Raw genomic sequence first — 57671 nt, 5'->3', positions numbered from 1 at the left:
GGGTCGGTGTCCTCGAGGATGGCGCCGTCGGCCATGAAGACCACGCGGTCCCCGGCCTTGCGGGCGAAGCCCATCTCGTGGGTGACCACGACCATGGTCATGCCGCCCTCGGCGAGCTGGACCATGACGTCGAGGACCTCCTGCACCATCTCGGGATCGAGGGCGGAGGTCGGCTCGTCGAAGAGCAGGGCCTTCGGCTCCATCGCCAGGGCGCGGGCGATGGCCACGCGCTGCTGCTGCCCGCCGGAGAGCTGGGCCGGCATCTTCTTGGCCTGCTGGGCCACGCCCACGCGCTCGAGCAGCTCCATGGCGTGCCGCTCGGCGTCCGCCCGGCGCTTGCCCTTCACCTTGATGGGCCCGAGGGTCACGTTCTCCAGGATCGACTTGTGCGCGAAGAGGTTGAACGACTGGAAGACCATGCCGATCTCCGCGCGCAGCTGGGCGAGCTGCCTGCCCTCGGTGGGCAGCGGCCGCCCGTCGATCAGGATGCGGCCGCCGTCGTCGTCGATGGTCTCGAGCCGGTTGATCGTGCGGCACAGCGTCGACTTGCCGGAGCCGGACGGGCCGAGGACGATCGCCACCTGGCCGCGCGGGATCCGCAGGTCGATCTGGCGGAGGGCGTGGAAGTCGCCGAAGTGCTTGTTGACGCCCTCGAGGACGATCAGGTCATCGCCCGCGGCACCGCGACGGCGCCGCGTGCCGGCCTCGTCGGGGAGGTGGGCGCCGTGGGACTGCTCAGGCGTGATCTGCGTCATGCCAGTGGAATATAGCGCACGCCACACCCGGCGCGGTGCGCCGTGCGACGCCGGCCCTTGCGGCCCGCCGGCTCGTTAGGCTGGCGCCATGGCCTCACATGAGCACCCCTCGGGCGGCGACGTCGCCGCCGCGCCCCCGCGCGTCCGCCGCGGCGGGCAGATCCTGCGCGGGGAGGCGGCGCACACCCCCACGTTCGACCAGCTCCTCCTCGACGGCAGGCGGCCCGGCGACGCCGCACGCCCCGCCGTCGACGTCACCTCGACGACGTCCGAGGCCTGGCGTGTCCTGCGCATCCAGGCGGAGTTCGTCGAGGGCTTCGGCACCCTCGCGGGGCTGGGTCCCGCGGTCTCCGTGTTCGGCTCGGCGCGCACGCCCGAGGGCAGCGCCGAGTACGCCCTGGCCCACGAGGTCGGCAGCCGCTTGGCCCAGGCCGGGTACACGGTCATCACCGGCGGGGGGCCCGGCACCATGGCGGCCGCCAACCGGGGCGCCCACGAGGCCGGTGGAGAGTCCGTGGGCCTGGGCATCGAGCTGCCGTTCGAGACCGGCCTGAACCCCTGGGTGCACGTGGGCGTGGACTTCCGCTACTTCTTCGTCCGCAAGGTCATGTTCCTCAAGTACGCGCAGGGGTTCATCGTGCTGCCCGGCGGCCTCGGCACCCTGGACGAGCTCTTCGAGGCCCTCACCCTCGTGCAGACCGGCACCGTCACCCGCTTCCCCGTGGTCCTCGTGGACCGCGGCTTCTGGAGCCCGCTCGTGGACTGGATCCGCGGCACGCTCGTGGAACGCGGCATGATGTCGCCCGAGGACCCGGACCTGTTCCACCTCGTGGACACGGCCGAGGAGGCCGTCGCGTGCGTGCTCCGCTCGGCGGGGAGGGCCGACGCGTGAGCGGGCCGCAGTGGATCGTCCTGGTGGCCGTGCTCGTCGTCGTGCTGGCGGCCCTGGCCGCCGCCCTCGCGGGCCGGCTCACGCTCCGGGCCGACGACCCGGCCGGGCGGACGCCGGGACACCCCGTGCTGCTGCCGGAGCGGCCGCGCGCGGCGGATGTCGACCTGCTGCGGTTGGCCGTCGCGGTGCCCGGCTACCAGCGGGACCAGGTGGACGCCGTCCTGCTGCGGCTGCGGGACGCCCTGGCGCAGCGCGAGGACGAGGTGACCGCACTGCGGACACGGGTGGCCGAGCTCGAGGCCGCCGACCCCTCCCGGAGCGATCCGGCGGGGCGTGCCTGAGCCGCGGGCCGGGCTCGGTGCAGGCCATCGTTTGGCGCGAACACGCGGAATCCGCGATAATGGTGATGTGACCGGCCTCGCGCACGCTCGCGTGTGGGGGCGCCGGAGGCGTCCGGACAGTGCCCGCTCCCGCGGTCACCCGACGCCGTGACGGGAACATCATCCAGAAGGGAAGTCGCAATGGCCGCCATGAAGCCCCGCACCGGGGACGGTCCCATGGAAGTGACCAAGGAGGGGCGCAGCCTGATCATGCGCGTGCCGATCGACGGCGGCGGCCGTCTCGTGCTGGAGATCAACGCGGACGAGGCCCGCGAGCTCAAGGAGTGCCTCGAGGGCGTCATCCAGGCCTGAGGCCGGACCCCTTCGACGCGGACGCCCCGCGCACCGTCACGGTGCGCGGGGCGTCCGCGTCCCCGGCGACGCCGCGGATCAGCGGCGCACCGCGATCAGCACGCCCGTGCCGGAGGGGACGACGGCGGACAGCCAGTGCTCGTCCTCCCGGATGAGGCGGTCCACCGCCCGGGCGGACACGGTGGACTCGTCGCGCACAGCGGGCCGGGGAACGCGGTCGCCGTCGAGGGCGTCCACCACGACGAGCACGCCGCCGGGGGCGAGCATGCGCGCGGCCTGCTCGACGTCGAACTGACGCGCGGCCGGGTCCCCGTCCACCAGGACCATCTCATAGGCGCCGCTCGTGAGCCGGGGCAGGACGAGCCGGGAGCGCCCCGTGATCATGCGGGTGCGGCTCGTGGGCAGGCGGGCCTCCGAGAACGCCTCGCGGGCCGCACGCTGTGCCTCCGCGTCCGGGTCGACGGTGGTGAGGACCGTGCGCTCGGGCAGACCGCGCATCAGGGCGAGACCCGAGACGCCGGCGCCCGTGCCCACCTCCACGACCGCCGCGGGGGCACGCGTGGCCGCCAGCACCGTCAACAGGGCCGCCGTCCCCTCGCTCACCGGCGGCACGTCCAGCTCGGCGGCGCGCTCGCGGGCGCGCAGGACGACGTCGTCCTCGGTGGCTCGGCTCTCCGACCAGGCCCAGGACGCGTGCTTGTCGGTGGGCTGGGGCTGCAGGGCGCTCATGGCTGACTCCGGGACGACGACGGCGGGACCTCGCCCGCGGCACGGGCGACGCGGGCCAGTGTACGGGCCGGCACGCGACCGCGACCCAGAGTTCTCCCAGGAGGCGGGCCGATGATGGGAGCTGGCACGAACCGGCTCCCGCCGTGCGGGAGGCCGTTCGCCGGGCCGAGGACGCGAGGACCGAGGAGGTGGCCGCATGGGACGTCGACACACCCAGCGCCACATGGACGCCTACCTCGAGGGCGCCCTCCCCGCCGCGTCCCGGGCGCGCATCGCCCGCCATCTGGACCGTTGCCCCGAGTGCAGCGCCACGGTTCAGGCCCGGGCCCGCGTGCTCGACGCCGCCCGCACGGTGCACCAGCGTCCGGCCGGCGCCGTCGTCGCCCCGGTGCTGCGCGCCCGCGGCGTCTCCGGCCGCCTCGTGGTGGGACTGCTCACCTTCGCCGTCCTGCTCGGCGGGCTGTTCACCGCGGTCTGGGTGGCCGGCGCGCCCCGCACCACGGCCGTGCGCACGACCCCGACCCCGACGGACGCCGTCGCCCTGCCGGCCGCCGGGACCGCGTCGACGGACCGGCGCGGAACCGTCGCGGAGCTGCGGGGTCAGGGCTGGACGGTGCCCTCCCTCGTGGGGGCCGGCCTGGAGCCGCTCACCGTGGACACCGCCCAGACGGCCGAGGACGTGGAGGTCGTCGTCGGCTGGGGTCGGGACGAGCCGACCGTGACCGTCCGCGAGTGCCGACCCCGGATCGTGGGAGCCGCCCCGGAGGGCTGTGCCTCGACCGCGCCACTGAGCACGGGAGCGCAGGAGCGTCGGCTGGCCGGCGGCGGCGTCTACCGGATCGTCCCGGCGGGGGAGCAGGACGGCTGGACGGCCGAGCTGACCACGCCGCAGGCCGCCTACCGCGTGGAGGCCACCCTGCCGGACGAACGCGCCGACGCGGTCCTCACCCACCTGCTGGTCTCCGAGCGGGCACGCGTGCTCGAGCTGGGCGGCGGAGACGCCGTCGAGGAGCGCCTGGAGCGAGGCCTCGAACGCATAGCGGACGCCGTGCCGCGCCTCCGCGGCTGAGCCGCCCCGCCCCCGCGGCTCCGGGCTGGGCGGCGGTGCCCCTCTAGTAGAGTTCGGAGGGTGTTTGGTATCAACGGCAGCGAGTTCATCATCTTGGCGGTGCTCGCGATCGTCATCCTCGGGCCGGAGAAGCTCCCCGAGTACACGCGCGCCTTCACCGACTGGCTGCGCGTCATGCGCGACAAGGCCGAGGGTGCCAAGGCGCAGTTCAAGGAGGAGACCGGCACGGACTTCGACGAGGTGGACTGGCGCAAGTACGACCCCCGCCAGTACGACCCGCGTCGCATCATCCGCGACGCGCTCCGCGAGCCCGCCGGCGGCTCGTCCACGCCCGCGTCCCGGGCGGCGCAGGCGACGGGCATCAGCGCCGAGGACGTGCACGGCGGCCTCACCCGCCAGGACCTGGCGGACATGGATCCGCGCACGCTCTTCCGCCGCCCCGCCGGGGCCGGCAGCACCGCCTCCGCGGAGTCCGGCACCGCCGCCGCACAGACCCGGTCGACCACGCCCGGCGCGGGGGCGGCCGCCGTGGGCGGCGCCGCCGCAGCCCTGATGGCCTCCGGCCGGGCCGATGCCCTCGTCGAGGAGCGTCCTGCCGCCGTCGAGACCGAACCGGACCCGCTCGAGCTGCTCGGGCTGGCGCCCGCCCCCTTCGACGTCGACGCGACCTGACGCCGCCGCGCGCGTCCGGTGCCCCGGCCGGGGCGCCGGCACCCGAGGTCAGCGAGGGGTGAACGGCAGAGGCCGCCCGGCCAGCCCGCGCGGCCGCACGGCCACCCGCTGCGCGATCTGCGTCAGCGCCCGGCCCGCGGGGCTCTCCGGCGCGGACACCACCACGGGTTCGCCGGCGTCGCCGCCCGCGCGCAGCGCCGGGTCCAGGGGGACGGTGCCCAGCAGCGGCACCTGAGTGCCCAGCACCCCGGACAGCCGCTCCGCCACCTCGGCGCCGCCGCCGGTCCCGAACACATCCAGGACGGTGCCGTCCGGCAGGGTCATCGGCCCCATGTTCTCCACGACGCCGGCCACGGTCTGGCCCGTCTGCTCCGCCAGCTGACCGGCGCGCGCGGCCACCTGCGCGGCGGCGTGCTGCGGCGTGGTCACCACGAGCAGCTCCGAGGCGGGCAGCAGCTGCGCCGTCGAGATCGCGATGTCACCGGTGCCCGGGGGCAGGTCCACGAGCAGGACGTCCAGGTCGCCCCAGTGCACGTCCGTGACGAACTGTTCGAGCGCGCGATGCAGCATCGGCCCGCGCCAGGCCACCGGCCGGTCCGCGTCGAGGAACATGCCGATCGAGATGACCTTCACGTCCCGCACCACGGGGGGCAGGATCATCCGGTCCAGCTTCGTCGGGGTGGCGCTCACGCCCAGGAGCCCGGGGATGGAGTAGCCGTGCACGTCCGCGTCGATCAGGCCGACGGCGAGCCCGCGCGCGGCGAGCGCGACCGCGAGGTTGGCCGTGACCGAGGACTTGCCCACGCCGCCCTTGCCCGAGGCCACCGCGAGGACGCGCGTGAGCGTGTCCTTCCCGAACGGGTTCGTCGGCCGAGTCGCGCGCAGGGCGTCCTGCAGCGCCAGGCGGCGCTCGGGCTCCATGACCCCGACGCGGACGTCCACGGACCCGCAGCCGGGCACGTCGGCGACGGCGGCGGCCACGTCCGTCTGGATCGTCCCGCGCAGGGGGCACGCGGCGATCGTGAGCAGCACCGCGACCTCGACGACGCCCGGGGTGGTCTCCACGACCGACTCCACCATGCCGAGGTCGGTGATCGGGCGGCGGATCTCGGGGTCCTGGACCGTGGCGAGCCGTTCCAGCACCCGGCGCTCGAGGTCGGTGCGGACCTCGGGCACGGGCAGGCCCAGGGCGCTCATCGGCCGCCCCCGTCCACCGGGCCCGCACCGTCGGCGGGACCGGCCGCCGGGCCGGACCCCCCGGCCTCGCGGGCCTCGCGGGCCTCCTGGGCCTCCCGGGCCTCCTGCGCCGCGAGGGTGGCGAGCGTGGTGGTCGTGGGCTCGGCGCCGGCGTCACCGCGACGCGCGTCCCGGCCCCGGCCCTTGGTCTTCTTGTTCTTGCGGGGCTGGGCCTCGGCGCCCGGGAGGCCGGCGCGCAGCTCGGCGCGGATCTCCTCCCGGATCTCCTCCCGCAGCTCGGCGCGCAGCGCCTCGCGGAGGTCGTCCTTGAGGTCGTCCTGGACGCCGCGCAGCTCGCCGCGCACGAAGTCGCGCGTGGCGACCTCCTGGACGGCCAGCCGCAGACCGGCGATCTCGCGGGTGAGGAACTCGGTGTCGGCGAGGTTGCGCTCGGCGCGGTCACGGTCCTCGCGCAGCGCGACCTTGTCCCGGTCGTCCTGGCGGTTCTGCGCGAGCAGGAGCAGGGGTGCGGCGTAGGAGGCCTGGAGGGAGAGCATGAGCGTGAGCGCGGTGAAGCCGAGCTCGGCGGAGTCGAACCGCCACTCCATCGGGCCGAACGTGTTCCAGCCCAGCCAGGCGGCGCAGAACAGCGTCATCCAGACGAGGAACTGCGGGGTGCCCATGAAGCGGGCGATGCCCTCGGTGGCCTCGCCGAAGGCGTCCGGGTTCGGGGCCAGCCGGGGCACGCGGCGCCCGCTGGCGCTCAGCGGGGTGTCCAGGCCGGTGCCGCGGCCCGGGCGCAGGTCTCGCGCGGTCTGGGTCATGCTCACACCTCCGGTGTCGTGCGGCGGCGGGCCGCGGGGGTCAGGTCGCGGGGCGGGTCTCGGCGTCGTCGAGGTCCATGGCCCGCCAGTCGTCGGGCAGGATGTGGTCGAGCAGGTCGTCCACGCTCACGGCCCCGACGACGCGGTCCTGCTCGTTCACCACGGGGATGCACGTGAGGTTGTAGGTCGCGAGCTCGCGGGTCACATGGGCGATGGGGGCGAGGTCCGAGACGGGCTCGAGATCCTTGTCCATGATGTTGCCGATCGCCTCCGGCGGCGGGTACCGCAGCAGGCGCTGGAAGTGGACGACGCCGAGGAACCGGCCCGTCGGCGTCTCCAGCGGCGGCCGGGCCACGATCACGAGCGAGGCCAACGCGGGGGAGATCTCCTGCTGTCGGATGGTCGCCATGGCCTCGGCCACGGTGGCCTCCGGGGGGAGGATGACGGGCACGGGGGTCATGAGCGAGCCCGCCGTGCCCTCCTCGTACTCGAGCAGGCGCCGGACGTCCTCGGCGTCCTCCGGCTCCATGCGTTCGAGCAGCAGCTCCTGCTGGGAGTCGGGCAGCTCGTGGAGCAGGTCCGCCGCGTCGTCCGGGTCCATCTCCTCCAGGACGTCGGCGGCGCGGTCGATGTCCAGCTGGGACAGGATCTGCACCTGGTCGTCGTCGGGCAGCTCCTGGAGCACGTCCGCGAGGCGTTCGTCCTGCAGCTCGCGGGCGACCTCGACGCGGCGCTTCTCCGACATGTCGTGGAGCATGTCCGCCAGGTCTGCGGGCTTGAGGTCCTCGTGCGCGGCGAGGAAGCTCGTGGCCCCCTGCGGGTCGGCCTGCGCCGTCCACCGGGCCTCGTCCCAGTTCAGCAGGAGGTGCTCTCCCCGCTGGGCGCGGCCGAAGGGGCCGCGGCCGACGATGCGGCGCACGTACAGGTCCGAGACGAGCCAGTCGCCGTTGCGCTGCTGCTCCAGCCCGATGTCCTCCAGGAAGGCCTCGCCCGACCCGTCGGAGAGGCGCACCTTCCGGTCGAAGAGGTCGGCGGCCACCGTCTGCTCGGCGCCACGGCGGGAGAACCGGCGCAGGTTGATCAGCCCGGTCGTGATGATCTGGCCCGAGTCCATGGACGTCACCCGCGTCATCGGGACGAAGACGCGCTTCTTGCCGGGGACCTCGATCACGAGGCCGGTGGCGAACGGGGCCGCGGCGGGGCCGCGGTCCAGCACGACGACGTCGCGCAGGCGTCCCAGGCGGTCGCCGAGGGGGTCGAAGACGTCCAGGCCCAGCAGGCGGGCCACGAAGATCTTGGGGGAGCTCACCGACCCAGCCTACGGCGTACCGGGGAGCGGCTCCGTGTCCGCGCACGGCGGACCCCCGCCCGCCCGGGCGCCGGGCCGGGCACAATGGGTCCATGTCGTTCATGATGTCCAGCCCTCAGCCCGGCGCCGAGCAGGGCCTGCCCCGCGGCGAACTCCTGGCCACCTACGCCACCTACGCGCAGGCGCGCGAGCAGGTGGACCGCCTCGCCGCCACGGACTTCCCCGTGAGCGCCGTGTCGATCGTGGGCAAGGACCTGCGGGTCGTGGAGCGGGTGCGCGGCCGGCTGAACTACGCCCAGGTGGCGTTGTCCGCGGGTGTGCGCGGCGTGTTCTTCGGCGGACTGATCGGCGTGTTCCTCTACCTGCTGGCCCCCGAGGCCGGCCCGGGTCAGATCCTCACCTCCATGCTCCTGGGCCTGGCGGTGTGGCTGATCTTCGGCGTGATCGGCTTCGCGATGCGTCGGGGCCAGCACGGCTTCGCGTCCTCGCAGGCCGTCGTGCCCACGGCCTTCGACCTCGTGGTCGCGTTCGACCACGCCGCCCGCGCCCGCCAGGAACTGGGCCTGGGCGGTGCCGCGGCCCCGATGCCGCCCGCGGCCCCGCAGCCGGCGCCCGCGCCCGCCGCGGAGGAGGCCGGGGACGGGTCCGTGCAGGCCACCCCGGCCGCCGCGCCGTCGTCGGGCGGGTCCCACGCGGCGCCCGCCCCCGGCGGAGCCGAGGCGCCGGCCCGGCCCGCCCCGGAGGCGGACCCCGCGCCCACCGGCCTGGACCGCTCCTACGGCGTGACCCTGCCCCCGGAGGAGGTCGCCAAGCTCATCGAGGCGCGCGGCGGCCACCCGCCCCGGCCCCAGGACGAGCCGCGCGGCTGAGCCCCGTCACAGGGACCAGGACTCGAGTCGCCGGAGCATGTCGCGCTTCTTGCTCGCATGACCGTGCATCCGGCCCAGGATGTCGCCGAGGACGGTGACGGCGCGGTCGATGTACGGGCCCTTGTTCAGCATCGCGGCCTCGGCCCGCTGCGCCATCGCGGCGTCCGTGATCTCCGCCCGTGAGGGCAGGCCGGTCTTGGCGAGGGACTCGAGGACCTGGGTGGCCCAGATCGCGGGCACGTGCGCGGCCTCGCACAGCCACAGGATCTCCTCCTGCAGCTCGGCCATCCGTGCGAAGCCGGCCTCCACCGCCAGGTCGCCACGGGCGATCATCACCCCGACGTCCCGCCAGCGCATCGCCTCGAGCAGCATCCTCGGCAGCTGCCGGAAGGCCTCCACCGTCTCGATCTTCAGCGTGATGTCCACGTCCGGCGCGTCCTCGGCCTCGAGCGCGTCGATCAGCTGGGCCACGTCCTCGGCCGAGCGGACGAAGGACATGTTCACCATGTCCGCGTGGCGGGCCGCGAACGGGATGTGGGCGAGGTCCTCGTCCGTGAGGGCCGGGATGTCCAGGTGCGTGTCCGGGAAGTTCACGCCCTTCTCCGCCTTGAGCTTCGCTCCGCGCGGACCGGCCTGGGTCACCTCGAGGGTGATCTCGTCGTCGGACACCGCCGTGATCCGCGCGCCGATCCGTCCGTCGTCGAGGGAGACCCGGTCGCCGACCTCCGCGTCGGCGAACGCCTGCGCCAGGGTGAGGCCGATCCGGTAGGGCGGTGCGTCGACCGCGGGGACCGGCTCGAGCGAGCGGGTCAGCACGATCTGCTCGCCCTCGTGCACGCGCATGGACTGCTCGAGCGGGGGCAGCGGCCCGACCTCGAGCGGCCCGTGCGGCGTCGTCAGTGCCGTGCCCGTCGCCCAGTAGACCGTCTTGTCCGCCCGCACGAGCACGCCCTCGCCGTCCACCCGCTCGACCTCCAGCCTGCGGTGTGCACCCCGCGCGTCGGTCAGCTCGATCTCGTCGCCGCGCTGCAGGGCCGCCAGGGTCTTCCCCTCCGGGGCCGCCAGCGGCACGACGACGGCGCCGTCCGGCCCGTCCGCCGCGGCCACGGCGTCGTGGGGCCCGGCGGTGAGCCACACACGGGAGGGCTCGGTGACGGTCCCGGATTGGTCCCGGGCGGGCTTCACCTTCACGACGCGCGGGCCCGGCTCGATGGGGCCCGTGCGCACCTTCGGCCCGGCCAGGTCCATCGCGACCAGGGGCGCGGGCCGGCCCGCACCGGCACACCGACGGACCGCCGCGATCATGGCGGCCCACGCCTGCTCGTCGTCGTGGGCGCAGTTCACGCGCGCCAGGTCCATGCCGGCCTCGGCGATCCGGGCCACGAGCTCCGGGTCCGTGGCGGCCTCGGAGGGCATCGTCACCATGATGCGCGCGTCCCGGTCGCCGCGGGCCGGACCGAGCAGGCTCGCCGCGTTGCGGGCGAGGATGGCGCGGCCCTCGGCGGAGGTCAGGGCGTCGTCCTCGGGCGCGGGGGCGGGGTCGCCGTCGAGCGCGCGGGCGGCGGCCAGCACCGCGTCCACGTGCCCCAGCACGCCGGCCTCCATGCGGCCCAGAGAGGACAGGCCGGCGTCGCTCAGCGCCTCCTGCAGGGGCCGCAGATCGGTGCCGCGCAGGGCGACGTAGTGCACGAGGTTCCGGGCCGAGGCCCGGTGGCGGTCTCGGACGCGGGAGATGAGGTCGGCGTGCTCCGCCTCGGCGGAGAGGAGGCGGTCGCGGAGGGCGGTGAGCTCGGTGGTCAGGTCGATACCCATGGTCCGAACCCTAGGAGCGCCCTCCGCGCCGGATCACGCCTGGAGCCGCGCCATCCAGGCCTCGATCTCGTCCGGGGTGCGGGGGAGGGCCGCGGAGAGGTTCTCGGCCCCGTCCTCGGTCACGAGGATGTCGTCCTCGAGGCGCACGCCGATGCCGCGGTACTCCTCCGGCACGGCCAGGTCCTCCTCCTTGAAGTACAGACCCGGCTCGATGGTGAAGACCATGCCCGGCTCGAGCACGCCGTCCAGGTAGAGCTCGCGCTTGGCCTGCGCGCAGTCGTGCACGTCGAGGCCGAGGTGGTGCGAGGTGCCGTGGGGCATCCAGCGCCGGTGGTGCTGGCCCTCGTCCGAGAGCGCGACCTCGGCCGAGACCGGCAGCAGGCCCCAGCCGTCGAGGCGGTCGACGAGCACCCGCATGGCCTCGGCGTGGAGCTCGCGGAACCGGATGCCGGGGCGCACGATCGCGAAGGCGGCGTCCGCGGCGTCGAGGACCGCCTGGTAGATGCGACGCTGCACGTCCGTGAACGTGCCGGACACGGGCAGGGTGCGGGTGATGTCCGCGGTGTAGAGGGAGTCGTCCTCGACGCCGGCGTCGAGCAGGAGCAGCTCACCCGGGCGCACGGCGCCCGTGTTGCGGATCCAGTGCAGGATCGTGGCGTTGTTGCCGGAGGCCGCGATGGTGTCGTAGCCCAGGTCGTTGCCCTCGAGGCGGGCGCGGGCGAAGAAGGCGCCCTCGACCACGCGCTCGCCGCGGTCGTGGCCCACGGCGCGCGGCAGGGCCCGCACGACGTCCTCGAAGCCCGCGATCGTGGCGGCCACCGAGGCGCGCATCCGCTCGACCTCCCACGCGTCCTTGACCAGGCGCAGCTCGGAGAGGAACTCGGCGGTCTGGGCGTCGGCCTCGGCCGCGGCGGCCAGGTCCACGCCGGCCTCGGTCCGGACGGCGGCCAGCAGGGCGTCCACGTCCTGGTCGGTCTCGGCCAGCAGCCGGACCGTGGTGCCGTCGGCGGCCACGTTCTTGGTGACGGCGGACTCGAGCTCCTCGAGCCCCGCCGTGCGCAGGCCGGTGCGGGCGGCCAGGCCGGCCAGGGTCGGACGGGGGCCGATCCAGAACTCACCCGAGCGCGAGTCCGCGTAGAACTGCTCGGTGTCTCGGCCGGCCAGGGGACGGAAGTACAGGGTGGCGGTGTGGTCCGTGCCGTCGTCGCCGGCGCCCGGGTCCGTGGGCTCGAGCACGAGCACGGCGTCCGGCTCGTGGTCCACGCCGAGGCCCGTCAGGTGGGCGAACGCGGAGTGCGCGCGGAAGCGGTAGTCGGTGTCGTTCGAACGGACCTTGAGGCGGCCGGCCGGCACCACGATCCGCTCGCCCGGGAAGCGCGCGGAGACGGCGGCCCGCCGCCGGGCGGCGTACGGGGCCGAGGCGTCGGGGTCGGGCAGGGCCTGCGACGACGGCGCCCAGTCGGAGGCCATGAAGTCGCGGAAGGCGTTCGAGGCGGGGCGCTGCGAGCGGTTGTCGACGCGCTCGGCCAGCGGCTGGGGGTTCACCGCGCCGGTGCCGTCGGACTCGGTCGAGTGCGTGTGCAGGTCGTAGCGGGCCTGGTCGGGGGTGGTCTGGGCGGGGTGCTGTGCGGCATCGGTCATGCCCTCCATCATGGCACCGGTGGGCGCGGGCAGGTCGGGGCCGCCGCGCGCGGGTCTCGGTACCATGGCCGCCATGGCCCGCTACGACCTGCACACGCACTCGACCGAGTCCGACGGCACCGAGCCGCCGGCCGACGTGGTGCGTGCGGCGGCGCGGGCCGGGCTGGACGGCCTCGCGCTCACCGACCACGACACGACCGCCGGCTGGGCCGAGGCCGCCCAGGCCGCGCGGGAGGCCGGACTGACGCTCGTGCCCGGCATGGAGATGTCCTGCACCTCCGCCGACGGCGTGAGCGTGCACGTGCTCAGCTACCTGCACGACCCCGAGGACCCCGCCCTGCTGCGGGAGGTCGGCCTGGCCCGCGACGCGCGGCTGATCCGGGCGCAGGAGATGGTGCGGCGCCTGGGCGCGGACTTCCCGATCACGTGGGAGCTGGTCCAGGAGCACGCGGCGGAGAACGCGACGATCGGCCGGCCCCACCTGGCCGACGCCCTCGTGACGATCGGAGCCGTCCCGGACCGCTCCGCGGCGTTCACGGAGATCCTCGCCGGCCGGTCCAAGTACTACGTGCCGCACTTCGCCCCGGACCCGGCCGAGGCGGTCGCGCTCATCCGGGCCGCCGGCGGGGTGCCGGTGTTCGCGCATCCCCGGGCGCGCATGCGCGGCCGCGTGGTGGGCGACGAGGTGTTCGAGCAGATGGCCGAGGCCGGACTGGCGGGGGTCGAGGTCGAGCACCGGGACAATCCGGCGGAGGAGCGCACCTGGCTGCGCGCGTTCGCGGACCGGCACGGGCTGTTCGTCACCGGCTCGTCCGACTACCACGGCACCGGCAAGCCCAATCCGATCGGCGAGCACACCACGGGCGCGGAGGTGCTCGCCGAGATCGAGCGGCAGGGCACCGGCACGGCGATCATCCGCGGCTGAGCCCGGACGGCCCGGGCGACGGCGGAGGATCCGTTGCGCGAATGACCCTTCCGGCCGCCGTGCAGGCGGTCAGAAGGGTCATTCGCGCAGAAGACTCCCGGGGCCCGGGAGGGACGGTCAGCCGTCCACGACCTCGCCGTTGCGGCGGCGCGTGCGGGTGCGGCCGCCCCGGCGACGACGGGCCTCGGCCCGGGCCTCGGCGCGCTCGGCCCGGCGGGCCTCGGTGAGCTCGACGCCGGCCACCGGCGCCGGCGTGCGGGCCGCGGGGGCCTCGGAGCGCGAGGCGGTGCGCTCGCGGCCCTCGCCGCGACCACGGCCCCGGCCCTCGGCGCGCTGCTCGGCGGGTGCCTCACCACGGCCCCGGCCCGAGCGCTCGGAGCGCTCGCCGCGGCCCCCGCCGCGCGCCGCGTCACGGCCCTCGCCGGAGCGGCCGCCCTGGCCCCGGCCGCCGCGCTCGCCGTCGCGAGACCGGCCGCCCTCACGGCCGCCCCGGCCCCGGCCGCCGTCACGGCCGCCGCGCTCGCCGTCGCGGGACCGGCCGCCCGCGCGACCCCGTCCGCGACCGCCGTCGCGCTGCTTCGCCTCGGGGCCGCCGAGGTCCTCGAGCACCTCGCCCTCGAGGCCCTCGAGCACGCGCTTGGCCTGGGGCAGGCGGCCCTTCGTGCCCTTCGGGATGCCGAGGTCGGAGAACAGGTGCGGGGAGGAGGAGTAGGTCTCCACCGGCTCGGGCTGGCCGAGGCCGAGCGCCTTGTCGATCAGGGACCAGCGCGGCATGTCCTCCCAGTCCACGAGGGTCACCGCCACGCCCTTGTTGCCGGCGCGGCCCGTGCGGCCCACACGGTGCACGTAGGTCTTCTCGTCCTCCGGCGCCTGGAAGTTGAACACGTGGGTGACGTCGTCGACGTCGATGCCGCGCGCCGCGACGTCGGTGGCCACGAGGATGTCCACCTTGCCGTTGCGGAACGCGCGCAGCGCCTGCTCGCGGGCGCCTTGGCCGAGGTCGCCGTGCAGCGCGCCGGCCGCGAAGCCGCGCGCCGTCAGCTCGTCCGCCACGCGGGCGGCCGTGCGCTTGGTGCGCGTGAAGATGATGGTCCGGCCGCGGCCCTCGGCCTGCAGGGCGCGGGCCACGAGCTCGTCCTTGTCCATGTGGTGGGCGCGGTAGACGAGCTGACGGATGTCCTTCTTCGTCAGGCCCTCGTCCTCCGGGTCCGCCGCGCGGATGTGGGTGGGCTGCGTCATGTAGCGGCGCGCCATCGCGACCACGGGACCCGGCATGGTGGCCGAGAACAGCATGGTCTGGCGCACGGCCGGGACGGCGGCGAGCAGGGTCTCGACGTCGGGGAGGAAGCCGAGGTCCAGCATCTCGTCGGCCTCGTCCAGCACCACGGTGTTCACGAGGTCCAGGCGCAGGTGGCGCTGGCGCATCAGGTCGATGAGGCGGCCGGGGGTGCCGACGACGATCTCGACGCCGCGCTGCAGCTCCTCGATCTGCGGCTCGTAGGCGCGGCCGCCGTAGATGGTGGCGATGCGCAGGGGGCGCCGGGCCGCGGCGGCCGTGAGGTCGCCGGCCACCTGGACGGCGAGCTCGCGCGTCGGGGCGACGATCAGGGCCTGCGGGGCGCCCGCGGTGCCCTTGGCCTCGAGGGCGTCCCAACCGGGCTCACCCGGGCCGATGGCGCGCTGCAGCGCGGGGATGCCGAAGCCGAGGGTCTTGCCGGTTCCGGTCTTGGCCTGGCCGATGATGTCGTGGCCGCCGAGGGCGACCGGCAGGGTCATGGCCTGGATGGGGAAGGGGTGGACGATGCCCTTGGCCTCCAGGGCCTCGACGATCTTGGGGTGCACCCCGAAGTCGGCGAAGGTCTGCTCGGGGGCCACGGGCGCGGCGTCCTCGGTGACGATGTCCTCCGCGATCTCCGCGACCGTCGGGTCGACGTCGGCGGGGGCGGGGGTGTGCTCGGAGTTCTGGGTCATGGCGACTCGCGTTCCTGGTCGGGCGTCGTCACGGCGGGCGGAAGGCCCGGCTCCGCCGTGCGCGCGGTTCAAGCGGAAGCCGATCGCGAGGCAAGCACGCGGAGCGGCCGACGGGCGGCGCCCCGTGGAACCGGGCCGGGCGCGCCGTGCGAGGCGGGCCGTGCCGGATCCGGCAGGTCATGGTGCCGTCCCGGGCGTCAGGGGCGCGGGCGGCGGGTCAGGGTGATCAGAGAGCGACCGGTCATCCTGGGTCAGCGTGAGCTGTGCGGCCAGTCTACCCCCGCGGCCGTGATCGCACCCGAGGCGCGGTCCACGCCCTCGATCCGCACGCGCACCCGGGTGCCCGCCGGGACGCTGCCCGGCACCCGCAGGCTCACAGCCGGGTCGAGCAGCCACACCTCCGTGCCGTCCTTCGCCTCGCGCACCGCGATCCCCTCGAGCTTCGCGCCGACGCGGGACTCGAGCGCCGCCGCCTCCACGAGGTCCGCCGCCGTCCGGCTCGCGGCCGAGGCCCGGCGCGACGAGTCCGCCATGAGGGCGGGCAGCTCGGGCAGGGCGCTGCGGACCCACGCGGGGGCGGGGACGCCGGTGACGTGGGCGTGGCACAGCGCCAGGACGAAGCGGTCCACGAGCCGGCGCAGGGGAGCGGTGGCGTGGGCGTAGGGGGCGGCGAGCGCGGCCTGGGCCGGTTCGGCCGGCGGCGTGCGCAGGGCCGGGTCCTCGGCCTGCGCGTCGAAGGCCGTGTACCCGGCGCCGCGGAACAGCCCGGTCGCCGCATGCAGCACCGCCAGGTGCCGCGCGTCGGCCGGGTCGAGGGAACGCAGGTAGGCGCCGTAGTCCTGGCCCTCGTCCCACGGGACGCCCAGGGCGCGCGTGCGCTCTCGGAAGGCGGCGACGGCGTCGGCGTCCGGCGCCGGCATCGTGCGCAGGATCCCGACCCCGGCGGCCAGCATCAGCTCGGCCGCGGCCATGCCGGTCAGCAGGGAGAGCTGGGCGTTGTGCTCCTCCGCCGGCAGCGGCGCCCGGTGCACGAGCTCGTGCGCCCCGTCCTCGGTGACACGGACCTCCTGGTCCGGCAGGTTCAGGGAGGCGCCGCCGCGGGCGGCCTCCTGCGCGGCCCGCCGTCGGCCCACCTCCGGCAGCAGCGTCAGCGAGTCGCGCACCTCGGCCGGCCACCCCTCGGCGGCGGCCCGGTCCGCGTCGGTGACCCCGGGACGCGGCGTCGTCGGCGCCTGCGCCCCCTCCCGCGCGTCGAGGAAGGCCTGCACCTGCCCGTACGTCAGCTGCGCCCGGGAGCGGATGCGGGCGCGTTCGAGGCCGGTCTCGACGACGGCGCCCGCGGCGTCCAGCAGGAACGTCCAGACGAACGCCGGGCGCTCGCGGTCGGGGAGCAGGGAGGCGGCGTCCTCGCTCAGCACCTCCGGGTGCAGGGGGACCCGGCCGTCGGGCAGGTAGACGGTCTGGCCGCGACGGCGGGCCTCGGCGTCCACGGCGCCGCCCGGGGCCACGAAGGCGGGCACGTCCGCGATCGCGTAGCGGACGAGGATGCCGTCGTCGTCGGCGGGGGTCAGGAGCAGGGCCTGGTCCAGGTCCGTGGAGCCGGCGGGGTCCACGGTGACGAACGGCAGGGCCGTGCGGTCCGCGTGGTCCGGGCTCCCGGTCAGGCCCGCGTGCACGTCACGCGCGGCCGCCTCCGCCTCGGCCAGGACGGGGGCGGGGAAGGCCGGCGGCAGCTCGAGCTCCGTCCGCAGGGCGGCGAGGCGATCGAGCAGGGCCGGGTCGGCGGGGCCGCGGAGGCCGAGGGCGTGAGGGGTCATGGCGGTGCTCCTGGGCAGGGGGCCGAGACGACGCACGCCCCGGCGGATCACCGGGGCGTGCGGGCGGGTCAGGAGGCGGCGAACCCGAGCGGGCCCGCCTTCTTCGCGCCGATCTCCACGAAGCCGATGCGGTCGCCGGGGACGACCACCTGGCGGCCCTTGGCGTCCGCCAGGACCAGCGGGGTGCCGTCGGCGACGGCGGCGTCCACGAGGGAGCGGACCTCGTCCGCCGACTGCTCGCTGTCGATGACGACCTCGCGGCCGACGTGCTGCACACCGATGCGGATCTCCATGGGGAACCTCTTCTCTTCGTCGCGTCCTGTGCGGTCCGCCGTCAGCCTACGGGACCGCTCGGCGGGGTGGACGGGCGCCCACGAGGTTCACCCGCGGGCGAAACGGGCCGGACGGCCGGGTCAGCGCGGCGCGTCGTCCGCGGAGGGCAGCGAGGCGAGGCCGCGCCAGACGAGCGCGTCCACCGTGCGGGCCATCTCGGCCGCGGCGGGGCGGGCGTCGGCGTCGAGCCGGTCCGCCCAGTGGCGGGCGGCGCCCAGGAGATAGCCGACGAGTCCGCGGGAGAGCACCTCGGCCTCGGCCTCGGCCACGGTGGTGTCCGCGCGGATGGTGCGCGCGACCTCGGAGGAGAGCAGCCGATGGACGGCCTCGCTGCGCGTGCGCACCTCCGGGTCCCCGTCGATGCCGGAGTCGAAGATCAGGCGGTGGGTCCGCTCGGGGGAGGCCATGTACTCGAACACGGCGGCGACGGTGGCCCGCACCCGTTCGCGGTTGTCCCGGCGGGTGTCCATCGCCGCCTCGAGGAGCGCGCGCAGGCTCGCGACCTCGGAGTCCAGCAGCTCGAGGAAGAGCTCGTGCTTGCTGGGGAAGTGCTGGTAGAGGACCGGCTTGGAGACCTCGGCCCGCTCGGCGATCTGCTCCATGGAGGCCCCCGCGTACCGCTCCGCGGCGAAGACCGCGCGGGCGCAGTCCAACAGCTGGCGGCGACGCTCGTGCCGGGGCAGACGACGGCCTCGCCCGGGCTCGTCGGGCGCGGTGGCGGCGGGGTGGGCGGTCACGGAGTCCTCCTGGCGCGGGGCCGGCTCACGCGATGCGCGCGGCGCCGCCCTCGTCCTCGTGCGCGGGGCAGGCCGCCTCGACCGCGCCCACGGCGGGGGCGGGGCGGCCGGGGGCCTCGATCCCGAAGACCGCCTCGAGGGCGTCCTCATAGCGGTCGAGCCGGCCCTCGGCGGCGAGTCGCTTGGCGCGCACGCTGGGTTCGTGCAGGAGCTGGTTCACCATGCGGCGCAGGGCGAACTCCACCTCCTCGGCGGCCGCCGTGCAGCCGTGGCGGGCACGCACGCGCTCGAGCTCCCGGTCGAGCACGCCGAGGGTGTGGCGGCGCAGGGCCTTGATCGCCGCGTCGGCACTGCGGCCGCGCTGCGCGGCGCGGTACTCCTTGACGGCGTCGTCCACGAGCGCGCGGGCCTCGGCGACGGCGACCTGGGCCTGCTCGGGGGCGGCCAGCCGCACCGACTCGAGGGTGATGAGGTCGACGTCCGGCAGGTCCGCGACGGCGGGGTCGAAGTCGCGCGAGAGGGCCAGGTCGACCACTGTGAGCGGGCGCCGTCCGCCCTCGCGCAGCTCCTGCAGGCGCTCGGGGCTGATCTGGCGCTCGCCACCGGAGGAGCCGATGATCACGTCCGCCTCGGCGACGGCACCGGCCACGGCCTCGCCGCCGAGCGCGAGGGCCCAGCCGCCGCGGTCCGCGACGAACTGCTCCGCGCGGCCTGAGGCCGAGTGCACGCCGACGGTGGTCGCACCCCGGTCCGCCAGCTGCGCCAGCGTGGTGCCGGCGTAGGCGCCCGTGCCGATCAGCAGGATGGTGGCCCCGGCCCAGAAGTCGCGCTGGGCCGCGGCGTCGGTGAGACCGCGCAGCTCCTCCGCGAGGTCCAGGGCGACGGAGACGACCGAGCGGCCGGCCGCGCCGAGCGCCGTGCGGGAGCCGACGTCCTTGGCCGTGCGCGTGGCGGACTCGAAGAGGCGGACGAGCGGGCCCGAGGCGGTGCCGGCCTCCTGGGCCGCCGTCAGGGCGCGTCGGACCTGACCGGCGATCTCGCGCTCGCCCACCACGGCGGAGTCCAGTCCGGCGCCGACCTCGAAGAGGTGACGGGCCGTGGCGTCGGCGTCGAGCGTGCGGAACGCGGTGTGCACGTCCTCGTCCGGCAGGAAGGTGGAGGCGGCGACGGCGGACAGCAGCCCCGCGCGGGCGGCCTCGACGCCGGCCCCGTCGGCCTCGGCGTAGATCTCCACGCGGTTGCACGTGGCCAGCACGACGGCGCCCGCCGCACCGCTGCCGGGCAGGGCGGGCCCGACCCCGGTCGCGCCGGCGCTGAGGCGGGCGACCGTGTCCAGGTCCAGGTCATGGTGGGAGGCGACGAGAGAGAAGACAGTCACAGCGGGCCAAGTCTAGCCCCGACGGCCCCGCCCGTCCGGGAAGGCGGACCTGACCCGGGCGCCGTCGACGACTGTGACGGCGCTCACGGAGGACGCGGATGTGCCACCGCGACGCAACCGGTGGGACACTGGGGGCATGTCCGCCCTGTCCCAGACCCCCGAGACCCCCGCGGCCGTCCCGGCACTGCCCGCCGAGCACCCGCTGCGCACCGAGGATCCGTCACGCTCGACCGCGGCCAGCCCGCTCCTTCGCGCGTTGCGCGGCCAGCGCCCCGACCGCCACCCCGTGTGGTTCATGCGGCAGGCCGGCCGTTCGCTGCCCGAGTACCGCCGGGTGCGCGAGGGGATCGGGATGCTCGACTCCTGCCTCATGCCGGACCTGGTCCGGGAGATCACGATGCAGCCGGTGCGCCGCCACGACGTCGACGCGGCGATCTTCTTCTCGGACATCGTGGTCCCCCTGCGCCTGGCGGGCGTGGACGTGGAGATCCAGCCCGGCGTGGGCCCCGTGCTCGGCCGGGCCGTCCGCACCGCCGACGACGTCGCCGCGCTGCCCGTCCTCGAGGACGCCGCCCTGGACGTCATCCGCGAGGCCGTCGCGGCCACCGTCGCCGAGCTGGGCCCGCGCCCCCTGATCGGCTTCGCCGGCGCCCCCTTCACGCTGGCGGCGTACATGGTGGAGGGCCGTCCCTCCCGCGACCACTTCGGCCCGCGACGCATGATGCACGCCGACCCCGAGACCTGGGCCGCCCTGGCCGGCTGGGCCGCCACCGTGTCCGGCCAGTTCCTGCGCGCCCAGCTCGAGTCCGGCGCCTCCGCCGCGCAGCTGTTCGACTCGTGGGCCGGTTCGCTCTCGGCGGACGACTACCTCGAGCACGTGCAGCCGCACTCGACGGCGGCCCTCGCCCATGTCGCCGACCTCGCCGGTCCCGGCGTCCCCGACGGCGCCCCGCTCCTGCACTTCGGCACGGGCACCGGAGAGTTCCTGCATCACATGCGTGACGCGGGCGCGACCGCCGTCGGCGTGGACCACCGCCTCACGCTCGCCGAGGCGCACCGCCGGCTCAGCGCGAACCCCGGCCCCGACGGACGCGGCGCCGTGCCCCTGCAGGGCAACATCGACCCGGCCCTGCTCGCCGCCCCGTGGGAGGTCCTCGAGGCCCACGTGCGCGACGTCGTCGCCTCCGGCGCCGTCGCGCCCGGCCACGTCGTCAACCTCGCCCACGGCGTGCCGCCGGAGACGGACGCGGCCGTGCTGACCCGCGTGGTCGAGCTGATCCACTCCCTGCCCGTGCCGGAGCGGGAGGGCCAGGACCCGGCACCGGGGGTCGAGACCGCCGAGCGGGAGGAGCGCGCATGAGCGGCACGGCGCTCGTGGTCGGCGGCGGCATCGCCGGCCTCGTCGCGGCCCACCGACTGTCCACGGCGGGCTGGGACGTGACCCTCGCCGAGGCCACCTCCGTGCTCGGGGGCGCGGTCTCCCCGCGCTTCCTCGACGTCCCCTCGCACGGCGAGACCGGGGCCCCCGAGACCCAGACCCTCGAACTCGACGGCGGCGCCGAGTCGTTCGCCGTCCGCGGCGCCGCCGTGCGCGCGCTCGTGGAGGAGCTCGGGCTGGGCGAGAAGATCGTCGCGCCCGAGCCCCTCGGCTCGTGGCTGCACGGTCCCGCCGGCCCCGTGCGCGCCCCGCGTCTCGGCATCGTCGGCATCCCCGGCGACCTCGACGCCGAGGACCTCGCCGCCGCCCTCACGCCGGCCGGCCTGGAGCGCGCCCGGCAGGACGCCGAGGTCCCCATGGATCGCTGGGCCGCCGCGCTCGCGGCCGGCGAGCCGGTGACCGTCGCGCAGGTCGTGGCCGACCGCCTCGGCGACGAGGTGCTCGAACGCCTCGTGGCCCCCGTCGTGGCCGGAGTCCACTCGGCCGACCCCGCGGTCGTCGAGCTGGCGCGCGTGGCCCCCGGCCTGCTCGCCGCCGCCGTGGAGCACGGCGGGCTGGCCGCGGGCGTCGCCGCGCTGCGGTCCACCGGGACCCCCGGCTCGCTCGTGGCCGGGCTGGACGGCGGCATGGTCCGCCTCACCGGCCGGCTCGTCGAGGCGCTGCGCGAGGACGGGGCCACCGTCCTGCGCGGCGTCCGAGTGGCCGCCCTGTCCCGCGTGCCCGCCACCGGCGGCTGGTGGGCCCAGATCTCGGACCGGGACGACGAGGTCGTCCGCGGGCTCGACGTGGACCGCGTCGTGCTGGCCGTGGACGGCGTCACCGCCTGGGACCTGCTGGCCCCGCTCTCGGCCGACGCGCTGGACCCCGACGCCGGCCCCGCCCTCGGCGAGGGGATCGCGCTGGCCACGCTCGTCGTCGAGGGCGCGGGCCTGGACGACGCGCCACGCGGCACCGGAGTGCTGGTCGGCGCCGGGACGGACGTGGCCGCCAAGGCCCTGACCCACGCCACCGCCAAGTGGGCGTGGCTGCGCGAGGTCGTCGCGCGGCCGCAGGAGGACGGCGTCGCCCGCCACCCCCACCGCCACGTGCTGCGCCTGTCCTACGGCCGCCAGGGCGGCGGGCCCGAGGCCCTGGGCCACCGCAGCGCGGACGAGGAGCTGCTCGCGCAGGCGCTCGTGGACACGGCGACTCTCACCGGGGTGTCGCTGGCGGAGGAGGACGTCGTCGCCCGCACCGTCACCCGCTGGCGCCGCTCCATCCCGCCGCAGGCCGGCCCCGACCGCGCGAAGGTGGACACGCTGATCGACTGGGCGCGGGACGTGCCCGGCCTCGACCTCGTGGGCAGCTGGGTGCACGGCACCGGGCTGGCCGCCGTCGTCGCCGGCGTGGACCGCACCCTCGGCGCCGACGCACCGCCCGCCGGCTGACCTCGCCCCCGACCACCCCTGACGCAATCGCATCTCAAGGAAGAGGACCATGACCAAGGACAGCACCACCACCCCTGCCGAGGCCGGCAAGGACTGGTTCACCACCTACACCGTGTTCGCCCGCCCGCAGGGCGAGCCCGGCTGGCTGGGACTGGAGGGCCGCGACGCGAAGCGGGCCGCGAAGGAGTTCGACGAGGCCGTCGCCCGGGTGGCCCAGACCGGCGTGACCGTGCGCGGCGTGTACGACGTCTCGGGCATGCGCGAGGCCGGCGACGTCATGGTGTGGATGTACGGCCAGGTGCCCGAGGACCTGCAGGCCGGCATCCGCGAGCTGCGCCGCACCCGTCTGCTCGAGGGCACCACGATGGTGCTCTCGGCCATGGGCGCCGATCGCATGGCCGAGTTCAACAAGGACCACGTCCCCGCCTTCGCCATGGGCCGCAAGGCCCTGAAGTGGCTGTGCTTCTACCCGTTCGTGCGCTCGTACGACTGGTACCTGCTGGACCCGAAGGAGCGGGCCCGCATGCTCCGCGAGCACGGCCAGCTCGGCCAGGACTTCCCGCAGGTGTGGGCGAACACCACGAGCGCGTTCGGCCTGAACGACTGGGAGTGGCTGCTGGGCCTCGAGGCGGACGAGCTGACGGACCTGGTGGACATGATGCGCCACCTGCGCAACAACGAGACCCGCCTGCACGTGCGCAGCGAGGTGCCGTTCTACACCGGACGCCGTCTGGAGACCGCCGAGATCGCGGAGGTGCTGGCCTGATGACCGCCGCCCCCGAGCCCCGCGCCGACGCACCCGTCCACACGGGCCCGGACGCCGGCGTCGCCCCGGCCCTCCGGACGCCCGAGAAGGCCGCCGCCGGCGTCGACTACGACGCGTGCGGCGTGATGGCCCCCAAGGATTACGACGCCCTGCTGCTCGCCTCCTTCGGCGGGCCCGAGGGCCAGGACGACGTGATCCCGTTCCTGCGCAACGTCACGCGCGGGCGCGGCATCCCGGACGAGCGCCTCGAGGAGGTCGCCACCCACTACCGCGCCAACGGCGGAGTCAGCCCCATCAACGCGCAGAACCGCGCGCTGAAGGCGGCCATCGAGACCGAGCTGGCCGCCCGCGGTCTGGACCTGCCCGTGTACTGGGGCAACCGCAACTGGGAGCCCTACTTCCCGGACACCCTCGAGCGGATGCACGCCGACGGGCACCGCCGCATCCTGACGGTCACCACCTCCGCGTACTCCTGCTACTCCTCGTGCCGCCAGTACCGGGAGGACATGGGCATGGCGATGGAGCAGACTGGCCTGACCGGGAAGGTGGACCTGGACAAGACGCGCCAGTACTTCAACCATCCCGGCTTCATCGAGCCGTTCCGGGACGGCCTGCGCGCGGACCTGGCCTCGTTGCGCGCGGAGCTGGGGGACGACGCGCGGATCCACGTGCTCTTCGCGACCCACTCGATCCCCACCTCCGACGCCGCCGCCGCCGGCCCGCGCGGCCTCGCCGCAGACCTGCGCGCGCAGGCGGGGGCGGAGCCGGGCGACGAGGGTGCGGACGTGTACTCGGCGCAGCACCTCGACGTGGCCCGCGAGATCCTCGCCGGCGTGCCCGAGGCCGCGGACGTGCCGTGGTCGCTCGTGTACCAGTCGCGCTCCGGCCCGCCCTCGGTGCCGTGGCTCGAGCCGGACATCAACGACGCGATGGAGCACCTCGCGGGCGAGGGTGCCGAGACGGACGCGCAGGGTCGTGCCGTGGCTGGCTTCGTCGTCGTGCCGCTGGGCTTCGTCTCGGACCACATGGAGGTGGTCTGGGACCTCGACACCGAGGCCAAGGAGACCGCCGAGGGGCTGGGTGTGGGGTTCCGTCGCAGCCCCACCCCGGGCACCGACCCGCGGTTCGTGGCCGGGCTCGTGGACATCGTCGAGGAGCGGCTGGGCCGGCGCGAGGGCCGCGCCGCGGCCGGCTGCTTCCCGGCCTGGTACGACGTGTGCCGGCCGGACTGCTGCGCCAAGGTGATGCGGGACGGCTCGACGCGGCCGACGACGTCCGCGGTCGACGCCGCCGTGCGCGGGCTGGCCGAGCACGAGGCGGGCGCCGCGGCCCCCGCCGAGGAGGCCTGAGACCGTGACCCCCCTGCGCATCGGCACCCGGGGCTCCGCCCTGGCGACCACGCAGACCACCCACGTGGCCGAGGCGCTCACGGAGCGCTCCGGCCTGGCCCACGAGCTGGTGGTGATCCGCACCGAGGGCGACGTCACCACCGGCTCTCTGGCCTCGCTGGGCGGCACCGGCGTGTTCGCCTCGGCGCTGCGGGCCGCCGTGCTCGACGGCGTCGTGGACGCGGCCGTGCACTCGCTCAAGGACCTGCCGGCCGCCCAGCCGGAGACCCTCGAGATCGCCGCGGTGCCGGCCCGGGCCGACCTGCGGGACGCCCTGTGCGCCCGCGACGGCCTCACCCTGGCGACCCTGCCCGAGGGCGCCCGGGTGGGCACGGGCTCGCCGCGCCGCGTGGCCCAGCTCAAGGCGCTGCGCCCGGATCTGGAGCTCGTGGACATCCGCGGCAACGTGCAGACCCGCCTGGCCCGGGTGCCCGGGCTGGAGCAGCACGACGACCACGCCCCGGCCGCCGCGGGCTCGCCCCGCGGTGACCTCGACGCCGTGATCCTGGCCTGCGCCGGGCTCGACCGGCTCGGCCTGGACCACGTGATCACCGAGCGGATCGACCCGGAGGTCATGGTGCCCGCCCCCGGGCAGGGCGCCCTGGCCGTGGAGATCCGGGCCGAGGACGAGTCCTTCCTCGGCCGGGCGCTCCTGGACCCCCAGGCGCCGGTCGGGAGGCTGCACGCCGCCCTCGAGCTGGTCGACGATCGGGACACCCACGTGGCGGTCACCGCCGAGCGGGCCCTGCTGCGTCGCCTCGAGGCTGGCTGCGCCGCGCCGATCGGGGCCGTGGCCCGCGTGAGCGACGGCGAGGCCGGCGCGCCGCGCATCGAGATGACCGCGATGGTGGCCGCCCTCGACGGCTCGCGCGTGCTGCGCCGGACCTCGTCCGTGCAGCTCGACCCGGTGCCGGCCGACGCGGCCGGTGACCCGGCGGCCGCCGACGAGTGGCTCGAGGACACCTTGTTCGTGGCCGCGGAGGCACTCGGCGTGCACGTGGCCGAGCAGTTCGTGGCCGAGGGCGCCGACCTGCTGCCCGGCACGGTGCGCGGGGTGGACCGGGGCGACGGCGCCCCGCGGCCCGACGACCCGGCCTGAGATGCGCATCCTGCTCACCCGCCAGCCGGCCCAGGCCGGCGACCTGGAGGCCGGTCTCGCCGGCGCCGAGGTGGCGGGGCGGCGGCTGCGGGTCGGCTTCCTGCCCCTGACCGACTTCGCGCTGCCCGACGACGACGGCCCCCTGCGCGCGCTGCTCGCGGACTGGGCGGGGGCCGACGGTGATGCGGTCGGGCCGGTGCGCTCGGACGGGCCCCGCTGGCTCGTGCTGACGAGCCCCAACACCGTGCGCGCGCTCAGGGCCGTCGGCTGGGACGGCCATGTCCCGCCGGGCGCGCGGATCGCGGCCACCGGACCGGGAACGGCACGGGTGCTGACCGAGGCGGGCTGCGACGCGGCGCCGTGGCTGCCGCCGGAGGACCGCTCCGCCGAGGGCCTGATCGCCGGACTCGCCACCCTGCACCCCCGCGGCGCCCGCGCGTGGCTGCCCCAGTCCGACCGGGCCCGGCCCCGCCTCGCCGACGGCCTGCGCGCGGCGGGCTGGGACGTGCAGACCGGGCTCGCCTACCGGACGGTGCCGTATCCGGCGCAGGCCGGCAGGCGGCTGCTCGACGGGACGGCGGACGAGGGCCGGGGGGACGTCGTGACGCCCGCGCGGCTGGCCGCGGTCGCGGCGGGGACCGCCGTGGTGCTCACCAGCTCCTCCGCGGCGGAGGAGTTCGTGGCCGCGGGTCTGACGCCGTTGGCGGGGGAGCGGGTGCGGCTCGTGGCGATCGGCGCGCCGACCCGTGACACGTGCACGCGGCGGGGTCTGCCCCTGCTCGGGACGGCCCCCACGCCGGACGCGGACGGAGTGCTGGCCGTGCTGCGCGCTGCGGCCTGAGCCGCCCGGCCGCACTCAAGGCTCAGTCGGGGCGGCCGCCGTCCGGGTCGGTCGCGTCGTCCTCCGTCGGCGCCGGGCCGGCGTCGTGCTTCTCGTCCTGCGGCACGCCGGTGGCGGCGGCCATGATGTCCACCCGCGGGCCGCGCAGGATGGCGACCGAGACGTTGGTGAAGCCCGTGTTGGCGAGCAGCTCCGAGGCCTCCTCGTCCGTCAGGTCGTACGCGTGCGCGAGCATGCGCACGTTCTCCGTGTAGAAGGCGTGCAGGCGGTCGACGCCGCGCAGGAAGCCCAGAGTGTTCCCCATGGCGGGGAGCCTACCGGGCGGGCGTGGTGGACGGGTGGCCGGCGGGTGAACGGCCGGTGGACCGGCTCGCCGCCCGCGGGGGACGACCGGCCGTGCCGCTCAGCCTTCCGCGCGGCGGCTGCGGCGGCGGACCAGCGAGACCTCCATGGTCCGGCCCTCGGTGCGCGTGCGCAGGTACGGCTGGTCCTCCACGAGGGTGGAGAGCTTGGAGTGCCCGAAGTCGCGCGGGTCGAAGTCCACGTGGGTGCGGCTCAGGTGCTGGCCGATCAGGGACAGCGTGGCCCAGCCGTCGTCGGTGCTCGTGGCGTTGACGGCCTTGGTGAGCGCGGCCTGCAGGTCGATGCGCGGGGCGGCGTCGGCCTCGTCGTGCTCGGGCTCGGCCTCGTCGTGCTCGGCTTCGACCGGCACCTCGGGCGGGGTCGGGTCCTCGGTGACGTCCGACGACGTCGCACGGCGGCCCCGACGGCCGGCTCCGGACTTCGCCTGCGGACCCTTCCCGTCCTTGCCTGCGGCGGCGTCCCCGGTGGGCGCCTCGTCCCTGGCAGGCGCCTCCTCGGCGGCGGGGGCCTCGGCGTCCGCGTCCGTGGCCTCGGGGGTGTCGGTGGCGTCGGTGGTCTTGGGCCCGCGACCGCGGCCTCGACCGCCGCGGCGGGACCCCGAGCGGCCGGAGCCCTCGGACGCCTTGGCGTTCTCCTCCTTGGCGGGGGCGTCCTCGCCGGTCTCGTCCTCGTCGACGTCCTGGTCCGTGGCGGTGCCGAGCAGCTCGAGGTAGATGAACTGGTCCACGGCGTTGCGCAGCGAGGCGGGGGTCTTGCGGGCGCCCAGGCCGATCACCCGCTTGCCGCCCTCGCGCAGGCGGGTGGCCAGGCGCGTGAAGTCGGAGTCGGAGGAGACGAGGGCGAACGCGTCCACGTTGCCCATCCAGAGCAGGTCCATCGCGTCGATGATGAGCGCGGAGTCCGAGGAGTTCTTGCCCACGGTGTAGGCGAACTGCTGGACCGGCTGGATCGCGTGGTGGTTCAGCGCCTTCTTCCAGCCGTTCAGGTTGGTCGTGGTCCAGTCGCCGTACGCGCGCTTGATCGTGGGGGTGCCGTAGGTGGCGAGCTCCTCGAGGATCAGGGGGGCGAAGGCCCTCCGACGAGGGCGGGTGTCAGGCGGAGGCGCTGGTGACGGGGTCCGCGACGCGGACCAGGCGCTTGTTCACGAACTCGTCCACGCCGTAGGGGCCCAGCTCGCGGCCGAAGCCCGAGCGGCCGACACCGCCGAAGGGCAGCCCGGCCTGGGTGGTGCCGTGCTCGTTCACGAAGGCCATGCCCACGTCGAGGCGGCGGGCCGTGGCCTCGGCGAGCTCAAGGTCGTCGGACCACACCGAGCCGCTGAGGCCGAAGTCGGACTCGTTGGCCAGGGCGACGGCCTCGTCGACGTCCGCGGCCCGGTGCACGACGGCGACCGGGCCGAAGAGCTCCTCGGACCAGGCGCGCATCTCGCGGGTCACCCCGGTGAGCACGGTCGGCTCCATGAAGGCGCCGGCGCCGGCACGGGCGTGACCGCCGGTGCGCACCTGCGCCCCGTGGGAGACGGCGTCGTCCACCAGCTCCATCAGGTCCTCCCGAGCGGAGGTGCTGGACATGGGGCCGACCTGGGTGCCCTCCTCGCGGGGGTCGCCGACGGTCGCGTCCTTGAACGCGGCGGTGAGCTTCTCCACGAACTCGTCGTAGTGCTCGTCGAGGACGATCATCCGCTTGGGCGAGTTGCAGGCCTGCCCGGCGTTGCTCAGCCGCGCCTTTGCCGCCGTCGCGGCCACGGCGTCGAGGTCGCCGCCGAGGACGATGAACGGATCGGAGCCGCCCAGCTCCAGCACGGCCTTCTTCAGGTGCTGACCGGCCGCGGCGGCCACGGAGGCGCCCGCGCCCTCGCTGCCGGTGAGGGAGACGCCCTGGACCCGCGGGTCGGCGATGATGCCGTCGATCCGGTCCGAGCCCACGAGCAGCGTCTGGTAGACGCCCTCCGGGAGGCCGGCCTCGGTGAGCAGCTCCTCGAGCCGCAGGGCGGAGGCCGCGCAGATGGAGGCGGGCTTGAGCAGCAGGGTGTTGCCCAGCAGCAGGTTGGGGGCGATGAACCGGGCCAGCTGGTAGTAGGGGTAGTTCCACGGCATCACGCCGAGGAGGACGCCGAGCGGCTCCTTCTCCACGCGCGTCGAGTTGGCGCCGTGGGCGGGGAGGGCGTCGTCCGCCAGCAGCTGCTGGGCGTTGTCCGCGTAGTAGCGGAAGATCTGGGAGCACAGCTGCGCCTCCCCGACGCCCTGGGCGAGCGGCTTGCCCATCTCCTCGGCGGCGATGTCGGCGAGCTCGTCGGCGTGCTGCGCGAGCAGGTCCGCCGTGCGCCGCAGGACCTCGGCGCGCCGGACGGGGTCGGTGCTCCGCCAGGTGGTGAAGGCGTCCTGGGCGGCGGCGAGGGCGTCCTCCACCTGCTCCTCGCTCATCGCGTCCCAGGTGCGGACGATCTCTCCGGTGGTGGGATCTTCGGTGCGGAAACCGGCCATGGGTGGTTCTCCTTCGATACTGGGTGGCCCGGCCCCGGTCGGGGCCGGGGTGGGGGGTCAGTCGTCGACGACCTGCACGTCCACGCGGATGTTGCCGCGCGTGGCGTTGGAGTAGGGGCAGACCCGGTGAGCCGCGTCGGCGAGCTGCTGGGCCTCGTCATGGGGCAGGTCGGGGATCACGACCTCGAGCACGACGGCCAGGCCGAAGCCCTCGCCGGCCCTGCCGATGGCGACGCGTGCGCCCACGGAGGAGTCGCCGAGCTTCTTCTTGGCCTGACGGGCCACGTTCTGCAGCGCGGAGTGGAAGCACGCGGCGTAGCCGGCCGCGAACAGCTGCTCGGGGTTCGCGCCGTCGCCGCTGCCGCCCATCTCCGCGGGGACCGCGAGGTCCAGTGCGATGCGGCCGTCCGCGGTCTGGACGTGGCCGTCGCGGCCGGCGCCGGTGGCGACGGCCTCGGCGGTGTAGAGGGGGCCGATCTCGATCATGCGGTGCCTTCCTTGCCGGTGACGGGTCCGGGTGGCGGGCCCGAGGCGCGGGTGGCGCGTCTCCGCGCTCACGAGCGAGCGTAGTCCGCGGTCAGGTTGTGCGCAACCGAATTGCCGCGGGGAGTCGGACGGCCGTGCCCCGATCCCCCCGCCGCCCCGCGCCGACCGGCGCGTCCCGCCGCACCGCGCCTAGACTCGAGGCCATGTCCTTCCCCCATCAGCGTCCCCGTCGGCTCCGCCAGTCCGCCGCCCTGCGCCGGCTGGTCGCCGAGACCCGCATCCACCCGAACCAGCTGATCCTGCCGGCCTTCATCAAGGAGGGCGCCGCCGAGCCCGTGCCGATCGCCTCGATGCCGGGCGTCGTGCAGCACACCACGGACTCGCTCAAGGCCGCCGCGGCCGAGGCCGCCGAGCTGGGTCTAGGCGGCATCATGCTGTTCGGCGTGCCGGCCACGCGCGACGCCGTCGGCAGCGCCGCCCTGGACCCGGACGGCGTCCTGAACCGGGCCATCCGGGACGTGAAGGCGGAGGTGGGGGACGGGCTCGTCGTGATGTCCGACCTGTGCCTGGACGAGTTCACCGACCACGGCCACTGCGGCGTGCTCACCGCCGAGGGCGCCGTGGACAACGACGCGACGCTGGAGATCTACGCCCGGATGGGCGTCGCGCAGGCCGAGGCCGGTGCGGACGTGCTCGGCCCCTCCGGGATGATGGACGGCCAGGTCCGCGTGATCCGGGAGGCCCTCGAGGGCGCCGGCCACCACGAGACCGCGATCCTCGCCTACGCCGCGAAGTACTCCTCGGCGTTCTACGGGCCGTTCCGCGACGCCGTCGACTCCCAGCTCACGGGCGACCGCAAGACCTACCAGATGGACGCCGCCAACCGGAGCGAGGCCCTGCGCGAGGTCGCCCTCGACCTCGAGGAGGGCGCGGACATGGTGATGGTCAAGCCCGCGATGAGCTACCTGGACATCGTGCGCGACGTGGCGGACATGGCGGACGTGCCCGTCTCCGCGTACCAGATCTCGGGGGAGTACGCGATGATCGAGGCCGCCGCCGCGCACGGCTGGATCGACCGCCGGGCCTCGATCGTCGAGTCCGTGCTCTCCATCCGGCGCGCCGGCGCCGACTCCGTGCTCACCTACTGGGCGGCCGAGCTCGGCCGCTGGATGAAGGAGGGGTCCCTGTGACCGCGTCCCACCCGACCACCAACGCCGCCGCCTTCGCCGCGGCCCAGGCCGTCATCCCCGGCGGCGTCGACTCGCCCGTGCGCGCCTTCGGCTCGGTGGGCGGCACGCCCCGGTTCATGGCCGGCGCACGCGGCCCGTACCTGACCGACGTCGAGGGCAACGAGTACGTGGACCTCGTCTGCTCGTGGGGCCCCATGCTGCTGGGCCACCAGCACCCCGAGGTCGTCGAGGCCGTCCACGCCGCCGTGGACCGCGGCCTCGGCTTCGGCACCTCCACGCTGGAGGAGACCGCGCTGGCCGAGCTGATCGCCTCCAAGGTCCCGGTCGAGCGCGTGCGCTTCGTGTCCACCGGCACCGAGGCCACCATGACGGCCCTGCGCCTGGCCCGCGGCGTGACCGGCCGCAACCTGATCGTGAAGTTCGCCGGCTGCTACCACGGCCACTCGGACGGCCTGCTGGCCGCGGCCGGCTCGGGCGTGGCGACCGCCGCCCTGCCCGGCTCCGCGGGCGTCACCGAGGCCGCCGCCTCCGAGACCCTCGTGGTGGACTACAACGACCGCGCCGCCGTCGAGGCCGTGTTCGCCGAGCACGGCGAGCGCATCGCCGCGCTCATCACGGAGGCCGTGCCCTGCAACATGGGCGTCGTGGAGCCCGCCGAGGGCTTCAACGCGTTCCTGCGCGAGATCACCCGCCGCCACGGCGCGCTGCTGATCTGGGACGAGGTGCTCACCGGCTTCCGCGCCACCGCCACGGGCGGCTGGGGCCTGTCCGGACAGTCCGAGGGCTGGACCCCGGACATCTGGTGCTTCGGCAAGGTGATCGGCGGCGGCATGCCCGCGGCCGCCCTGGGCGGCTCCGCCGAGATCATGGACCACCTGGCCCCGCTCGGTCCGGTGTACCAGGCCGGCACCCTCTCCGGGAATCCGGTGGCCATGGCCGCCGGCCACGCCACGCTCTCCCGCGCCGACGATGCCGTCTACGCCGCCGTGACGCGCGCCTCGGACGCCGTGCGCGAGGGCCTCGTGGCCGCCCTGGACGCCGAGGGCGTGGACCACTCGATCCAGCGGGCCGGCACCCTGTTCTCCCTGGCGTTCGGCACCTCCGACACCGGCGTGCGGGACTACCGGGACGCCCAGGGCCAGGAGGTCTTCCGCTACGCCCCGTTCTTCCAGTCGATGCTGGCCTCCGGCGTGTACCTGCCGCCGTCCGTGTTCGAGGCCTGGTTCGTCTCCGCCGCCCACGACGACGCGGCGGTCACCCGGGTGCTCGACGCGCTGCCGGCCGCGGCGAAGGCGGCCGCGGCGGCGACGCCCCAGGGCTGAGACCCGGGTGCGGGCCGGGGCCGGGCGCTCAGCGCTCGGCCTCGACCGGCCAGTGGCGCGAGACGGTGGCCTGCGGGTCCTTGCGCCGCAGGTACTGCTCGAAGCTCTCCGCCTGCTCGGCCTTCCAGCGGACCTGCCGCTCGTGCAGGTCCGCCGGCGCCATGCGCAGCTGCTCGTACTGGGCGGCCAGGGCGTCGGCCACCTGGACGGCGGCGAGGGCGTCCGCCGCGGAGGTGTGCGCGTTCTCCAGGGTCACCCCGTAGTGCTCGGACACCGCGGAGAGCGTGCGCTTGCCCTTGCGGAACCGGTCCACCTGCTTGTCCAGCACGAACGGGTCGATCACGGGGCGGGCCTCGAGCGGCGTCAGCCCGTGGCGGCGCGCCTCCCGGTCCATCACCGTGAAGTCGTACACGCCGTTGAACGCCACCACGGGGATGCCCGCGGCGAACAGGTCCCGCAGGGTCTCGGTGATCTCCGCGACGCCCTGCGCGGCGGGCATGCCCTCCGCCTGCGCCCGCTCCGTGGTGACGCCGTGGACCTCGGCCGCCTCGGCGGGGATGGGCACGCCCGGGTCCACGAGCCACTCGGCCGACGACGCGGCGCGGCCGTGCTCGTCCACCATCACCAGGGTGGCGGTCACGATCAGCGCGGTGCGCGGATCACGTCCGGTGGTCTCGAGGTCGAAGCCGGCGCGGATGCTCTCATGCCAAGTCACGCGCCTCACGCTACCCGGAGCGGCGGACACGACAGGATGGGGTCGTGACCGATCACCCTGTGCTCCCCGCCGCTCGCCACCGCGACGACGGACCGCTCACCCTCGGCGAGGGGCTCGAGGCGCTCGCCCGTCTGGTCCCGCCCGGACGCGCCGTCAGCTACGGGGGGCTGGCCGGCCTGCTGGGGGTCGGCGGTCCGCGGCAGGCCGGCCGGGCGATGGCCGAGTCGAGCCCCGGCACGCCGTGGTGGCGCGTGGTCCGGGCCGACGGCTCGCTGCCCCTGGAGCTGGCCGCGCGGGCCGCCGTCGAGCACGAGCGGGAGGCCACGCCCCGCACCCCGGCCGGGCGCGTGGACCTGCACCGGGCCCGCTGGGAGCCCGACGACGGCGCCGCGCGGGCGATCCGTGCGATCGCCGACCGTATCGTGTCCGGGCCCGGTGCGAGGATGAGGCCATGACCAGGGAACACGGGGTGGACCCCGTCGACGACGACGCGGCGGCGCCGGAACGGGCCGCCCGGCTGGTGCGCACGGCCGCCGCACCCGAGGACCGGATCACGCTGACGGACGAGCAGGAGGCGATCGCCTCGCTCGCCCCCGGGCACGGCGCCGTGCTCGTGCTGGGCGCCCCCGGCACGGGGCGCACCACCGTGGCGATCGAGTACGCGGCCCGCCGGATCGAGGCGGGGCTGGACCCCGAGTCCCTCCTGCTGCTGGCCCCGAGCCGGGACGCGGCGGCGCGGCTGCGCGACGCCCTGACCCGCCGGCTCGCCGCCGCCGGTCGGGGCACCCGCGCCGTCACCCCCGTGCGGACCTGGTCCTCCTACGCGTTCGACCTGCTGCGCCGCGCCCGCGTCACGGGACCGCTGAGGCATCTGGAGGTCGCCCCCCGGCTGCTCACCGGCGCCGAGCAGGACACGGTCATCGCCGAGCTGCTCGAGGGCTACGCCGCCGGCCTCGCCGCCGCGCCGGACTGGCCGGCCGACGTCGCCCCCGCCGTGGAGGCGAGGGGGTTCCGCCGTGAGGTCCGCGAGCTCGTGGACCGCATGAGCGAGCTCGGCCTCGAGCCGGGCAGCCTGCAGGAGCTCGGCACCGCCCACGGGCGCCCCGAGTGGGAGGCCGCGGCCGTGCTGCTGCAGGACTACCGGGACCGGATCGACCTGGGCATGGCCGAGGCGTTCGACGCCGCCGGGCTGCTGTCCGCCGCCGTCCGCGTGCTCACCGAGCGGCATCCGGAGGACCCGGAGCGCGACGCCGCGGCGCAGGCGTTCGTGGCGGAGGAGCGGGACCGCCTGGCCGTGCTCGTGGTCGAGGACCTCCACGAGGCCACCCCCGCCGTGCACGACCTGCTCAGCGTGCTCGGCCGCGGGCGGGACGTGCTGCTCACCGCGTCGCCGGACACCACCGTGGAGGGCTTCCGCGGCGCCCGGCCCGACCTCCTCGCCCGGTACCCCGGGGTCCTCGACCCCGATCCCGTGCCGGGGGCCGCCCCGCCCGCGTCCCCGGACGGACGCGTCCGGGTGCTGACGCGCGGGCACCGCATGCGCGCCGAGGTCCAGGACGCCTACCTGCGCGTGGCCCGCCGGGTCCGCCAGCGCACCGCCGGCGTCGAACGGACCCGCACCGAGACCGTCCCGGCGGACGGCGACGGCGCCGTCCGGGCGCACGTCGTGCCCACCCGCGCCCACGAGGACCAGCTCGTCCTCGAACGGGTGCTGCGGGTCCACCACGAGGACGGGGTGCCCCTGGACCGGATCCTCGTGGTCGCCCGCTCGGGCTCCCGTGTGGCCGCGCTCGCCCGTCACCTGGAGGCCGAGGGCGTCCCCGTGCTGCGGGACGCCGCCGGGCTCGTGCTGAAGGAGGAGCCCGCCGTCGCGCCCCTGCTCACCCTGCTGGACGCGGCGGGGGCGCTCGCGGAGGATCCGGAGGCCCGGGTCGAGGACGTGCTCGATCCGGACGAGGTCGTGGGACTGCTCACCGGCCGGTACGGGATGGCCAGCGCGCTGCACGTGCGGCGGCTGCGCCAGGACCTGCTGGCCGCCGAGCGGGGCCGGGGCGGCCGGCGCACCTCGGACGCGCTGCTCGCCGCGGCCCTCCTGGACCCGAGCCTGGCCGGCCCCGAGCACGAGCGGCACCGCGCCCTGCGCCGCGTCCACTGGATGCTCCGGGACGGCCTGGAGGCCGCCCGCGCCCCCTCGGCCTCGCCCGAGACCGTGCTGTGGGCGCTGTGGTCCGCCTCCGGTCGGGCCGAGCGGTGGCGTTCGCTCGCGCTGCGGCCCGCCGAGCACGCGAACGACCGCCGCGAGTCCCGCCGTGCGGACGCGGACCTCGACGCCGTCGTCGCCCTGTTCAAGGTGGCCGAGCGCTTCGTGGACCAGTTCCCGGGCGCGTCGCCCGAGTCGTTCGCCGTCTACATGGAGTCCCAGGACCTGCCCGTGGACACCCTGGCCCGCCGGGCCGAGTCCGGTGACGCCGTGCACGTGCGCACCCCCGCCGCGGCGGCCGGCCAGGAGTGGGACACGGTGATCGTCGTGGGCCTGCAGGAGGGCGTGTGGCCGAACACCCGGCTGCGCGGCCAGCTGCTCGGCGCCACCGACCTCGTGGACCTCGTGACGCTGCCCGCGGACGCCCCGTGGCCCACGGACCACCGCACCCGGCTGCGCGAGGTCCGCCAGGACGAGCTGCGCATGCTCGCGGCCGCCGTCTCCCGGGCACGGCGTCAGGTGGTCGCCACGGCCGTGCGCGCGCCGGATGAGGGCCCCTCCGACTTCCTCGACCTGGTGGACCCGCCCGAACGGCTGCCCGCCGAGGCGCGCGACGCCGCCGGCGTCCGAAGGCTCACCGCCGTCCCCGACCCGATCACGGCGCCCGCGCTCGTCGGCCGACTGCGCCGCGTCCTGGAGGCCGGGGACGAGGCAGACACGGACGACGGGGTGACACCCCGGGGCGCGGCGGCCGCCGGCCTGGCGGTCCTCGCCGAGGACGGCGTGACCGTCGCGGACCCCCGACGCTGGTGGGGCCTGCTGCCGCTGTCCACCGAGGCCGCGCTCGTCGACCCGGAGCACGAGGTCGTCGCGCTCTCGCCCTCCCGCGTGGAGACGGCCCTGCGCAATCCGCTGGACTGGGTGCTGTACCACGTCGGCGCGAACGCGGGCGGGACCCTCGCCCAGTCCGTGGGCACGCTCGTGCACTCGGTGGCCGAACACCATCCCGAGGGCGTGCCCGAGGACGTGCGTGCCGAACTGGAACGCCGCCTGCCCGAACTCGGCCTGCCGGAGGGCTGGATCACGGAGATCGAGCACGACCGGGCCCGCGGCCTGGTGGACGCCTACATCGGCTACTGGAGCATCGCCCGGGCGGCCGGGCGTCGGCCCGTGGCTCAGGAGGTGCGGCTCCTCGCGGACCTGACCTGGGGCGGGACCACCGTCCGGATCACCGGCGTCGTGGACCGGCTCGAGGCGGACGCGCAGGGCCGACCCTTCATCGCCGACCTCAAGACCGGCCGCAGCGCGCCCACCGGTGCGGAGATGGCGCGCCAGCCACAGCTGGCCGCCTATCAGGTGGCCGTCCGCGCCGGCGGTCTGGAGCAGGTCCGGGACGACCCCGCCACGGACCCCGCCCTGCGCGCCGCGCTCGCCGGCCTGGAACGGCCCGCGACGCCGGCCGGCGCGGCCCTCGTCCAGCTCGGCGCGGGCACCCTGAAGACCAAGGTGCAGGACCAGCCGGCCCTCGAGGACGGGGACACCTGGGCGCTCGAGCAGGTGTTCACGGCGGCCCGTCGCACCACGGGGCCGCGCTTCCTCGCCCTCCACGAGGCCGGCGCCCGTCGGTGCGCGCTGCCCTCCGTCTGTCCGCTCTGCTCCGAAGGAAGGCAGGTCACCGAATGGCCCCGCTGACCGGCGATCCCGCCGCCCCGACCGATCGTCCGCGCGTCGAGGACGCGGTCCACTCCCCGGAGGACATCGCGGCGCGGCTGCGGCTGCCCCCGCCCACGCAGGAGCAGGCCGAGGTGGTCACCGCCCCGCTCACTCCGCGCCTGGTGCTGGCCGGCGCCGGCTCCGGCAAGACCGCCACCATGGCCGACCGCGTGGTCTGGCTCGTGGCCAACGGTCTCGTGCGCCCGGACGAGGTCCTCGGCGTCACGTTCACCCGGAAGGCGGCCGGTGAGCTCGCCGAGCGGATCAACGGGCGCGTGGACGCCCTGCTGCGCTCCGGCCTCGAGATCCCCGGCTTCGACGGGGAGCCCGAGGACCTGGGCCGCGCCTCGGTGTCCACGTACCACTCCTACGCGGGCGCGCTCGTGCGGGACCACGGCCTGCGGATCGGCGTGGAACCGGAGGCGCGGCTGCTGGGGGACGCGGACGCCCACCGGCTCATGGGCGCCGTCGTGCGTTCGCATCCGGTGGTCGCGGACGCCCTCGGCGTGGCCCCGTCCCGGCTCATCACGCAGGCGCTACGGCTGGCCGGGGACATGGCCGAGCACCTGGTGACCGCGGACGAGGTGCGCGGGTTCCTCGCCCGGCTGGCCGAGCAGGGGAGCGCCCTGCCGCTGCCCCCGCGCGCCAAGACCCCCTCGAAGGAGATCCAGGAGTTCCTGACCGGCCTGGCGGACCGCGCCCTCATGGCGGACCTCGTGGCCCGCTACGACGAGGTCAAGCGCGAGCAGGACGTCATGGACTTCGGCGACCTGCTGCGCCACGCGGCGCGCATCGCCGTCGAGGTGCCGGCGGCCGGCGAGCAGGAGCGCGCACGGTTCCCCGTGGTGCTGCTGGACGAGTTCCAGGACACCTCCCACGCCCAGATGCGGATCTTCGCCGGGCTGTTCGGCCCGCGCGGCCCCGAGGACGACGCGCCCGGGCTGGGGCACTGCGTCACCGCGGTGGGCGACCCCCACCAGTCGATCTACGGCTTCCGCGGCGCCTCCGCCGGACAGCTCTTCGCCTTCCCGCACGCCTTCCCCCGGCTGGAGACCGGCCCCGGCGGCGCCCCGCGGCGCGTGAACGCGGACGTCTCGCACCTGACGATCGCGTGGCGCAACGAGGAGTCGATCCTGGCGGTCGCCAACGCCGTCGCCGCACCGCTGAACGCCCACGCCGCCGCGACGGGCGGCGCGCCGGTGGAGGTGCGCACCCTGCGGCCCCGGCCGGGCGCGGGGGAGGGCGTCGTCCGGGTGGACCGGTTCGTCACCGCGGAGGAGGAGGCCGCCGACGTCGTCGCCCGCCTCGGTGCCCTCACCGGGGCCGGGCCCGGGGGGACCACCCCGAGCCGCGCCGTCCTGTGCCGCACCCGCGCCCAGTTCGGCCCCGTGCTGGACGCGCTCGACGCCGCCGGCCTGCCCTACGAGGTGCTCGGGCTCTCCGGGCTGCTGGCGCTGCCGGAGGTCGCTGAGGTGCTCGCCGTCCTCCACGTGCTGGCCGACCCCACGCGCAGCGACCAGCTCGTCCGCCTGCTCACCGGCCCGCGCTGGCGCATCGGCGTGGCCGACCTCGAGGTGCTCCAGGAGCGCGCCCGGTTCGTCTCGCGGCTGCGGGCCCGGCGGGCCGCCGGTGGGCGGGAGGACCCCGCCGGGGCCACCCCGGACGCGGCCCCGGACCGGGACGTGAGCCCCGAGGAGGACGCCGACGCCGCCGCCCTGCTGGAGGCCCTCGACTCCCTGCCCGGGGAGGGGACGGACTGGGTCGGCTCCCGCGGCCGCGGCTTCTCACCCGAGGGCCTGGCCCGGCTGAGGGCCGTCAACGCCGAGCTGCGCCGGCTCTCCACGCGCACCGGGGAGGACCCGGCCGACCTCATCGCGGAGGTGATCCGTGAGACGGGGCTGGACGTCGAGGTGGCCCTGCGGCCCGGCGTCTCCGCGGCCGCGGCCCGGCGGCATCTGAACGCGTTCCAGGACGCGGCCCGCGACTTCGGCGCCGGCACCACGGCGACGGACCTGACGGCGTTCCTGGCCTGGACGGAGTCCGTCCTCGAGCATGAGGACGGCCTCGGCGTCGAGAACGCCGAACCCACCCCCGGCCTGGTCCAGGTGCTCACCGCGCACGCCTCGAAGGGGCTCGAGTGGGACGTCGTCGCGGTCCCCGGCCTGCAGGAGGGCACGTTCCCGTCCACGCGGGCGGACCGCTGGACCAGCCCCCGGGCCGGCGCGCTGCCGTGGCCCCTGCGCGGGGACCGCGCGTCGCTGCCGCAGTGGGACGGCTCGTGGGCCCAGGACCAGCGGGACTGGGTCCAGTCGGCCGGCACCAAGTATAGCTCCAAGGCGGCCCAGGAGGGCAACCCGGACCCCTATGCCGTGGCCGTGACCGCCCACGCCGAGCGCGAGGAGCGGCGCCTGGCCTACGTCGCGTACACGCGCGCGCGATCCGCCCTGTGGCTGAGCACCTCCCTGTTCAAGGGCGTCAACAAGGAGCCCCTGCCGGCCTCGGCCTTCCTCGAGGAGGTGGCCGGCCTGGCGGGGGAGGTGCCCGGCGTCGCGCTCGGCCCCGCCCCGGCCGAGGACGACCTGCCCGAGGCCAACCCCGCAGCAGGCCGGACGCTGGTCGCCCGCTGGCCCTTCGACCCCCTCGACGGTCCGGAGGCCTTCGTCGCCGACCCGGAGGACCCCGAGGACGAGGAACGCTGGCAGCCGCTGCCGCGCCGCTCCCGGGCCCGCCGGCACGGGGTGGAGGCGGCCGCCGCGGCCGTGCACGCCGCGGACCCGGCGGCGCTCGGGGACGACCCGGAGCTGGCCCGCCAGGTGGACTGGGTGCTGCTGCGCCGTCGGGACGTCGCCGGGACGGGCGGGGAGACCGCCCTGCCCGAGCACGTCTCCGTGTCCCTCTACGGCGAGCTCGCCGCCGACCCGCAGGCCGTGGCCGAGCAGCTGCGCCGGCCCCTGCCCCGGCCGCCCGCGCACGCGGCGCGGCGCGGCACGGCGTTCCACGCGTGGCTCGAGGAGCGCTTCGGGGCCACCGGCATGCTGGACATCGACTCGGCCGAGGACGCCGCGGACCTGTGGGTCGACGAGGCCCTCGACCTCGGCCCCATGCAGGAGTGGTTCCGCTCCTCGCGCTGGGCGGAGCGCACCCCGGCCTTCGTCGAGGCCCCGGTCGAGACGACGGTCGGCGGGATCACGCTGCGCGGCCGGGTCGACGCGATCTACCGCTCCGGCGGCGACCCCCGCCTGCCCTTCGACCCCGGGGCCGACTGGGAGCTCGTCGACTGGAAGACCGGCGCCGTGCCGCGGGGCCGCGACCTCGAGCTCAAGTCGCTGCAGCTGGCCGTCTACCGGCTCGCCTGGTCACGGCTGCACGGGATCCCGCTGGAACGGATCGGGGCCAGCTTCGTCTACGTGGCCCACGGGCAGGAGCGCTCCTTCCCGGACCTGCCGGGGGAGGAGGAGCTCGAGCGTCACATCACGGACGCCCTGGCCCGTCGTTGATCGGCCGCACCACCTCGACGGCGGGCACCGGCCCCGTCTCCGGGTCCGCGGTTCTCGCGGCCGCGGCCTCACGGGCGTCCTCCGCCGCATCCCGGGCGTCCTCCGCCGCATCCCGGGCGTCCTCGGCGGCGTCGGCGGCCGCGTCGGCCTCCGACTGGCGCGCGGCCGCCTCCTGCGCGGCGCGCACGTCGCTCGCGAGTTCGGCCAGCATGGCCTCCGCCTCGGCGACCATGGCCCCGTCGTGCCGGTCCAGGCCCCGCGTGAGCCACTGGGCGAGGGCGAACTCGGCGAGCAGCGCCGCACGGCGCATCAGGTGCGCGTCGCCGTCGTCGGCGGCCCCCGCGTCGGCCCGCCGGGCCGCGTAGGCGTCGAGGACGCGGTCGGCCAGGTCCGGGTCCGTGGCGGCGGCCAGCCAGGCGACGTCGTCGGCCGGGTCGCCCACGTGCAGGTCCGTCCAGCCCGTCACGCCCACCACGCGGCCGCGCTCGAGGAGCAGGTTGTCCTCGTGCAGGTCACCGTGCACCGGCACCGGGGTGAACTGCCACAGGGCCTCCTCCTCCATGGCCTCCTCCCAGCGGCGCAGCAGCAGGGGCGGCACGCGGCCGGAGGTGGCCGCCTGGTCGAGGGCGTGGAGGTGACGCTGCCGGATCTGCTCCGCCGTGTAGGAGGGCAGGTCCGCGTGGTCCACGACGTCCGAGGGCAGCGTGTGGATCGCGGCCAGCACGCGGCCCACGTCCTGCACCGCGGGCTCGCCGAGCCGGGCCAGCCCGTCCAGGGTGACGGGACGCCCGGGCATGTCCTGGTAGACGAAGGTGCGCAGCCCCTCGAGCCGCACCGCGCCCGCCACGGAGGGCGTGCGGAACGGCAGGCCGGCGCGCACCGCCGGGGTCAGGCCCGCCAGCACCTGCAGCTCCGTCTCCAGACGGATGCCCGCCTCCGGGGTGCGGGGCGAGCGGACACGCCACCGCTGGCCCTCACCGTCCACGACGACGGCGGTCGAGAAGTCCGCGGGGTCGTCCGGGCTCGCCTCCACGGAGACGGGGGCGAGGCCGGGGACGGCCGCGGCGGCCAGGGCTGCGAGACGAAGGGGCTGACGATCCACCCCTCCAGCCTAGGCGCGGAACGCCCGCCCCCGTCGCCGGGCGCACCGGAGACGGGTCGCTAGCCTGGACGCATGGCTTCCTGCCCCCCGTCGTCGTCCGACCCCACCGCCGCACCACCCCTGGCCCTGCCGCTGGCCCGCGAGGAGCTGGACCGCGGTGCCGTGGCCCGCCTCGACCCGGGCCACCTGGCGGCCGTCTGGGCGCGCGAGGGGACGGAGGTCCTGTGGCTGCAGGGCGGCCGCGCGCCGGTCGCGGACGGCCGGCTCGTCTTCACCGCGCCCTCCGGCCCCGTGCCGGCCGAGGCCGCGTATCTGGGCCGCGGCACCGCGGCGGACCGGGGCCCGCACGGGCGGGAGCGCGAGGTGGTCTCCGTCGCCGTCGAGCCGCCGGCGGCCCTGCCCGAGGACGCGGCCACCGCGCTCGCGGACGCCGTGTGGGTCGGCCTCCGCGACGCGGCCGCCGCCCTCAGCGACGCGGACACCGGGCTGTTCGTGGCCGCCGTCGCGAACGCCAACTGGCACGCCACCCACCGCTTCTGCGCGTTCTGCGGCGGCGTCACGGACGTCGAGGCGGCCGGCTGGGTGCGTCGTTGCCGCGACTGCTCCCGGGATCAGTTCCCGCGCACGGACCCGGCGGTGATCGTGGCCGTCATCGACCCGGCCGGGCGGATCCTGCTGGGCCGCAACGCGGCGTGGCCCGAGGGGCTGTACTCCTGCCTGGCCGGGTTCGTGGAGCCGGGGGAGTCCCTGGAGCACGCGGTGGTCCGGGAGATCGCGGAGGAGTCCGGGATCACGGTGACGCAGCCGCGCTACCGCGGCTCCCAGCCGTGGCCGTTCCCGCGCTCGCTCATGCTCGGGTTCACCGCCCTGGCCCCGGCCGGCGCCGAGCCGGTTCCGGACGGCGAGGAGATCCTCTCCGTGCGCTGGTTCGAGCGGGAGGAGCTCGCGCATCTGGCCCGCGAGGGCGACGTCACCCTGCCCGGGGCCGTGTCCATCGCGCGGGCGCTCATCGAGGATTGGTACGGTGGGACGCTGCCCGATGCGCAGACCCTGATCACCTAAGGAGGACTCGTCCCGCATGAGCACTCCCGACGAGATCCTCCGCGGCCTCGACCCGGAGCAGCGCCGGGCCGCCACGGCCCTGCACGGGCCTGTCTGCATCCTGGCCGGCGCCGGCACCGGCAAGACCCGCGCCATCACGCACCGCATCGCCTACGGCGTCGCCTCCGGCGTCTTCGACCCGCACCGCACCCTCGCCCTGACCTTCACGGCGCGCGCCGCCGCGGAGATGCGCACCCGCCTGCGCGACCTCGGCGTGGCCGGCGTCCAGGCCCGCACCTTCCACTCCGCTGCCCTGCGCCAGCTGCAGTACTTCTGGCCCCAGGCCGTGGGCGGCCCCATGCCCTCGCTGATCGAGAACAAGGTGCGCCTGCTCACCGAGGTCGCCCAGCGCATGCGGATGACCGTGGACCGGGCCGGACTGCGCGACCTCGCCGGCGAGATCGAGTGGGCCAAGGTCTCCCTGCACGCCCCCGAGGGCTACGCGGAGGCCGCCAAGGAGCGGGAGATGCCCGCCGGCTGGACCGCCACCACCGTCGCCCGTCTCTACACGGGCTACGAGGAGGCCAAGACGGCCCGGAACATGATCGACTTCGAGGACGTGCTGCTGATCCTCGTGGGGATCCTGTCCACCGAGCCGCAGATCGCGGCCACGATCCGGGACCAGTACCGGGTGTTCGTGGTGGACGAGTACCAGGACGTCTCGCCGCTGCAGCACCGCCTGCTCGACCTCTGGCTCGGCGACCGCGGCGACCTGTGCGTCGTCGGCGACGCCTCCCAGACGATCTACTCGTTCACGGGCGCGACCTCCCGCTTCCTCACCGACTTCCGTGAGCGGTACCCCGCGGCCACGGTGGTCCGGCTCGTGCGCGACTACCGGTCCAGCCCGCAGATCGTGGAGGCGGCCAACCGCCTGCTGGCGGACCGCACCAAGGCGGGGGAGCGGGACCGCACGATGCCGCGCTGGCCCGACCCCCTCGAGCTCGTCTCCCAGCGGCCGGCCGGCCCCGACCTCGTGTTCGCGGAGTGCACCGACGACGAGGCCGAGGCCGGCTGGGTCGCCGACCGGATCGCGGCGCTGATCGACGATGGCGTGCCTGCCTCCGAGATCGCCGTCCTGTTCCGCACCAACGGCCAGTCCCAGGCCTTCGAGACGGCGCTGTCCTCAGCGGGCATCGGCTACCAGCTGCGCGGCGGCGAGCGGTTCTTCTCCCGGCGCGAGGTGCGCGACGGCATCCTGCAGCTGCGGGCCGCCGCCCGCGCGGCCCAGGACCTGACGGGCGACGACGTCACGGACCGGGTGCGGGACGTGCTCTCCTCGCTCGGCTACTCCGCCGAACCGCCTTCGGCCTCCGGCGCGGCCCGTGAACGGTGGGAGTCCCTGCACGCCCTCGTCAACCTCGCCGGCCAGCTCGCCACGACGCGCGGGGCCGAGTTCACGCTGACCGAGCTCGTGGCCGAGCTCGACGAGCGGGCTCAGCACCAGCACGCGCCGACGGTGCAGGGCATCACCCTGGCCTCGCTGCACTCCGCCAAGGGCCTCGAGTGGGACGCGGTGTTCCTCGTGGGCCTGTCCGAGGGGCTCATGCCGATCTCCTTCGCGGAGACCCAGGCCGAGGTGGACGAGGAACGGCGCCTGCTCTACGTGGGGATCACGCGTGCCCGCCAGCACCTGTCGCTGACGTGGACGCTCTCGCGGGGCACGGGCGGGCGCTCCACCCGGCGGCCCTCCCGGTTCCTGTGGGCCATCGACCCGACCCTCGGCGGCACCCGCGAACACGCCCCGGCCCGCGGATCCGCGGCCGGCCCGACGGCGCCGCGGCGTCGGGGTGCGAAGGTCGCCGTGTGCCGCACGTGCGGCAAGCCCCTCGAGACGGGAGCCGAGCGCAAGGTCGGCAGCTGCCTGGACTGCCCCGCCACCTACGACGAGGCCGTGCTCGAGGAGCTGCGCGACTGGCGCACCCGCACGGCCGCCGAGATGCGGATGCCCGCGTTCGTGGTGTTCACGGACGCCACCCTCGTGGCCATCGCCGAGGCCATGCCGAGGACCCCGGCAGAGCTCCTGAAGGTGCCCGGCCTCGGCAAGACCAAGCTGGAGAAGCACGGACCGGAGCTGCTCGAGCTGCTGCACGGCACCCCGACGGCCTGAGCCGCGGGCCCGCACCCCGTTCCGCCGGCGGCGCCGCCCCCGTCAGAACGCCCAGCCGAGCGCATCCGGGTCGCAGGCGCAGCCGGGCCGGGGGCGGACCTTCACCCGGCGCGTGCGTCCCGTCACCCGATCGGCCCGCAGCACGCCGGGGGCCGGTCCGGTCCGCAGCGCGTCCACGGTCAGCACGGCGGCCCGCAGCGCCGCGAGCCCGTCCACCTGTCCCCGGTGCGCCGACGGGCCGGGCGCCGTCGGGACACCGGGGACGCCCGCCGGGTCCGCGGGCCATCGGCACAGCGGGCACCCGCGCACCCCGGGGGCGCACCACGGTCCGACCGTGACCGCTCTCGGCCCCACCGTGACCGGCAGCAGCGGGTGGTCGGCGGCCAGGGCCTGCGCGGCCAGGTCCGCGTCGAGCACGGACCCCACCGCCACCGTCGCCTGCCCCACGAGCACCGGCACCGGGCCGTGGTGCGCGAAGACGCGCAGCCCGGGGGCCACATCGCCCAGCCGGCGCTCGAGCGCACCCGCCCGGGGCCGACCGAGGTCCCCGGGCAGCAGGCCGGTCCCCAGGTCCGCGGCGTCGACGGGCCGCGGATCCCACAGGGCCAGGCGCAGCGCCCCGGCCCCCGCCAGCGCGTGGGCGATCGCCGCGCCCACCGCGTCGAGGCCCGCCACATGGACGTCCGTCGGCGGGGCCCACGCCCCCGGCTCCAGCGCTGACGCGGCGGCATCATGAGGGACGGTGGTGACGGTCTCGGCGACGGTGCGCACGGCTCTCCTCTCGGCTCGGTGCCTCCCACCCTGCCAGGGCACTCCCGGACCGCGCCGGATTGTCCACAGCCTGCGGCCCATGCCGGACAATGGCCGGATGCGCCCTGTCCCGCCCCCCCCGGCCGCCCTCCGCGTGCCGTCCCGGCCGCCCACCGCGGTCCCGCCCGCGAGAGCATCGATCTGGACTGGGAGGGCACGCCCGTGCGGCTCGTGCGCTCCACGGCCCGCACCCGCACCGTCTCGGCGGCGTGGCGCGACGGCCGCCTGCAGGTCAACGTCCCGGCCCGGCTCTCGGCTGCGCAGGAGCGCGAGTGGATCGGCCGGATGGTCGCGAAGGTGGGCGCACGCGGCGGGACGGGGCAGCCCGCGGCCGACCTGGACGGCCGCCCCGCCGACGCTCGCTCCGACGACGCGCTCCTGGCCTGGGCGGGACGGCTCTCGGCGGCGCACCTGGGTGGGCGGGCCCGTCCGGTCTCGGTCACGTGGTCGGCCCGGCAGCGCCGCCGCTGGGGCTCGTGCACGCCGGCCCGCGGCACCATCCGGCTCTCGACGCAGCTGCGCGGCATGCCGGACTGGGTGGTGGCGGCGGTGCTCGTCCACGAGCTGGCCCATCTGCTGGAGTCCGGACACGGCCCGGCCTTCCGACGCCTCGTGGACCGGTACCCGCGCTACGCCGAGGCGATGGCCTTCCTCGAGGGGGTCACCTTCGCCGAGGGCCGCGGTCGCACGGCGCCGGACCGGTGGGCGGAGGACGAGGACGCGGGCTGACACGACGGCGGGCGGCCCGCACCCGAGGTGCCGGACCGCCCGCCGCCGTCGTGCCGGGAGGGGCTCAGCCCTCGCGCGGCGCGTCGCCGAAGCCGCCCTCGAGGAGCTTGCGCAGCTCGTCGTCGAGGGACTCGGCGCTGGCGTCCGCGGCGGAGCGGCGCCCGGCGTACCCGGCGGGGTCCTCGAGGTCCTCCGCCGTGGGCTGACGCTCGGGATGGCGCCAGATCTCCTCGCGGTACTCCGTGCCGTGCTCGGCCGTGACGTGCTCCCAGAACGCGGCGGCCTCGCGCAGGCGGCGCGGGCGCAGCTCGAGGCCCACGAGGGCGGCGAAGGCCTGTTCGGCCGGGCCACCCGAGGCGCGGCGGCGGTTCATGGTCTCGCGCAGGGCGGCCGCCGACTCGAGGGGGCGCGCGGCCTCGGCGACCACCACGTCCACCCAGCCCTCCACGAGGGCGACGAGCAGCTCCAGCTGGTCCAGCGCGGCCTGCTGGGTGGCGTCCGGGGCGGCGATGAAGGACGCCCCGTCGAACACGGCCTGCAGGGAGCCGGGGTCCATCGGGTCCACCGACTGCGCGGCCCGCTCGATGCCCTCGGTGTCCAGGCGGATGCCCGCGGCGTACTGCTCGACGGCGGCGTACAGGTCCCGCTCGAGCCACGGCGAGTGCAGGAACAGGCGCATGCGTGCGGCCTCGCGCAGGGCCAGGTAGATGCGGATCTGGTCGTCCGGCACCGAGAGCCCGTCGCCGAACTCCTCGATGTTCACGGGGACGAGGGCGAGACGGTGGCCGGCGACGGGCAGGCCGATGTCCGTGCCCGAGAGCACCTCCTTGCCCAGGGCGCCCACGGCGCCGCCGAGCTGCAGGCCGAACATCGTGCCGCCCATGTTCTTCAGCATGGGCTGCAGCCCGCCGAGCAGGGAGGCGTCCATGCCCTCGGGGAGCTGGCCCGGCAGCTGCTGCTCGATGGCCGCGGACATCGCGCGGGACATCGAGACGGCCACGGGCTCGGTGAGCCGGCGCCACTGGTCCATGGTCGCCTCGACCCACTCGGCACGGGACCAGGCCACGCCGACGCTGCCGACGGGCTCGGTCTGCGTGACGCCGTCGAGCCACAGCTCGGCCAGCCGCAGCGCCTCGTCCACCTCGCGTCGCGCGAACGAGCCGACGGCCGGGTCCTCGCCGGCCACGGCCTGGCGGGCGGCCTGCTTCGCCAGAGCCCAGTTCACGGGGCCGTCCGAGCCGGAGCCGGAGCTCATCATCGCCTGGAACTGGGCCATGGCCTGCTGCATCATGGCCGGATTCAGCTGGGACGGGTCGAAGGGCACCCCGCCGGGGCCGCCCAGGCCCTCCATGGCGCGTCGGACTTCGTCCGGGTCGGGGCCCTGGCCGCCGAAGAGCTGCCGCAGCATCTCCTCCAGGGGGTCGCGGCCGTCGTCGGATCCGGGCGTGCGCGCGTCGTTGCTCATGTCTCCAGCGTATCCGCGTCGGCGCGGCGCGCCCGCCCTCCCGACGTCGCGGCGGCGCGGTTCGCCCATGGCGCACGGCGTCGCGCGGGGCAGGCGGGGGTCGCGGCCCCGCGTAGACTGGTGTGACCGTCGCCGCGCGGCCCGTGCCCGGCGGCGAGGACGGCCCGATCAGGACCCCCAGGAAAGACGGTGTCGCGTGCGCGCAGTGCCCTCGAGGACCACCCGCGCCGCCCGCGTGCCCTTCTCCGGATGGCTCGCCCTGGGCAGCGCCGGGCTGGCACTGCTGGCCCCCACCCCCTACATCCTCGAGGGCCCCGGCCCCGCCGTGGACCTGCTGGGCGAACGCGAGGGTCGACCGGTGCTGCGCGTCGAGGGCGGCGAGGCGGACCCGGGTGAGGGGACCCTGGCCATGACCACCGTGATGGTCGGGGGCCCGCCCATCGGCACCACCTCCCTGCTCGATCTCGGCCGCGGCCTGACGGACCCCGCCGTGGACGTGGTCCCGCGCGAGCTGATGTACCCCACCGGCGTCACCTCCGACGAGGTCGGCGAGGCCAATTCGGCGGCCATGTCGGACTCCCAGCAGACCGCGACCGCCGCGGCCCTGCACGAGCTCGGCCGGGAGGTGCCCCAGCGGCTCGTCGTGCAGCAGCTCGTGTCCGGCGGGCCCGCCGAGGGTGTCCTGCGGGCCGGGGACGAGGTGATCGCCGCCGAGGGACGGCCCGTGGCCGACCTGGAGGCCGTGCGCGCCGCCGTCGGGGCCGCGGGGCCCGACCCGGTCACGCTGACGGTCCGCCGCGACGGCGTGGAGCAGGACCTCGAGGTGCCGGTGGCGGCCGCCCCCGAGGGCGCGCCCCAGCCGTGGCAGATGGGGGCCCTGATCGAGACCGCCTACGACGTCCCGGTGGACGTCGAGCTGACCGTGCCGGACATCGGCGGGCCCTCGGCGGGTCTGATGTTCGCGCTCACCGTGATCGAGCGGCTGACCCCGGGCGCGATGACGGGGGGCGCCCCGATCGCGGGAACGGGCACGATCTCGGGGGACGGCGTCGTGGGTCCCATCGGCGGGATCCCGCAGAAGGTGCGCGGCGCCGCCGAGGCGGGGGCCACGACGTTCCTCGCCCCCACGGCGAACTGCGAGGAGCTGGCCGGCCGTGTGCCCGAGGGTCTGACGGTGTACCCCGTGGACACGCTGGGCCAGGCCCGCGACATCGTCGAGGCGGTGGCCCGGGGGGAGAGCCCGGCCGCCGCCCGGACGTGCGGCTGAGCCGACGCACACCAGGACCACCAGACCACCAGACCGGACGACATGTCCGGGGCGCAGCGCCCCGGACCGGAGCAAAGCCCCGCGGACGCGGGAGGGAAGAGGACAGAGCAGTGAGCTTCGGACAGGGAGGCGGCGGACCGTTCGGCGGCCCGCCCCGTGACGGCGGCGGGACCGCCGGGGGCCAGTCCGGCCCGTTCGGGGCGTTCGGCCCCTTCGGCGGCGCCCCGCGCGGCCCGGGCGACGACGGCGACCGCGGTCCTGGTGGCCCGTTCGGCGGGGGCGGGTCCTCCGCCGCGCGCGGCAGGGGCCGGCCGGGCCGGCCGAGCGCGCTCGTGCTGACCATCATCGCGGTGGCCGTGCTCGTGGGGCTGTTCGTGGTGTTCACGAACGTCTACACGGACGTGCTGTGGTTCTCGCAGCTGGGCTTCACCGAGGTCTTCTGGACCGAGGTCGTCGCCAAGGCCGCGCTGTTCCTGATCGCCGGGCTCGGGATGGCCCTCGCCGTGTGGCTGGCGATCCGCACGGCCTGGCGCCACCGCCCCGCGGACGCGTCCGCGGCCGCGCGGGACTCGCTCAGCCAGGCCCAGCGCCAGCTGGAGCCCATCCGGCGCCTGGTGTTCCTGGGTGTCCCGCTCGTGCTCGGCGTGTTCGCCGGCTCCACCGCGATGAACGGCTGGAACACGGTCCTGCTGTTCCTGAACCAGGTGCCCTACGGCCAGGCGGACCCGGAGTTCGGCCTGGACCTCATGTTCTTCATGGCCACCCTGCCGTTCCTGACGCTCGTGGTCGGGTACCTGATCTCGGTGGTCCTGGTCTCCGGCATCACCGGTCTTCTGGTGCACTACCTGTACGGCGCGGTGCGCGTGGAGGAGGGCGGCGGTGTGCGGATCACCCCGGCGGCGCGCGCCCACATCGGCATCACCCTGGCCGTGTTCCTGCTGCTGCAGGGCGTCAACTTCTGGCTCAACCGCTACCGCACCACGCAGTCGCAGACCGGCAACTGGGCCGGCGCGCTCTACACGGACGTGAACGCGGTCATCCCGACGTCGGCGATCCTGGCGGTCACGGCCGTGATCGTGGCCGGCCTGTTCGTGTGGACGGTGGTCTCGGGCCGGTGGCGGTTGTCGCTGATCGGCACCGCGGTCCTGGTCATCACGGCGCTCGTGGTGGGCACGGCGTACCCCTTCATCGTGCAGGAGTACCAGGTGAAGCCGTCCGAGCGCACGCTCGAGTCCGAGTACATCGAGCGGAACATCGCCATGACGCGCGAGGCGTACGGCCTGGACGACGTCGAGGTGACGAACTACGAGGGGGCCACGGACACCGAGGCCGGGGCCCTGGCGGGCGAGGAGGCCAACACGGCCAACGTCCGTCTCATGGACCCGAACCTGATCTCCCAGACCTTCGGGCAGCTCCAGCAGTTCCGTCCGTACTACTCGTTCCCCACCACGCTGCACGTGGACCGCTACGAGGTGGACGGCCAGACGCGGGACACCATCCTGGCGGCCCGTGACGTCAACGTGGACGACTCGCAGTCGTGGGTGAACCGCCACACCATCTACACGCACGGCTACGGCATGGTCGTGGCCGACGCCTCCGAGGTCGCGGCCGGCGGCCGGCCCCAGTGGCTGCTCTCCGAGATCCCGACGCGCGGGCCGCTGGCCTCCGACCAGGACTACGAGCCGCGCATCTACTTCGGGCACAACTCGCCCTCGTACTCGGTGGTGGGTGCGCCCGAGGGCGCGCCGGCCGTCGAACGCGACCGGCCGCAGACGGCCGACTCCCAGGAGGACACGGCGTACACCTTCTCCGGCGACGGCGGCCCCTCGGTGGGCAACCTGTTCAACCGGCTCGCATACGCGGTGAAGTTCGGCTCGCCCGAGCTGGTGCTGTCCTCGGACGTGAACGAGGCCTCGCAGATCCTCTACGACCGCGACCCGGCCGAGCGCGTCCGCAAGGTCGCGCCCTACCTGACGGTGGACACCGCCCCCTACCCGGCGATCGTCGATGGCCGCGTGCAGTGGATCGTGGACGCCTACACGACCTCGGACCAGTTCCCGTACTCCACCGCCCAGCAGCTGGGCGAGGTCACGGTGGACTCCCTGAGCCAGGGCCAGAACCCGGCGATGCAGGGCCGGGTGAACTACATCCGCAACTCGGTGAAGGCGACGGTGGACGCGTACGACGGCTCGGTGTCCCTCTACGCGTGGGACGACCAGGATCCGCTGCTGCGGGTCTGGCAGAACGTGTACCCGTCCTCGCTGCGCCCGTACTCGGAGATGAGCGCCGGACTCATGGACCACGTCCGCTACCCGGAGGACATGTTCAAGGTCCAGCGCGAGCTGCTCGGCCGCTACCACGTGACCGATGCGGACGACTTCTACGAGAACAACGACGCGTGGTCCGTGCCCTCGGACCCCACGCGCGAGGAGGACGTCAAGCAGCCGCCGTACTACATGACGCTGCAGATGCCCGGCCAGGACGAGCCGGCGTTCTCCCTCACCAGCAGCTACATCCCGCAGATCACGGACGGTGCCCAGCAGCGCAACGTGCTCTACGGCTTCCTCTCCGCCACCGGCGACGCCGGCTCGGGGGAGGACGGCGTGAAGGCCGAGGGCTACGGGAAGCTCCGACTGCTCGAGCTGCCGCGGTCCACCACGGTGCCCGGCCCTGGCCAGGCGCAGGCGAACTTCGACTCGAACGCGGACGTCTCGCGGGAGCTGAACCTGCTGCGCCAGGGCGCGTCCGAGGTGCTCAACGGCAACATGATCACCCTGCCGGTGGCCGGCGGCATCCTCTACGTCCAGCCGGTGTACGTCCGCTCCTCGGGCGGCACCACCTACCCGACGCTGCGCAAGGTGCTCGTCTCGTTCGGCGACAAGGTCGGCTTCGCGGACACCCTCCAGGAGGCCCTGGACCAGGTGTTCGACGGCGACTCGGGCGCGGTCACCCCGGAGGAGAACCAGGCGGAGGCGCCCGCACCGGGCGAGGAGCCGTCGGCTCCGGGCACGGTCGAGGAGGAGCTCTCGGCGGCCCTCGAGGAGGCGCAGGACGCCCTGACCCAGGGCCAGGAGCGTCTGGCCGAGGGCGACTGGGCCGGCTACGGCGAGCAGCAGAAGCGTCTCAACGAGGCCCTGAAGCGTGCCACCGCCGCCGACGACGCCCTGGGCGGCGACGCGCCCGCCCAGGACCAGGCCCCGGCCGAGGCGAGCCCCGCGCCGTCGTCGAGCCCCAGCCCGACGCCGAGCGGCTGAGCCGGCGCCGGCGGGCCGGGCCCGCCGGACCGTCGACGGCGGCCCCGGCCACGCACCGCGCGTGGTCGGGGCCGCTGTCGTCTCGGGGCAGGTGGCCGCCGCATGGCCGCCGGATGGCGGGGTGCTGACGCCGATTTGAACTCGACGGAACAGGTGTGTATAGTTCTAGAAGTCGCCGCGGGGTGGAGCAGTTCGGTAGCTCGCCGGGCTCATAACCCGGAGGTCGCAGGTTCAAATCCTGCCCCCGCAACGAGAAGGAGAAGGCCCCCAGCATCTGCTGGGGGCCTTCTCGCATGTCCGGGACCGGTCGCCCCGGCCCGCCGGCACGGTGCCGGCGGGCGAGCCGACCGCCCTCGGGCGATCAACGCGGGGGAGCGGGAGTGTCAGCGGCTCGAGGCCCGGACCGCCTGCTGGGCCGGCGTGCGGCGGCCCGGATCGGTGCGGCGCAGCCAGACGGCAGCGATGATCGCGATGATCGCGATGGCGCCCCAGATGCCGACCACGGCCCAGGACAGGCCCGCGATGAGCAGCAGCGGCACGAAGGACACGGCCGCGATCTCCACGGGCACCACCGGGATGTAGGCCACGCCGAACTGCTCCATGGTCCCGGACTTCAGCTTCGGGTCCACGATGCGCAGCATGGCCACGCCTGTGGCGACGGCGCCGGTGGCCCAGCCCCACGTGAACAGCTGCTTCTCGAACCACGCGTCGGTCATGACACGCGGCGCCACGACGATCCCCAGGAACAGGGCCAGCGCGAGGCCGATCACGAACAGGAGCAGCAGCGGCTGCCAGTAGTCCACGACCACGGTCGGGGCGATCGCGGCGATGCCACAGACGATGAGGATGTCCGTGGCGGTGCCGGACACCGAGTTCAGCGAGCCCGGGTCGAGGAACTTCGCCGTCTTCGTGGCCTGGAACAGGACGCGGGCGATCAGGCCGAGGAGGAACGCGATCGCGAACGCGGGGATGATCAGCTGGGGACCGTCCTCACCCACGACGCTCGGCCACACGGCCGTGATCCAGGAGACCACGCCGTGCGCGGCCGCCGCGATCATCGCGACCACGCCGACCTGGAAGGCCAGCGACTCCACCGAGGCCGCCGAGAAGGTGTGCCGGCCGATGACCGGGCGTTCCTCCACCTGGTTCAGCACCCCGGTGCGCAGCTCCTCCGGGATGGAGGTCAGGCCCGCGAACTCCCGCGCGTGGCCGCGCTGCGCGCCGATCTTGGCCTGGATGATGCCACCCACCACGCCGACGATCATGCCGACGGTGGCCGAGGTGTAGGCCAGCGAGGTGACGGTCGCATCGCCGTTGGCCGCGTACGCCTGGCCCACGGCGGCCGCGGAGCCGAAGCCTCCCGCCCAGCCGGCGAACAGCAGGGCGGCGAACGAGTCGGGCGCGTCGAACAGCGGCTGCAGGAGGACCAGCGTGACGAGGGCGCCGATGGCCACCTGGGAGGAGTAGATCAGCACGCCGTAGGACGCGAACGCGCCTACGGGGCGGCCGATCTTGCGGACGTCGAAGTCGTCGGTGAGCGCGATGCACACGAACACGATGACGATCAGGATCGAGCCGTATGTGCCCAGCTGGGAGCTGAACGGCAGCCAGCCCAGGCCGTTCGGGCCGAGGGCCAGGCCCAGGATGCCGGCGATGACGGAGGCCGGGATCATCAGGGTCTGGAGGGGCGTGATGACGGCACGGGCCAGCGTGCCCACGGCCAGGAGCGCGCCGATGAGGCCGGCGTCGACCAGCACGGACCAGGCCGTGAACTGCTCTTGCATGGGGTTCTTCCTCTGTGCGGGGACGGGGGAGCCCCACGGAGCGTGCCGAGGGACCCCGGGACAGTACCAAAGGAGTGCGGGGGCCGGGGCGCGTCCGGGAGGGGCACCGGCCGGGGCGCACGAGGACGGCCCGCCGCGCCGGCGTGGGCCGGGCGACGGGCCGTGGGGCGGGGCGGGGTCAGCCGCGCGCGGTGCCGGTCTCCTCGGCGGTCCCCTCGGCGGCGTAGTCGAGGGTCAGGGTCTCGTCGGCGTCGACGTCGCCCGAGGTGAGGGCGGCCTGGCCGGCGCCGCCGGCCTTGAGGGCGGCGAGGCGGGCCTCCACCTCGGTCTTCTCGCCGAGATCCTCGAGGGACTCGAACTGGGCGTCGAGGGAGGAGGCGGCGATCTCCTGCTGGCCGCGCACGCGGGCCTCCTCGCGACGGACCTTCTCTTCGAAGCGGGAGACCTCGGAGGTCGGGTCCAGCAGGTCGATCGACTTCACGGCGTCGGCCACCGCGGACTGGGCGTGGGCGGACTTGGCGCGGGCGGTCAGCTCGTCGCGCTTGGCGACCAGCTGCTGACGCTTGACCTTCATCTGGTCCAGACCGGTCTTCAGGCGCTCCACGATCTCGCGCTGCGAGGCGATGGTCGGCTCCGCGGACTTCGCCTGGCGCTCGAAGTCCATCTGGCGCTCGATGGCCACCTTGGCGAGGTTGTCGAACTTGTCCGCCGAGGCGGTGTCGCCCTTGGTGCGGAAGTCGTCGGCCTTCTGGGAGGCGGCCAGCGCCTTCTGGCCCCAGCTGCGGGACGCGTCCTGGTCCTCGCGGTAGTCGTCCTCGATCATTCGCAGGTTGCCGATCGTCTGGGCGACGGCGGCCTCGGCCTCCGCGATGTTGTTCGTGTAGTCGCGGACCATCTGGTCCAGCATCTTCTGGGGGTCCTCGGCCTTGTCCAGCATCGCGTTGATGTTGGCCTTCGCCAGCGTGCTGATGCGGCCGAAGATGGACTGCTTGACCATGGTGTCTGCCTTTCGTCGGTCTTTCACGTCAGCGCAGACCGTCGGCCTGCGTCCACCCCGTCCCGCGCGTGCGGGCCGGGCCGGCGCCCGGGGCGCCGGAGTTCATGGGGGGGGGAGGCGGCGGTCAGAAGCCGCCGCCGGAGATGTCGCCGAACCCGCCGAAGTCGCCGCCGCCGAGGCCGCCGCCGTCGAACCCGCCGAAGCCACCGCCGCCCCAGCTGCCGCTGTTCAGGATCGAGTTCATCAGGATGCCGCCGAGCAGTGCGCCGCCGAGGCCGCCGCCGAAGCTGCCGCCCACTCCGGCGCGCGGGCGTGCACCGTACATGCCGCCCACCATGCCGGGGCCGTAGCCGAAGCCCTCGACGTCCGCGCGGGCCAGCTCGCTCGCGCGCTCGGCCAGCTGGGAGGCGCGCTGCGCCTGCTGGAGGGCGGCCACGGGGTCGGTGCGGCCGAGGCTGATCGCCGAACGCAGCGTGTGGTCGGCCTCCGCGAGCCGGGTCCGGGCCTCCGAGCCCACCGCACCGCGCCGGGCGCCGATGAAGTCGGCCGTGCCGTCGATCTGCGCCTGGGCCTGGGCGATCGTGGAGGTGAGCACCTGGGAGGCCTGGCGGGCCTGCTCCCGAGCGTCGCGGACGCCGGCCAGCGGGGTGTTGAGCTGGCGGTGCGCGGCCTCGAGCTGGTGCAGCAGCTCCAGGGGGTCCGGGCGGCCGGCCGCGAGGGCTCGGCGCACCGCGTTCACGGCGTTCTTCATCCCCGCCACCGGGCCGGCCAGCTCGGGGTTCGACCCGTTGGCCACGAGCGCCTCGGCCTCGGCGACGTCCTGCTCGGACTGGGCGAGGCCCGTCTGCAGGTTGCCCAGCATGGCCCGCAGGGACCCCTCGGCCTTGCCCACCGCCTCCGTGAGCGTGTCCACCTGGCTGAGCGCCTCCTCGGCGGCACGCACGCCCAGCGCCGCCGTGGAGCGGTCCTGGGCGTCCCACGCGCTCCGCGCCTTCGCGACGGCGGTCTCCACGAACTCGAGCCGCTCCCGGGCCTGCGTCGCGTTGTCCGCGACCTCGGCGAGGGCGGACTCCGCGTACTGGCCGTGCAGCGCGGTGATCGCCGACTCGGAGTCCTGCACCCGGGACCGGGCCTCGGGCAGGCGGGCTTCGAGACGCTCGAGGGCCTCGGGCACCTGGTTCTCGAGGTCGCGCAGGGAGTCGAACTCCTTCTTGTGCGCCGCCAGGGACGCACCCACGGCCTCGCTGCGCTGGATGATCTCCTTGAGCCAGGCGCGCTGCTCGGCCTCGGTGTCCGGGATCTCGTCGTCGAGCTGGTGCTGGAGCTGGAACGAGGCCCGCATGTGCTCCTTGGCCTGGTCGATGTCCTGGCGGAACGTCGCCACGGACTTCTCCCCGTAGGACGCCTCGGCGAAGCCCAGCTCCTGTTCCGAGGAGCGGATGGCGTCGTCCGCGGCCACGAGCTTCGAGCCGGCCTGGGTGCGCAGCTGCTCCACGCTGAGCTCGTCGAGGGGGTCGCGGCGGGCCTCCTCGGTGCGGCCCCGTTCGACGGCGCCACCCTGCGTGCGCCTCCGGCTGCGGGCCACGAGCACGCCGCCGCCCACGGCCGCGGCCACCGCACCTGCGCCGAGGACCGCCGTCAGGGCCCCACCGCCGTCGGAGGCGCCCTGGGCCGTGCTCCCGCCGCCCGTGGTGCCGGCCGGCAGGGCGCCGGCCGGATCGTACTCGGCCCCGCTGGCCCCCGTGCCGTCGAGCGTGCCGTCGGCGGCGTCGTCGAGCCCCTGCACCGCGGCGGTGCCCGCCGCGAGCCATTCCGCCGAGCCGGGGTCCGTGCCGATCTTGGACAGCTCCGGGCCCACGTAGGTGCGCGTCACCTGGTCCTGCAGGTCCGCGTCCCCGCCGCTGTCCAGCCCATAGGCGCGGTCCTCGACCGCGATCGCCAGGACCGAGTCGTTCGTCCCGAGCCCGCGCTGGCGCGCCACGTCCTGGGCCAGCGTCTGGGCGTCCGTGCTGAACTCATCCACGTAGACGACGTACAGCCCCTGCCCGGTGTCCCGGCGCAGGTCCTGGATCTCCTGGGTCAGCCGCTGCTCATCGGAGGTCGAGAGCACCCCGGCCTCGTCCACCACGTACACGCCCGGCGGCACCGTCACGGCGTGCGAGGCGGGTGCCGCCACCAGGAGGCCCAGGCCTCCCAGACCCGCGGCGGTCACGGCGCGCGCCAGACGGCCGACATCGGCGGGGCGGGTGGGCACGGTCATGCGGGGTCTCCTTCGACGGCGGAGGCGAGCCGCCGCACCGGGCGGACCCGCCGGATCCTGGGGTTGAGTGTAGGGCGGCGTGGGAATCGGGCACCAGGGATCCGGCGCGGCCGGGACCGTGGGAGGAGCGGACGTTCGGCCTCTAGGCGGCGTTCAGTCATGCACGCTAGCGTGGACGTGCCCCGGGGCGCGCGTCCGCAAGACGACGGGCGTCTGTGTCGACCGCCCGGGGCCCGACCCGAAGCGAGGACCCCGTGGACCAGACC

At 75.4% G+C, this 57671-nt stretch carries 46 protein-coding genes and 1 tRNA gene (1 of these 47 running past the window's edge); 24 read left to right on the top strand and 23 right to left on the bottom strand.

From position 1 onward, the window contains the following. Window positions 1-665: the 5' portion of an amino acid ABC transporter ATP-binding protein gene (locus J1M44_RS09945; RefSeq protein ID WP_098471790.1), read on the bottom strand. Its footprint begins 70 nt before the window's first position; the window shows 665 of its 735 coding nt (coding positions 1-665); the start codon lies at window positions 663-665; its stop codon lies off the left edge, out of view. A gap of 178 nt (window positions 666-843) precedes the next feature. Between J1M44_RS09945 and J1M44_RS09940 the strand changes: the two genes are divergently transcribed. From J1M44_RS09940 to J1M44_RS09930, 3 genes are all read left to right on the top strand, one after another. Beyond that, window positions 844-1647, top strand: a complete 804-nt coding sequence (locus tag J1M44_RS09940; RefSeq protein ID WP_060775287.1) for an LOG family protein — start codon at window positions 844-846, stop codon at window positions 1645-1647. Continuing rightward, window positions 1644-1988 carry a hypothetical protein gene (locus J1M44_RS09935; RefSeq protein WP_002855139.1) on the top strand — a complete coding sequence of 115 codons (345 nt, stop codon included), beginning with the start codon at window positions 1644-1646 and terminating at the stop codon, window positions 1986-1988. Before J1M44_RS09940 ends, J1M44_RS09935 begins: the two co-directional genes overlap by 4 nt. A gap of 180 nt (window positions 1989-2168) precedes the next feature. Next, window positions 2169-2339, top strand: coding sequence for a DUF3117 domain-containing protein (locus J1M44_RS09930; protein ID WP_002855133.1), 171 nt, complete (start codon window positions 2169-2171; stop codon window positions 2337-2339). Between the two features lie 78 nt (window positions 2340-2417). Here the strand turns inward: J1M44_RS09930 and J1M44_RS09925 are convergent, their stop codons facing one another. Then, window positions 2418-3068, bottom strand: coding sequence for an O-methyltransferase (locus J1M44_RS09925; RefSeq protein WP_036316483.1), 651 nt, complete (start codon window positions 3066-3068; stop codon window positions 2418-2420). Between the two features lie 196 nt (window positions 3069-3264). On the opposite strand from J1M44_RS09925, the gene J1M44_RS09920 reads away from it, so the two are divergent. Both J1M44_RS09920 and J1M44_RS09915 read left to right on the top strand, forming a co-directional pair. Beyond that, window positions 3265-4137, top strand: coding sequence for an anti-sigma factor family protein (locus J1M44_RS09920; RefSeq protein WP_002854737.1), 873 nt, complete (start codon window positions 3265-3267; stop codon window positions 4135-4137). A 60-nt stretch (window positions 4138-4197) separates the two neighbouring features. After that, complete coding sequence (locus J1M44_RS09915; RefSeq protein ID WP_041103371.1) at window positions 4198-4809, top strand: protein translocase TatA; 612 nt, start codon at window positions 4198-4200, stop codon at window positions 4807-4809. 48 nt (window positions 4810-4857) lie between these two features. On the opposite strand, the gene J1M44_RS09910 is transcribed toward J1M44_RS09915, so the two are convergent. Genes J1M44_RS09910 through J1M44_RS09900 form a run of 3 tightly spaced genes read right to left on the bottom strand, consistent with a single transcriptional unit; the run spans window position 4858 to window position 8118 of the window. Beyond that, complete coding sequence (locus J1M44_RS09910) at window positions 4858-6006, bottom strand: Mrp/NBP35 family ATP-binding protein (protein WP_144824833.1); 1149 nt, start codon at window positions 6004-6006, stop codon at window positions 4858-4860. Next, on the bottom strand, window positions 6003-6809 hold the full coding sequence (locus J1M44_RS09905; RefSeq protein WP_002854733.1) for a DUF1003 domain-containing protein: 807 nt from the start codon (window positions 6807-6809) through the stop codon (window positions 6003-6005). The genes J1M44_RS09910 and J1M44_RS09905 overlap by 4 nt, the downstream gene beginning before the upstream one ends. A gap of 40 nt (window positions 6810-6849) precedes the next feature. Further along, a complete protein-coding gene (locus tag J1M44_RS09900; RefSeq protein ID WP_002854731.1) occupies window positions 6850-8118 on the bottom strand; it encodes a magnesium transporter MgtE N-terminal domain-containing protein in 1269 nt (422 codons plus the stop codon). Between the two features lie 92 nt (window positions 8119-8210). Here J1M44_RS09900 and J1M44_RS09895 point away from each other — a divergent pair, with 92 nt between their 5' ends. Beyond that, a complete protein-coding gene (locus J1M44_RS09895) occupies window positions 8211-8987 on the top strand; it encodes a general stress protein (RefSeq protein WP_060775291.1) in 777 nt (258 codons plus the stop codon). Window positions 8988-8993: 6 nt separating this feature from the next. Here the strand turns inward: J1M44_RS09895 and J1M44_RS09890 are convergent, their stop codons facing one another. Continuing rightward, the gene (locus tag J1M44_RS09890; RefSeq protein ID WP_060775292.1) at window positions 8994-10799 is read right to left on the bottom strand and encodes a pyruvate kinase; all 1806 of its coding nucleotides are present in this window, start codon (window positions 10797-10799) and stop codon (window positions 8994-8996) included. A gap of 33 nt (window positions 10800-10832) precedes the next feature. Continuing rightward, window positions 10833-12440: an aminopeptidase P family protein gene (locus J1M44_RS09885; RefSeq protein WP_206480917.1), complete on the bottom strand. Its 1608-nt coding sequence runs from the start codon at window positions 12438-12440 to the stop codon at window positions 10833-10835. Between the two features lie 64 nt (window positions 12441-12504). Here J1M44_RS09885 and J1M44_RS09880 point away from each other — a divergent pair, with 64 nt between their 5' ends. Further along, on the top strand, window positions 12505-13365 hold the full coding sequence (locus J1M44_RS09880; protein WP_060775294.1) for a PHP domain-containing protein: 861 nt from the start codon (window positions 12505-12507) through the stop codon (window positions 13363-13365). 117 nt (window positions 13366-13482) lie between these two features. Here the strand turns inward: J1M44_RS09880 and J1M44_RS09875 are convergent, their stop codons facing one another. The 5 genes from J1M44_RS09875 to J1M44_RS09855 all read right to left on the bottom strand — a co-directional run bounded on the left by J1M44_RS09875 (window position 13483) and on the right by J1M44_RS09855 (window position 19601). Further along, complete coding sequence (locus J1M44_RS09875) at window positions 13483-15336, bottom strand: DEAD/DEAH box helicase (RefSeq protein ID WP_206480916.1); 1854 nt, start codon at window positions 15334-15336, stop codon at window positions 13483-13485. A gap of 251 nt (window positions 15337-15587) precedes the next feature. Beyond that, a complete protein-coding gene (locus J1M44_RS09870) occupies window positions 15588-17153 on the bottom strand; it encodes an RNB domain-containing ribonuclease (protein WP_206480915.1) in 1566 nt (521 codons plus the stop codon). 68 nt (window positions 17154-17221) lie between these two features. Further along, complete coding sequence (locus J1M44_RS09865; RefSeq protein ID WP_144818696.1) at window positions 17222-17446, bottom strand: DUF3107 domain-containing protein; 225 nt, start codon at window positions 17444-17446, stop codon at window positions 17222-17224. 120 nt (window positions 17447-17566) lie between these two features. Beyond that, a complete protein-coding gene (locus tag J1M44_RS09860) occupies window positions 17567-18223 on the bottom strand; it encodes a TetR/AcrR family transcriptional regulator (protein WP_144818698.1) in 657 nt (218 codons plus the stop codon). Between the two features lie 25 nt (window positions 18224-18248). Further along, a complete protein-coding gene (locus J1M44_RS09855; protein ID WP_206480914.1) occupies window positions 18249-19601 on the bottom strand; it encodes a glutamyl-tRNA reductase in 1353 nt (450 codons plus the stop codon). A gap of 136 nt (window positions 19602-19737) precedes the next feature. Here J1M44_RS09855 and hemE point away from each other — a divergent pair, with 136 nt between their 5' ends. From hemE to J1M44_RS09825, 6 genes are read left to right on the top strand one after another with little or no spacing between them, the layout of a single operon-like run. Continuing rightward, window positions 19738-20961, top strand: a complete 1224-nt coding sequence (gene hemE, locus J1M44_RS09850) for a uroporphyrinogen decarboxylase (RefSeq protein ID WP_206480913.1) — start codon at window positions 19738-19740, stop codon at window positions 20959-20961. Then, window positions 20958-22466, top strand: a complete 1509-nt coding sequence (locus J1M44_RS09845; RefSeq protein ID WP_206480912.1) for a protoporphyrinogen/coproporphyrinogen oxidase — start codon at window positions 20958-20960, stop codon at window positions 22464-22466. The genes hemE and J1M44_RS09845 overlap by 4 nt, the downstream gene beginning before the upstream one ends. 49 nt (window positions 22467-22515) lie before the next feature. Then, window positions 22516-23232, top strand: a complete 717-nt coding sequence (hemQ, locus tag J1M44_RS09840; RefSeq protein ID WP_065573452.1) for a hydrogen peroxide-dependent heme synthase — start codon at window positions 22516-22518, stop codon at window positions 23230-23232. Further along, window positions 23232-24581: a ferrochelatase gene (locus tag J1M44_RS09835; RefSeq protein WP_206480911.1), complete on the top strand. Its 1350-nt coding sequence runs from the start codon at window positions 23232-23234 to the stop codon at window positions 24579-24581. Before hemQ ends, J1M44_RS09835 begins: the two co-directional genes overlap by 1 nt. Window positions 24582-24585: 4 nt before the next feature. Then, window positions 24586-25719, top strand: coding sequence for a hydroxymethylbilane synthase (hemC, locus tag J1M44_RS09830; RefSeq protein ID WP_065573450.1), 1134 nt, complete (start codon window positions 24586-24588; stop codon window positions 25717-25719). Window position 25720: 1 nt separating this feature from the next. Beyond that, window positions 25721-26560 carry a uroporphyrinogen-III synthase gene (locus J1M44_RS09825; protein ID WP_144824839.1) on the top strand — a complete coding sequence of 280 codons (840 nt, stop codon included), beginning with the start codon at window positions 25721-25723 and terminating at the stop codon, window positions 26558-26560. A 22-nt stretch (window positions 26561-26582) separates the two neighbouring features. Here the strand turns inward: J1M44_RS09825 and J1M44_RS09820 are convergent, their stop codons facing one another. The 4 genes from J1M44_RS09820 to J1M44_RS09805 form a co-directional block, all read right to left on the bottom strand. Next, window positions 26583-26864 (bottom strand): hypothetical protein, encoded by a 282-nt coding sequence (locus J1M44_RS09820; RefSeq protein ID WP_206396003.1) that lies wholly within the window; start codon window positions 26862-26864, stop codon window positions 26583-26585. A 99-nt stretch (window positions 26865-26963) separates the two neighbouring features. Continuing rightward, window positions 26964-27944, bottom strand: coding sequence for an NYN domain-containing protein (locus J1M44_RS09815; RefSeq protein WP_446724877.1), 981 nt, complete (start codon window positions 27942-27944; stop codon window positions 26964-26966). 70 nt (window positions 27945-28014) lie between these two features. Further along, entirely contained in the window at window positions 28015-29406 is a 1392-nt protein-coding gene (locus J1M44_RS09810) for an aldehyde dehydrogenase family protein (protein ID WP_002854945.1), read from the bottom strand. A gap of 57 nt (window positions 29407-29463) precedes the next feature. After that, a complete protein-coding gene (locus J1M44_RS09805) occupies window positions 29464-29892 on the bottom strand; it encodes an organic hydroperoxide resistance protein (protein WP_002854944.1) in 429 nt (142 codons plus the stop codon). 203 nt (window positions 29893-30095) lie between these two features. Here J1M44_RS09805 and hemB point away from each other — a divergent pair, with 203 nt between their 5' ends. Both hemB and hemL read left to right on the top strand, forming a co-directional pair. Then, on the top strand, window positions 30096-31082 hold the full coding sequence (hemB, locus tag J1M44_RS09800) for a porphobilinogen synthase (RefSeq protein ID WP_065573446.1): 987 nt from the start codon (window positions 30096-30098) through the stop codon (window positions 31080-31082). Then, window positions 31079-32404 carry a glutamate-1-semialdehyde 2,1-aminomutase gene (hemL, locus tag J1M44_RS09795; RefSeq protein ID WP_049158315.1) on the top strand — a complete coding sequence of 442 codons (1326 nt, stop codon included), beginning with the start codon at window positions 31079-31081 and terminating at the stop codon, window positions 32402-32404. Before hemB ends, hemL begins: the two co-directional genes overlap by 4 nt. A gap of 28 nt (window positions 32405-32432) precedes the next feature. Here the strand turns inward: hemL and J1M44_RS09790 are convergent, their stop codons facing one another. Further along, a complete protein-coding gene (locus J1M44_RS09790) occupies window positions 32433-33119 on the bottom strand; it encodes a 3'-5' exonuclease (RefSeq protein ID WP_002854938.1) in 687 nt (228 codons plus the stop codon). 44 nt (window positions 33120-33163) lie between these two features. Here J1M44_RS09790 and J1M44_RS09785 point away from each other — a divergent pair, with 44 nt between their 5' ends. The 3 genes from J1M44_RS09785 to J1M44_RS09775 are packed head-to-tail and all read left to right on the top strand — an operon-like array spanning window position 33164 to window position 40529. Beyond that, window positions 33164-33574, top strand: a complete 411-nt coding sequence (locus J1M44_RS09785; RefSeq protein ID WP_002854936.1) for an MGMT family protein — start codon at window positions 33164-33166, stop codon at window positions 33572-33574. Beyond that, a complete protein-coding gene (locus tag J1M44_RS09780) occupies window positions 33571-37011 on the top strand; it encodes an ATP-dependent helicase (RefSeq protein ID WP_206480910.1) in 3441 nt (1146 codons plus the stop codon). The genes J1M44_RS09785 and J1M44_RS09780 overlap by 4 nt, the downstream gene beginning before the upstream one ends. After that, complete coding sequence (locus tag J1M44_RS09775) at window positions 36999-40529, top strand: ATP-dependent helicase (RefSeq protein ID WP_206480909.1); 3531 nt, start codon at window positions 36999-37001, stop codon at window positions 40527-40529. Before J1M44_RS09780 ends, J1M44_RS09775 begins: the two co-directional genes overlap by 13 nt. Here the strand turns inward: J1M44_RS09775 and J1M44_RS09770 are convergent. After that, a complete protein-coding gene (locus J1M44_RS09770) occupies window positions 40504-41631 on the bottom strand; it encodes a phosphotransferase (RefSeq protein ID WP_206480908.1) in 1128 nt (375 codons plus the stop codon). The genes J1M44_RS09775 and J1M44_RS09770 overlap by 26 nt on opposite strands. Before the next feature lie 72 nt (window positions 41632-41703). Between J1M44_RS09770 and nudC the strand changes: the two genes are divergently transcribed. Together nudC and J1M44_RS09760 are read left to right on the top strand one after the other, a co-directional pair. After that, the gene (nudC, locus tag J1M44_RS09765) at window positions 41704-42693 is read left to right on the top strand and encodes an NAD(+) diphosphatase (RefSeq protein WP_063189536.1); all 990 of its coding nucleotides are present in this window, start codon (window positions 41704-41706) and stop codon (window positions 42691-42693) included. A 16-nt stretch (window positions 42694-42709) separates the two neighbouring features. Beyond that, entirely contained in the window at window positions 42710-44839 is a 2130-nt protein-coding gene (locus J1M44_RS09760) for an ATP-dependent DNA helicase UvrD2 (RefSeq protein ID WP_063189534.1), read from the top strand. Window positions 44840-44881: 42 nt separating this feature from the next. Here the strand turns inward: J1M44_RS09760 and J1M44_RS09755 are convergent, their stop codons facing one another. Further along, window positions 44882-45610, bottom strand: coding sequence for a ThiF family adenylyltransferase (locus J1M44_RS09755; RefSeq protein ID WP_063189532.1), 729 nt, complete (start codon window positions 45608-45610; stop codon window positions 44882-44884). A gap of 201 nt (window positions 45611-45811) precedes the next feature. On the opposite strand from J1M44_RS09755, the gene J1M44_RS09750 reads away from it, so the two are divergent. Next, window positions 45812-46378 carry a M48 metallopeptidase family protein gene (locus J1M44_RS09750; RefSeq protein WP_446724874.1) on the top strand — a complete coding sequence of 189 codons (567 nt, stop codon included), beginning with the start codon at window positions 45812-45814 and terminating at the stop codon, window positions 46376-46378. A 64-nt stretch (window positions 46379-46442) separates the two neighbouring features. Here J1M44_RS09750 and J1M44_RS09745 read toward each other — a convergent pair whose 3' ends face one another. Next, a complete protein-coding gene (locus J1M44_RS09745; RefSeq protein WP_044659760.1) occupies window positions 46443-47843 on the bottom strand; it encodes a zinc-dependent metalloprotease in 1401 nt (466 codons plus the stop codon). A gap of 196 nt (window positions 47844-48039) precedes the next feature. Here J1M44_RS09745 and J1M44_RS09740 point away from each other — a divergent pair, with 196 nt between their 5' ends. The 3 genes from J1M44_RS09740 to J1M44_RS09730 all read left to right on the top strand — a co-directional run bounded on the left by J1M44_RS09740 (window position 48040) and on the right by J1M44_RS09730 (window position 52614). Next, window positions 48040-49110, top strand: coding sequence for a YlbL family protein (locus J1M44_RS09740; protein ID WP_227717880.1), 1071 nt, complete (start codon window positions 48040-48042; stop codon window positions 49108-49110). A gap of 110 nt (window positions 49111-49220) precedes the next feature. Beyond that, window positions 49221-52364, top strand: a complete 3144-nt coding sequence (locus J1M44_RS09735) for a UPF0182 family membrane protein (protein ID WP_192593447.1) — start codon at window positions 49221-49223, stop codon at window positions 52362-52364. Window positions 52365-52540: 176 nt separating this feature from the next. Beyond that, a tRNA-Met gene (locus tag J1M44_RS09730) sits at window positions 52541-52614 on the top strand. A gap of 133 nt (window positions 52615-52747) precedes the next feature. On the opposite strand, the gene J1M44_RS09725 is transcribed toward J1M44_RS09730, so the two are convergent. From J1M44_RS09725 to J1M44_RS09715, 3 genes are all read right to left on the bottom strand, one after another. Then, window positions 52748-54148, bottom strand: a complete 1401-nt coding sequence (locus J1M44_RS09725) for a sodium/glutamate symporter (protein ID WP_041105135.1) — start codon at window positions 54146-54148, stop codon at window positions 52748-52750. A 178-nt stretch (window positions 54149-54326) separates the two neighbouring features. Beyond that, window positions 54327-55145: a PspA/IM30 family protein gene (locus J1M44_RS09720; protein WP_002854906.1), complete on the bottom strand. Its 819-nt coding sequence runs from the start codon at window positions 55143-55145 to the stop codon at window positions 54327-54329. 124 nt (window positions 55146-55269) lie between these two features. Beyond that, complete coding sequence (locus J1M44_RS09715; RefSeq protein WP_206480907.1) at window positions 55270-57405, bottom strand: TPM domain-containing protein; 2136 nt, start codon at window positions 57403-57405, stop codon at window positions 55270-55272. Between the last annotated feature and the right edge of the window lie 266 nt (window positions 57406-57671).

It is taken from the genome of Micrococcus sp. KRD128, from assembly GCF_017168395.1.
Classification (GTDB): domain Bacteria; phylum Actinomycetota; class Actinomycetes; order Actinomycetales; family Micrococcaceae; genus Micrococcus; species Micrococcus luteus.
The sequence above is the reverse complement of the archived record's forward strand: the minus strand, read 5'-3'. Positions and strand labels throughout refer to the sequence as shown.

Coding starts and splice junctions, on each gene's coding strand:
- J1M44_RS09940 (WP_060775287.1), top strand. CDS start 844: ATGGCCTCACATGAGCACCCCTCGGGCGGCGACGTCGCCGCCGCGCCC.
- J1M44_RS09930 (WP_002855133.1), top strand. CDS start 2,169: ATGGCCGCCATGAAGCCCCGCACCGGGGACGGTCCCATGGAAGTGACC.
- J1M44_RS09925 (WP_036316483.1), bottom strand. CDS start 3,068: ATGAGCGCCCTGCAGCCCCAGCCCACCGACAAGCACGCGTCCTGGGCC.
- J1M44_RS09920 (WP_002854737.1), top strand. CDS start 3,265: ATGGGACGTCGACACACCCAGCGCCACATGGACGCCTACCTCGAGGGC.
- J1M44_RS09910 (WP_144824833.1), bottom strand. CDS start 6,006: ATGAGCGCCCTGGGCCTGCCCGTGCCCGAGGTCCGCACCGACCTCGAG.
- J1M44_RS09905 (WP_002854733.1), bottom strand. CDS start 6,809: ATGACCCAGACCGCGCGAGACCTGCGCCCGGGCCGCGGCACCGGCCTG.
- J1M44_RS09895 (WP_060775291.1), top strand. CDS start 8,211: ATGTCGTTCATGATGTCCAGCCCTCAGCCCGGCGCCGAGCAGGGCCTG.
- J1M44_RS09890 (WP_060775292.1), bottom strand. CDS start 10,799: ATGGGTATCGACCTGACCACCGAGCTCACCGCCCTCCGCGACCGCCTC.
- J1M44_RS09885 (WP_206480917.1), bottom strand. CDS start 12,440: ATGACCGATGCCGCACAGCACCCCGCCCAGACCACCCCCGACCAGGCC.
- J1M44_RS09880 (WP_060775294.1), top strand. CDS start 12,505: ATGGCCGCCATGGCCCGCTACGACCTGCACACGCACTCGACCGAGTCC.
- J1M44_RS09875 (WP_206480916.1), bottom strand. CDS start 15,336: ATGACCCAGAACTCCGAGCACACCCCCGCCCCCGCCGACGTCGACCCG.
- J1M44_RS09870 (WP_206480915.1), bottom strand. CDS start 17,153: ATGACCCCTCACGCCCTCGGCCTCCGCGGCCCCGCCGACCCGGCCCTG.
- J1M44_RS09865 (WP_144818696.1), bottom strand. CDS start 17,446: ATGGAGATCCGCATCGGTGTGCAGCACGTCGGCCGCGAGGTCGTCATC.
- hemE (WP_206480913.1), top strand. CDS start 19,738: ATGTCCGCCCTGTCCCAGACCCCCGAGACCCCCGCGGCCGTCCCGGCA.
- J1M44_RS09845 (WP_206480912.1), top strand. CDS start 20,958: ATGAGCGGCACGGCGCTCGTGGTCGGCGGCGGCATCGCCGGCCTCGTC.
- hemQ (WP_065573452.1), top strand. CDS start 22,516: ATGACCAAGGACAGCACCACCACCCCTGCCGAGGCCGGCAAGGACTGG.
- J1M44_RS09835 (WP_206480911.1), top strand. CDS start 23,232: ATGACCGCCGCCCCCGAGCCCCGCGCCGACGCACCCGTCCACACGGGC.
- J1M44_RS09825 (WP_144824839.1), top strand. CDS start 25,721: ATGCGCATCCTGCTCACCCGCCAGCCGGCCCAGGCCGGCGACCTGGAG.
- J1M44_RS09820 (WP_206396003.1), bottom strand. CDS start 26,864: ATGGGGAACACTCTGGGCTTCCTGCGCGGCGTCGACCGCCTGCACGCC.
- J1M44_RS09810 (WP_002854945.1), bottom strand. CDS start 29,406: ATGGCCGGTTTCCGCACCGAAGATCCCACCACCGGAGAGATCGTCCGC.
- J1M44_RS09805 (WP_002854944.1), bottom strand. CDS start 29,892: ATGATCGAGATCGGCCCCCTCTACACCGCCGAGGCCGTCGCCACCGGC.
- hemB (WP_065573446.1), top strand. CDS start 30,096: ATGTCCTTCCCCCATCAGCGTCCCCGTCGGCTCCGCCAGTCCGCCGCC.
- J1M44_RS09780 (WP_206480910.1), top strand. CDS start 33,571: ATGACCAGGGAACACGGGGTGGACCCCGTCGACGACGACGCGGCGGCG.
- J1M44_RS09775 (WP_206480909.1), top strand. CDS start 36,999: ATGGCCCCGCTGACCGGCGATCCCGCCGCCCCGACCGATCGTCCGCGC.
- nudC (WP_063189536.1), top strand. CDS start 41,704: ATGGCTTCCTGCCCCCCGTCGTCGTCCGACCCCACCGCCGCACCACCC.
- J1M44_RS09760 (WP_063189534.1), top strand. CDS start 42,710: ATGAGCACTCCCGACGAGATCCTCCGCGGCCTCGACCCGGAGCAGCGC.
- J1M44_RS09745 (WP_044659760.1), bottom strand. CDS start 47,843: ATGAGCAACGACGCGCGCACGCCCGGATCCGACGACGGCCGCGACCCC.
- J1M44_RS09725 (WP_041105135.1), bottom strand. CDS start 54,148: ATGCAAGAGCAGTTCACGGCCTGGTCCGTGCTGGTCGACGCCGGCCTC.
- J1M44_RS09720 (WP_002854906.1), bottom strand. CDS start 55,145: ATGGTCAAGCAGTCCATCTTCGGCCGCATCAGCACGCTGGCGAAGGCC.
- J1M44_RS09715 (WP_206480907.1), bottom strand. CDS start 57,405: ATGACCGTGCCCACCCGCCCCGCCGATGTCGGCCGTCTGGCGCGCGCC.